Below are 54,703 nucleotides of genomic sequence, written 5' to 3'. Positions count from 1 at the left end.
GCCCAAGGCACGTTCCTGCCCGGCCTTTATGGCAATGCCGGCAGTGCGCCGGACAACCGCGCGCATGCCGAGGTCTGGCGTTTCGCCGATGGTGGTTCGCTCAGCTACGACTGGCAGGCCAGCCACTACGACATCCAGTTGCCTGGCGGCAGCGCGACCCTCCAGGTCGGCGCCAGCAGCGTGCAGGTCAACGACGGCGCGATCAGCCTTCAGGCGGCAGCGATCAACCTCACCGGCACTGTCACCGTCGACGGCGCGCTGCAGGTCAGCGGCGATATCAATGGCGGTGGGCGGATCATCGATACCGCCGGCAACACGGCCAATCACAAACACTGACTCAAGCCCGCCCATGCGGGCTTTTTCATATCAGGAGAGTGCCATGCATAGCCATGAACAGGGCGGTGCACCATGATCGGCATGGACCGCCGCAGCGGCCAGCCACTGGCCGGCATCGATCATGTGCGCCAGTCCATCGAAGACATCCTCACCACGCCGCTGGGCAGCCGTCGCATGCGCCCGGAGTACGGCAGCCAGTTGCGGCGCTTCGTCGACCTGCCGGTCAACGAGGGCTGGAAAAGTGCCGTGCAAGCCGAAGTGGCCCGCGCACTGGGGCGTTGGGAGCCACGCCTGCAGTTGCAGCGGGTCAAGGTCGTTGCGGTGCTCGACGGCCAGGTCAGCCTGGCGTTGAGTGGCCGCTATCTGGGCGACGAAGCGTTGCTGGAGGTGAGCGTATGAGCCAGGTCGACCTGTCGAAGCTGTCTGCCCCGCAGCTGTTGGAAGACCTCGACTACGAAGCCCTCTATCAGGCCGATCTGCAGACCTTCCGCGAATACCTGGGCGACGCCTGGACCGCCAACCTGGAGAGTGACCCGGTCACCAAGCTGCTCGAGGTCGGCGCCTACCGCAAGTTGCTCAACCGGGCGCGCATCAACGATGCCGCCAAGGCGCTGCTGCTGGCTTACGCCCAGGGCACTGACCTGGACCAGCTGGCGGCCAACGTCAGCCTGCAACGCCTGGTGATCCAGGCCGAGGACCTGGCCAGCGTGCCGCCCGTCGAAGCCTTGCTGGAGTCGGACGATGCGCTGCGTGAGCGGGTGCAACTGGTCTATGAAGGCCTGACCACCGCAGGCCCACGCAACAGTTACATCCTGCATGCCCGCAATGCTTCGGGGCAGGTGGCTGACGCCACCGCCGAAAGCCCTTCTCCGGCAGTGGTGGATGTGACCGTGCTGGGCCTGGAAGGCAACGGCGAGGCCAGTGCCGAGCTGTTGGCGCAGGTGGCGTCATATCTCAACGATGACGACATACGCCCGGTCGCCGACCGGGTCAACGTGCGCAGTGCCGAGATCTTGCCCTATCGCATCGATGCCGTGCTTTATCTGGCCGACAGCGGCCCTGAGTACGAAGCGATCCTCGCCGAGTGCCAGCGTCGCCTTGAGGCCTGGATCAACCCGCGACGGCGGCTGGGCGTGGAGGTGGCCCGTTCGGGCATCGATGCGCAGTTGCACATCGACGGCGTCAGTCGGGTCGAGCTCAATGGCTGGGCCGACATTCGCCCGAGCAAGGCCCAGGCAGCCTGGTGCAGCGGCGTCACCTTGAAGCGGGGTGGCTGACATGCAGAGCCTGTTGCCGCTCAATCGCACGGCGCTGGAGCGGGCCATCGAGGCGGCGGCCGATGAGGACCTGAAGGTCAGCCTGCGCCTGCTCTACAGCCCCGACAACTGCCCCGCGCAGCTGCTTTATCACCTGGCCTGGGCCTGGTCGGTGGACCGTTGGGAGGATAGCTGGAGCGACGAGATCAAGCGTTCGGTGATCCGTTCAGCGTTCTTCGTCCACGCCCACAAAGGCACCCTCGGCGCGCTGCGCCGCGTGGTCGAGCCGTTCGGCTACCTGATCGAGGTGCAGGAGTGGTGGCAAGCCACGCCGCCCGCGCCAGCGGGCACCTTCGCACTGAAGATCGGTGTTTCCGATGCGGGCATCAGCGAAAGCACCTATCAGGAACTGTCATCGCTGATCGACGACGCCCGCCCGGTCAGCCGCCACCTGACCGGCCTGGTCATCAGCCTCGAAAGCCGTGGGGCCCTTCATGTCGGCTGCGCGATCCAGGACGGCGACGAACTGGACATCTACCCGCTGACGCCACGTGACATCGAGGTCATGGGCGTCGTGGGCCGGGGCGGCCGCGAACATACAATCGATACCTTGGACATTGCACATGGTTGACCAGACTTCTCAGTTCTACGCCATCCTCACCAATGTGGGCGCGGCGAAACAGGCCAATGCCGATGCTTTGGGCATTGCCTGGAAAATCACCCAGATGGGTGTCGGCGACGCCAACGGCACCGACCCCACCCCCAATGCCACCCAGACCAGCCTGATCAACGAATGGCGCCGCGCACCCTTGAACCAGCTGAAGGTGGATGACAAGAACAGTGCGATCATCATTGCCGAGCAGGTCATTCCGGCGGATGTCGGCGGCAAGTGGATCCGCGAGATCGCGCTTTACGATGCCGATGGCGAAATGGTGGCCGTGGCCAACTGTGCGCCGACCTACAAACCGTTGCTCAGCCAAGGGTCTGGACGAACCCAGGTGGTGCGGATGAACCTGGTGGTCAGCAATGCCAGCAACGTACAGTTGAAAATTGACCCGTCGGTGGTGCTGGCCACGCGTGAGTACGTCGACAGCCGGCTGGTCGAGGAAATCAGCAAGCTGGACAACAAGCAATCGGTGCGCGCGGCGACCACGGCCAATATCACCCTGTCGGGGCTGCGGACGGTCGACGGTGTTGTGCTTGCGGCCGGGGATCGGGTCCTGGTCAAGAACCAAACCGAAGGTAAGGAAAACGGTTTGTATGTCGTGGCAGCTGGTGCCTGGTCGCGTACTTCCGATGCGGACACCAGCGCCGAGGTAACGCCAGGGTTGGTGGTGGTGGTTGAGCAGGGCGCGATCCAAGCCGATACGATCTGGCAGTTGATTACCGATGCCCCGATTGTATTGGGCACCACGGCGCTGACCTTCAGTGACATTACCGACGGTTTCGCCCGTCTTCTGTCGCCGGCCTTCACAGGCACGCCGACGGCGCCTACGCCGCCGCAGTTCGACGCGACGCAGAAGGTGGTCAACGCCGAGTTTCTCAAGCGGATGGGGGTGGAGTACGGCGGTTACGTGAACTACCCCGTATCGACGACCCTGACCCCGGCAGATTGCGGCAAGTTGGTCGCTTTCGGACATCCGACTAATCCGCTGGTCGCAACACTTCCCACAGGCGGAGACATCACGCCGGGCGTAACCGTGACGGTCCTTTGCTCCCAGGGCACGCTCACTGTGACTGCGGCAAGCGGTGACTCGATTGGCGCGATCAGTGCGCCGGGCAATATCGCTCTGGCTCAGGGTGACACCGCTGAGTTCATCCGCAATGGCACCAACTTGTGGTACCTGATCGGCGGGTCAGTACTGCTCAAATACTCCTACGTGATGCGTGGCGCGAACTGGACTACCCAGCCGCAGTTCGATGCCCGCGGTGCACTGGCAACCACAGAGTTTGTTCAGCGGGCGCTGGGTAGCTTCAGCGGCCAGCGAGGCATAAATGCGGCCTATACGGTGGTTCCAGCAGATGCCGGTAAGTTGTTGAGTCTCAGTGGTTCGGGCTACGCAATCACTCTGCCCGCGACAGCAGCATTCGCCGTCGGTGCCTCGGTTCGGTTCGTGAACTACGGTACCGGTGTTATCACGGTGAGCGGCCCAGGTCTGACCGCCTCGGTGCCTATTGGCATAGGCGATGCGCTGGAGGTTATGGCGACTTCCAGCGGCTGGATGCTGATCGGCGGCAGCGCCTTGCTTAATTCCAGTTCTGGCTTTGCCAGTGCCTTGACGGCGGGTGGTCATCAAAAACTACCTACCGGATACATCGAGCAATGGGGGACGGCGCAAGTGCCTGCTAACGGAACCCTGGATATCACATTGCCGACTACTTTCTCCACGCAATGTTATGGCGTGGTTTGCCAGTATTCCATCGGCCTTGGCGGTAAAGCGGGCCGGCTCGGGGGGGCGCCTATTACCAACTCGGTTATTCGTATCGAGTGTGCATTGCCCGGAGAAGGTGGTTCGCAGAACGTGTATTGGAAGGCTTGGGGGAAATAAGGAGAAACCATGTATTTTTATTCAGCGACAACCCGTGGTTTTTACGAGCGGGCGACTCACGGGGCTGATATGCCGCCCGATGTTTGCGAGGTCAGTGCCGATGAATATGGCCGGCTGATGGAAGCTCCTAGTCAAGGGCGCGTCATCGTTCCTGATCACAAGGGCCGTCCGGTGGTTGCTGATGCGCCTGGCTTGGGTTTCGAACAGCAATGCGCGGTCGAGCGTGCTTGGCGTGATGACATGTTGTTAAAGGCCTGCGCCGTGCGTGACCGGCACCGTGACGAGCAAGAGCTGTCCCGGCCTACCACCTTGACCCAGGAGCGATTTGTGGAGCTGATGCTGTATATCCAGAAACTGCGCGACTGGCCCCAGTCCCCCGGCTTCCCCATTGAAGGGCAGCGACCCGTAGCCCCGGCCTGGCTCGCTGAGCAACCCTGAGACGCCCCGCACTGACGGGGCGTTTTCTTTTTCCGCTGTACCACATGGCCCCGCACCGCGGGGCCTTTTCATATCTGGAGTAAACCTACATGAGTGGATTCTTCCACGGCGTCACCGTAACCAACGTCGACACCGGCGCCCGCAGCATCGCGCTGCCTTCTTCCTCGATCATCGGCCTGGTCGACACCTTCACCGAAGGCGCTGGCGCTACAGCCAAGGCCAACGACCTGGTGCTGATCACCAGCGAGCGTGAAGCCGTCGCCGCCTTCGGCGAAAACGCCGCCATCACCAAGGCCTGCCGGGCCATCTACAGCCGCGCCAAGGCAGTCATCGTCGCCTGTGGAGTGGCCAAGCTGGACGATGCCGCAGAGCAGACCGCAGCGATCATCGGCAGCGTGCAGGCCGACGGCAAACGTACCGGCCTGCAGGCGCTGCTCGACGGCAAGAGCCGCTTCAACGCCCAGCCACGCCTGCTGGCCGCGCCACGCCACAGCGCCACCCAGGCGGTCGGTACCGCATTGGTAGCCCTGGCCGACAAGCTGCGCGGCATCGCCATCATCGACGGCCCCAACACCACCGATGAAGCGGCCATCGACTATGCCGGGCACTTCGGCGCCAAGCGCGCCTTCCTGGTCGACCCGGGCGTGCAGTACTGGGACAACGGCGCGCAAGCCACCGTCGATGCGCCAGGCTCGGCCTGGGTCGCCGGCCTGTTTGCCTGGACCGACAGCGAATACGGCTTCTGGGCCTCGCCGTCGAACAAGGAATTCGTCGGCATCACCGGTACCAGCCGCCCGGTGGAGTTCCTCGATGGCGACGACAGCTGCCGTGCCAACCTGCTGAACAACGCCAACATCGCCACCATCATCCGCGATGACGGCTTCCGCCTGTGGGGCAACCGCACCCTGTCCAGCGACCCGAAATGGGCGTTCGTCACCCGCGTGCGGACCATGGACATCGTCATGGACGCGATTCTCTATGGCCACAAGTGGGCGGTCGACCGCGCCATCACCGCCACCTACGTCAAGGACGTCACCGAAGGCCTGCAGGCCTTCATGCGCGACCTGAAGAACCAGGGCGCGATCATCAACTTCGAAGTCTTCGCCGACCCGGAGCTGAACACGGCCAGCCAGCTGGAGCAGGGCAAGGTGTACTGGAACATCCGCTTCACCGACGTGCCGCCTGCCGAAAACCCCAATTTCCGCGTTGAAGTCACTAACCAGTGGCTGACCGAAGTTCTCGATTCCGCCGCTTAAGGAGCGCATCTACATGGCAATGATCCCCGAAACCCTGGCCAACCTGAACCTGTTCGTCGACGGCGTCAGCTTCCAGGGCGATGTACCCAGCCTGACCCTGCCCAAACTCACCCTGAAGATGGAAGAACACCGCCCCGGCGGCATGGACATGCCGGTCGAGATGGACCTGGGCATGGAGAAGCAGGAAGCGGCCTTCACCACCACGGGCGTACGCCGTGAGGCGCTGAAATTCTTCGGCCTGGCCGATGGCAGTGGTTTCAACGGCACCTTCCGCGGCGCCTTCAAGGGCCTCAAGGGCAAGATCAATCCGGTGGTGGTGACCCTGCGGGGCACCCTGAAGGAAATCGACATGGGCGACTGGAAGTCCGGCGACAAGGCCGAGATCAAGCACAGCGTCGGCCTGACCTATTACAAGCTTGAAGTCGACGGCCGCCTGATCTACGAGATCGACGCGCTGGGCATGAAGCGCGTGATTGATGGAGTCGACCAGTTGGCCGCCCAGCGCGCTGCGCTCGGCCTGTAAGGAGACGACCATGGCTCAAGCGAAAAAGCAGCCGCAATGGCTGACCCTCAGTGCCGACCGCGTCACCGTGCGCCTGTCACGCCCCAGCGAAGCCAATGGCGTGCAGGTCGACAGCCTGTCGCTGCGGGCACCGACCGTGCGCGATATCCGCAATGCCCAGGCTGGTGGCGCGGCGGATGACGAGCAGCGCGAGCTGAACCTGTTCGCGTCGCTGGCCGAAGTCGGCATCAGGGACCTCGAAGGCCTTGCCCTGAAGGACTATGCCCGCCTGCAAAGCGGTTATTTTCGCCTGGTGCAGGACGACGAACTTTGACCCGGCCCGGCAGAAGGCCGCCGCAAGGCGGCTGGCCAGGGAGCTGAACTTTTCCGCGAGCGAAATCATGACCATGTCGTACGGCGACATGGTCTGGTGGCTCGCGCCGTGACAAGGAGGAACCTATGGCGAACACACAGGTGTTCACCCTCGGGCTCGGCGTCACCGTCACCAACCCTTTGGGGCAGGCCATCGAACTGCTGCGCCGGGACGTCGAACGCCTGCGCAGGCAGGCCGATGGCACCCGGCTAGGCCGGCTCATCGGCGAGGTGATTCGCCTGGGGTTGGAGCTCGGCAAGGTACGTCAGGTCGAACGCCAGTTGGCACTGGACCAGGAGCAGCAACACGAAGATCAGGTCGCCCGGTTGGGGGATGAGGTCGAGGCCGTCGAGCGTTTGCGTCAGCACTACCTGATGCTGGATCAGGTCATCAAAGGGTTGGCGCGGCTAAGGCCACTGGCAGGCCAGACGACGGTCAATGTCTTCCAGCAATGGCACGCTGTCGTACAAGGGCAGAGTGTTGCATCGGGCAAGGTGCAAGCGCCCTCGAGGGTACCCAGGGCGGATGCCGGTAGCAGCTCGCTTGCCTCGGCCAAAGCCCTCGCGATTGGCGCAGCAGGTATTGGGGCCCTTGGCCTGGGGACTGTTTCCATTCTCGCCTACCGCAAACAGTCACCGGAAAAGAAGCGAGCGATCCGCGAGCGTGGGCTGAAAGCGTGGCGAGAGAACCGTGCCGAGACCTTGGGCAAGGTCGCCAAGGCCGTCATCACTGCCGAGGACGGCGAAGATATGGCGCGCGGTACCGGCGCTGCATTGGGCGACCTCGGCGGCCGTGTGCTGGGCTCGATGGGGGCCGTGCTTTTCAAAGGCAAAGGTAAAGCGATCGGCAACGTTATCGGGACAGTTACAGGTACGAGTGCGGGCAAACGCAAGCGCACAAAGAAAGGTCAACGAAAAGCCCACGCCAAGGCACAGCGAGAGGCCGCCAAGGAGCAGGCGGCGCAACAGGAAGAGGAGAAAAAGCAGGACGAGGCCAAACAAGAGCGTTGGGCCAAAACGGGCGGCGTGATCGGCGAGGCAGTGGGGGACAGAGCCGGTGGCGAGCTCTTCAACTGGATCGCAGGGGATGACGAGCCCCGGTCGCAAGACAGTGCGGCATCTGCAGTGGCGGATGGCCAATCCGAATCCTGGAGGGTACCTGACTTATCGTTGATCGCCACAGGCAAACAGCTGACGTCGGTTGGGAAACTTTTCAAAGGTGCCCCGGTGGCCGCGGTGCTGGACACTTCTTTGCAACTTGTCGACACCTACCAGAGCGGTGGCACGCCCGCAGAGAAGCTGGAAGGGTATGGCAAGGCTGTCGGCGGGCTGGGTGGCACCTTGGTCGGGTCTTCGGCTGGCTGGGGCGCCGGAGCGAGCTTCGGGGCCTTGCTCGGCACGATGGTGGTGCCCGGTATAGGGACGGCGGTTGGTGCTGCGATCGGTGGCGTGCTGGGCGGCTTTGGCGGTGGCGTATACGGCGGCGAGGCAGGTGATATCGCCGGTGGCTGGCTTGGCAAGACCCTGGCCTCAGTCATGGGGAGCGACACGGCTGGGGCAAGCCCGGCCACTGACAGCCCGCCCGTCCAGGCAGCCCGTCCTGCCGAGGGTGCTGGTGCTCCCGCACTGCCACCTGCGACCTCGGCACAACAGTCGCAGGCTGCTGCGTCGCCCACTATCAACCAGCAATTCACGTTCACCGCCAACATGCCGGTGACCTTCAACAACAGCCTTGACGACCCAACCACCCTGCAGCAACTGGAGGCCATCGCCCGCCGTGTATTCGATGATCTGATGCGTCAGGCGCGTTCGGTGCAGATGGTCGATCAACCCCTGCCATAAGGAGTCAGCATGACTTACCTGGAACAGTTGCAAGGTGGCCTGCATGCACTGGTCAAGGCGGGCGAGGAGGGGCGTCGGCGTGCCGACGCCATGCTCGACCCGATGAACCAGGCGGTTGGCCATGCCAAGGAGGCGGCCAGCGAACTTGAAGCCCTACCCTGGATCGGCCCGGAGATCGGCAGGCGCCTGCAACGCACGATGCGCGCCATCGACTCGGCCAAGCAGCGTGTCGACAAGGTGATCGCCAAGTACGACCAGGCCCTCGATGTGGTGCGCAAGGTGCGTGACCGTGTCGATGCCTTCGCCGAACACCTGGGCAAGGCCGCAGCGGCCATTCGCCGGGTGATCGGGGATGTGCGCTCGGTCGCCAACGGTGTGCTTTCGACCTTCGGTTTCGCACCGCAGGTTACCCCGGCGGCAGAGGCGATCAAGCCGTTCCCGCACCTGCTGGTACTGCAGCCACTCAAGGCCAACGCTGCGCCGTACTACTTCAACCTCGACACCGCCGCCTTCGACCAGTTGCGCCGGCAAACGCGTTTCCGCTGGGCCGGGCAAGAACGCCTGAACCGCGAAAATGCGCAGCAGGCCGTCAGCCTGGGCGAAGACACCATCAACATCCGTGGCGCAATCTTCCCAGGCTTCAAGGGTGGGTTGGGCCAGCTGCAGGCCTTGCGTGGCGTCGGCCGTCAACTGCTGCCGCTGTCACTCACCACCGGTTATGGCGAGGTGCTGGGCACCTGGTGCCTGACCAGCATCGAGGAGGAGCAGGGCGCCTTGCTGGCTGGCGGCATTCCTCGCAAACAAGGTTTCTCACTGGAGTTCGTCAGCTATGGACAAGACCTGCAAAACGTCTGAGGGGGATGTGCTCGATACTCTCTGCCACCACTATTACGGGCACCTCGACGGCAGCGTCGAGGCTGTGTTGCAAGCCAACCAGGGGCTGGCCGAGGAGGCCCAGCCGTTTCGCGGTGGTGTGACCATCCGCCTGCCGACGCTGGCGCTGGCGGCGGCCAACGCCGTGCAGCTGTGGGACTGATGCCATGCAACCGGTATTTCGCATCCAGGCCGATGGCAAGGACATCACTGCGCTGATCAATGACCGCCTGTTGCTGCTGCGTACCACTGACAAACCGGGCATGGAAGCCGATGACTTCGAGCTGCGCATCGACGCCCGCGACGGCGCTGTGGCGTTGCCGGCGCGCGGTGCGCTGATCGACGTGCAGCTGGGTTACGCCGGCCAGCCGCTGACCCGGCTGGGGCGTTACACCGTCGATGAGGTCGAACTGTCCGGTCCGCCCGATACCTTGGTGATCCGCGGCAAGGCCAGTGACTTGCGTGGCAGTGGCAGGACCATTCGCAGTGGCAGTTGGGAGGCCGTGCCGTTGCAGCGCATCGTCGCGGAAATCGGCGCGCGTAATGGTTGGCAGGTGGTCTGCCCGGTACTCATTCAGGTGCAGCGGGTCGATCAGTACAACGAGTCGGATTTCAATTTCATCACGCGCCTGGCCCGCCAGTACGACTGCACCGCCAAGCTCGCCGATGGCCAGCTGCTGGTGCTGCCGCGCCAGGCCGGGCAAAGCGCCAGTGGCAAACCCCTGGGTGTGGTCGGCATTGCCCGCACCGAGGTCAGCCAGTGGCATTTTCGCCTGGACGACAAAGCGGCGCGCAAGGCCGTGCGCACCCGTTATCAGGACACCGCCAGTGGTGAGTCGAAGACCATCGAGCTGGTCAACGAAGAGGCCGTTGAAGGCCAGCGGCCGGTGCATACCGACCGTCACCTTTACCCTAACCGCGCGGCGGCCGAACAAGCGGCCAGGGCGCGCCTGGCCAGCTTCAACCGCGACACCGCCCAGGTGCGCCTGGACCTGCCGGGGCGTACCGACCTGTTCGCCGAGCGCAGCATCGACCTGCAGGGCTTTGTCGATGGCCTCGACGGGCAATACCAGATCGATTCGGTGGAACAGGTGTTCACTAGCTCGGGCTGGCGCACCACGGTGCAGGGTAATGGCGGCAAGGCGGGCAAGGTACAGGCCAAGGGGGCGGCGCCCCGTCGCCAGTCCGCGACCAAGGCCTGAAGGACGATAGTGAAAGGAGTGTCAGACATGCTCACTGAAACGCAATTGCTGCAGATTCTGCCGAACGCCCGCCCCGTTGCGGGCGTTTTTCTTTCGGCACTGAACGTCACCCTGCCACGCTGGGAAATCGACAACCCCAGGCGTGTGGCAGCGTTCATCGCCCAGGTCGGCCATGAGTCCGGCCAGTTCCGCTACGTGAAGGAACTGGGCAGTGACCGCTACCTGGCACGCTACGACACCGGCAGCCTGGCCGTGCGCCTGGGCAATACACCGCAGGCCGATGGCGATGGCCAGTTGTACTGCGGGCGCGGCCTGATCCAGGTGACCGGGCGCAACAACTACCAGGCCTGCAGCCGGGCTCTGTTCGGCGACGAGCGCCTGCTGGCGCAACCGCAGCTGCTCGAACAGCCGCGCTGGGCCTGTGAGTCGGCCGCATGGTTCTGGCATTCGCGCGGGCTCAATGCCCTGGCGGACCGCGGCGAGTTCAACCGCATCACGCGCCACGTCAATGGTGGGCTCAATGGCCTGGAGGACCGTCTCAAACTTTGGGCGCGGGCGCGTGAGGTGTTGTGTTGAGCCGACTGCAACGTGGCCTTGGCGCTTTGTTGTTGATGGTGTCCGTAGCGCTGGCCTGGCAGGTACAGGGCTGGCGCTACGAACGGCAGCTGGCGCAGCAGGCGCAAGCCCAGGCCGATACCGAGGCAGCCCGGCTGCTCGCCGAGCGGGGGCAGCGCCAGGCGCTCGAGCGACGCCTGGAAGAAAGTGAAACCCGTCATTTCAAGGAACTTGCCGATGCACAGCAATCTCAGGCTCGCCTGCGTGATCGTCTTGCTACTGCCGATCTGCGCCTGTCGGTCCTGGTCGAGCGCGACGCCGTCTGCAGCGCGGTGCCAGCCACCGCCGCTACCGGCGGCGTGGATCATGCAACCGTACGCGCCGGACTTGAGCCGGCGCATGCTCGACGAATTATCGCCATTACCGACGAAGGGGACCGCGGGCTGATCGCGTTGCGGGCGTGCCAGGATTATGTGCGCGCGTTGCGGCCTTGATCCCTTGCCTGGCGGCATCAGGGTGGTAGGGTAGTGCGCAATCTTCAAGGAGCCCGCCATGGACCCAATCACCGTTCTCGCTACCCGCCTTGGCGAACACCTGCGCCGCTTCAACGCCCAAGTGACCACCGCCGAATCCTGCACCGGTGGAGGCATCGCCGAAGCCATCACCCGGGTGCCCGGCAGCTCGGCCTGGTTCGAGGCCGGTTACGTGACCTATTCAAATGCCCAGAAAACCCGCCAGCTGAAGGTGCCCGAGGCGCTGTTCGCCGAGGTTGGCGCGGTCAGCCAGGCGGTGGTCGAAGCCATGGTCCGTGGAGCCCAGGCCGCCAGCGGCGCACGTTTTGCCGTGGCCGTCAGTGGCGTGGCCGGGCCTGATGGCGGTTCGCCGGCCAAACCGGTGGGGACCGTGTGGCTGGCCTGGGCCGATGGCAGCCACGTCAGCAGTGAGCGCCGGCACTTCGACGGTGACCGCGAAGCGGTGCGCCGACAGACGGTGATCGCCGCGTTAGACGGCTTGTTACAGCTTGGTGCCGAGTAAATCGACGACAGGGGTTTGCTCGGGCGCTTGCCTGTGGAATAATACTGGCTACTTATACAGGTATTCCGGCCGTCAGGGCCAAGTCGAACACGTGAGGATTTCAATGGACGACAACAAGAAGCGCGCCTTGGCTGCGGCCCTGGGTCAAATCGAACGCCAATTCGGCAAAGGCGCGGTCATGCGCATGGGTGACCACGAGCGCCAAGGCATCCCGGCCATTTCCACCGGTTCCCTGGGCCTGGACATCGCGCTCGGCATCGGCGGTCTGCCAAAAGGCCGTATCGTCGAAATCTACGGCCCGGAATCCTCGGGTAAAACCACGCTGACCCTGTCGGTCATCGCTGAAGCCCAAAAAAACGGCGCAACCTGCGCCTTCGTCGACGCCGAACACGCCCTCGACCCTGAATATGCCGGCAAGCTGGGCGTCAACGTCGACGACCTGCTGGTCTCGCAGCCGGACACCGGCGAACAGGCCCTGGAAATCACCGATATGCTGGTGCGCTCCAACGCCGTTGACGTGATCATCGTCGACTCCGTGGCCGCACTGGTGCCGAAGGCCGAGATCGAAGGCGAGATGGGCGACATGCACGTCGGCCTGCAGGCCCGTCTGATGTCCCAGGCGCTGCGCAAAATCACCGGTAACATCAAGAACGCCAACTGCCTGGTCATCTTCATCAACCAGATCCGTATGAAGATCGGCGTGATGTTCGGCAGCCCGGAAACCACCACCGGTGGTAACGCCCTGAAGTTCTACGCCTCGGTGCGCCTGGACATTCGCCGTACCGGCGCGGTCAAGGAAGGTGACGAAGTGGTCGGCAGCGAAACTCGCGTCAAGATCGTCAAGAACAAGGTCTCGCCTCCGTTCCGTCAGGCCGAGTTCCAGATCCTTTACGGTAAGGGTATCTACCGCAACGGCGAAATCATCGACCTGGGCGTTTCCCAAGGCCTGGTGGAAAAGTCCGGTGCCTGGTACGCCTACCAAGGCAACAAGATCGGCCAGGGCAAGGCAAACGCGGCCAAGTACCTGGCAGAGAACCCAGCCATTGGTGCCGAGATCGAGAAGCAGATTCGCGAGAAGCTGCTCAAGGCCGGCGCCGTTGCCGAAGCTGGCAAGGCTGCTGCCGCCGAAGCCGATGCCGACGACATGGCTGACGCCGACGCCGGTTATTGATAGCAGCTGGTATGTCCGCCGTACTCGACACCCCCGTCGCCGTCAGGCGGACAGCCATGGACCTGCTCGCGCGCCGCGAGCATGGTCGCGTCGAGCTGACGCGCAAGTTGCGTCAGCGCGGAGCCCCGGATGAACTGATCGAGCCTGCGCTCGATCGGCTCGCCGAAGAAGGGCTGCTTAGCGAAGCCCGTTATCTCGAGAGTTTCATTCGATACCGTTCCGGTGCCGGCTATGGTCCTGCGCGTATTCGCGAGGAACTTGGCCAGCGCGGGTTGAACCGAAGTGACATCGAGCAGGCCCTGCGTGAAAGCGAAGTGGATTGGGCGGCACTGCTACGGGATACCTGGCAGCGTAAATTCGCTGGGCAACGCCCCCAGGATCCACGTAGTCGAGCCCAGCAGACACGGTTCCTTGCCTACCGCGGTTTCCCCATGGACATGATCGGCCGGTTGCTCAGTGGCCGGGATCTGGATGATTACTAGTCAAATGGCCTCATCGCCGGCACGCCAGCGATGAGGCCATTTGCGTTACTGCGAAATTTGCCATTCAGCTGACCTTCAGCGCCTCCCGCGCCCGCTGGGTGGTATGCATAGGCTCCGGCTTGGCCCAGTTTTCCGGCAAGTTGATGAAATCGACCAGTTCCCGCAGGCGCCCCTGGTCACGGCCATTGAAGGCAAACGTCAGCCGCGTCAGGTGGCTGAAGTTGCCCACCTCGTGTTCGGCACCGCTGTCGGCGTGTTGGTGATACCGGCCACTCAGGCGCAAGTCGGCAAACCCTTCCTGTATGTCATGTAGTGCCGCTTCGCTGAGCCGATGGTGCATGCGGATCACGAACTGGTTCTTCAGCCAGCGGCTGGAGTGGTAATTGCTGTAGAACTGGTTGATTTCCTCCACGGCCTCATCGGCGCTGTACACCAGCCGCAGCAACTTCAGGTCACTGGGCAGGATGTAGCGGTTTTCTTCGAGTTGGCGGCTGATGAACGCCAGGCAGTCACGCCAGAACGTGCCACCCGGTGAGTCCAGCAGAACCACCGGCACCAGTGGACTCTTACCGGTCTGGATCAGCGTCAGCACTTCAAGCGCCTCGTCCAGGGTGCCGAAGCCGCCGGGGCAGAGCACCAGCGCATCGGCTTCCTTGACGAAGAACAGCTTGCGAATGAAGAAGAAGTGGAAGGGCAGCAGCTTGTCGGTGCCATCCACCGTGGCATTGGCATGCTGCTCGAAGGGCAGGGTGATGTTGAAGCCCAGGCTATGGTCGCTGCCGGCGCCTTCATGGGCCGCCGCCATGATGCCGCCGCCGGCCCCGGTAATGACCATCAGTTCGGAGCGGGCGAGGGTCGCCCCCAGTTCGCGAGCCAGGGCGTACATCGGGTGTTCCACGGGGGTGCGTGCCGAGCCGAACACGGTGACTTTGCGTCGCCCCCGGTAGCGCTGGAGCATGCGGAACGAGTGGTCCAGTTCGCGCAAGGCCTGCAAGGTGATCTTGGCGCTCCAGCGGTCGCTGTCGTCATGGGCCATGCGCAAGACCGTGAGCATCATGTCGCGGTACAGCGGCAGGTTGGGGCTGTCCGGCGCAACCAGTTGCAGTTGCTGGTCGATCTTGCTCAGGTCGATGCCGTGGTCCTTGAAGTGATTGAACAGGTGTTCATTCGATTGGTAAGGCATTCAACGTCTCCTTCTGCAGCAAAACCTCTGACCGGGCCGATGGTGTGGCTCGGCCGCGACACTACGTGTGTCGCTGGCTGCCGTGACTCGAGTGTGCATCCCGAGCATTGCAGTAGGCCTTCAAGGCCGTGGTGCAGGGGTGTCAGTCCAGCGTGTCGTTTTTCGGGTCTTCGCTATCAATCTAGACCGTTGCGTCTGATCGTGCAGGCGTGATCACCGTGGCCACTCGTCGGCCTGCGAACAGCCCCGGCGAGGGTTTGGTTAACTGGAGAAGCGAAACGTGTCGATGCAGGAGGTGGCGTATGCATCGCTTGGTCATCGAAGTAGACCGGCAGCTCTATCAACTGCTGGAAAATGCAGCCCAGGATCACCACGTGAGCCTGGAGGCGGAGTGCCGTCGCAGGCTGGCAGCACTCGAGTGCCAGTCACGCTACCTGCAGGCGCTGCTGGCGGAGATGCGCGCCGACGAAGAACCGCAGCGCGCGGAGGGAGAGCGGGTTATCTAGTCACTTCTTCTTGTTGCCAGCGGTGCAGCTGGCAGCATCGAAGGCCTGGTCCATGACCGGCTGGTTGGTCTTGTACACGCTGAAGCGATAGACCATAACCGCACCTTTCGACATCAGGTTGCGAAAACCGCTGTTGCGGCACACGCTGTCACCCAGCTGGCTGCGGACTTGGGCGGGGTTCTGCTGCATGCGTGCGGCATGCTCGGCGCGTACGCTGAGGTGGTTGACCAGCGCCTTGCCTTCAACGGTATAGCCCTGGTCGAGAATGTCTTCGTTGATGGCGCGTGGGGTGCCGACACTGCTTTCCGTGGCGACCTTCTGCAGCAGCTTGTTGAGCTCGAACTCCTGCTTGGAGGCCGCCTGGGCTGCCAGTGGCAGGGTGAGCAACAGGCTCAGGGTCGGGACGATAAGACGCAGCATGAATCTCTCCTGGTTCAGTAACTGGCGCTTTGACATGCGCCGGCGGCGGGCGTTCCATGAAACCCGCTGCATCGCAGGCAAATTCACGGTGGCCAATGGCGCCGATTATAAGGGACCGGGTGGTGCCGCTGCACGGCCAAATGGCGCCTGCTCTGGTAGACTGGCGCTTTGTTTCTTCCGAGTCCCTGCAGTGTCCAGTCACAACCTGTCCACAGGCTTGCCAGCATGAGCCACGCGGTAGCACGCCTGCGTGCCGAACGCCTGGCGCGTAGCAACAAACCCTTCATTGCCCGTGGTTCACGCGCCGAGCGTTGCCCCGATTGCCGGGTGATCGCCACCCACTGCCTGTGTGCGTGGAAGCCCAAGGTGCAGGCCGACTCCGGCGTGTGCCTGATCATGCATGACACCGAGCCACTGAAACCGACCAACACTGGCTGGCTGATCGCCGACCTGATCGAAGACACCTGCGCCTTCGGCTGGTTGCGAACCTCGGTGGACGAGCGCCTGCTGGCGCTGCTCGACGACCCGCAGTGGCAGCCCTACATCGTCTTCCCCGGTGAATTCGTCGCCCAGGAGCGGGTGGTCAGCGAGGTCGTGCGCGAACCTGGCAAGCGCCCGTTGTTCATCCTGCTCGATGCCACCTGGACCGAGGCCCGCAAGATGTTCCGCAAGAGCCCGTACCTTGATCGCTTCCCGGTATTGAGCCTGCAGGCCGAGCAGATGTCGCGCTATCGCTTGCGCCGGTCCAAGCGCGACGACCATTTCTGCACTGCCGAAGTGGCTGCCATGTGCCTGGACCTGGCGGGTGACAGTCAGGCGTCCCAGGCGCTGGATGCCTACCTGGACGTGTTCAGCCTGCATTACCTCAGCGGCAAGCGTCGCCTGCCGCTGGATGATCAGGATGACACCCACCAGCGTTTGCATACCTTCCTATAGTCCAAGGGGCATAAGCCTCACTTTGGTTCATAATGACGGGGCTGGCAGCCAGGGTGGGCGAGACGGCAGGGTAGTTGGCTTGACCACCTGCGGCCGTGCTCGGCATCCTTGGCGCCGATTCCCCGCCAGGCGCTTCACCACCCCGCATGCGCCTGGCACAGAACAGGATCCATAGATCGATGGCCACATACGAAATCCTGATAGCCGATGACCACCCGCTGTTTCGTAGCGCCCTGCGCCAGGCCGTTACCCTCGGCCTGGGCGCCGATGTGCGCCTGGTTGAAGTGGCGAGCATCGCCGAACTGGAAACCCGCCTGAGCGAAAAAGCCGACTGGGACCTGGTCCTGCTGGACCTGAACATGCCAGGGGCCTATGGCTTTTCCGGGCTGGTCCTGCTCCGCGGCCAGTACCCGCAGATTCCAGTGGTAATGGTCTCGGCGCAGGAAGAGGCCGCTGTGGTGGTCAAGTCCCGCGAGTTCGGTGCCAGCGGCTTCATTCCGAAGTCCAGCGGCCTTGAAGTCATTCAGGATGCCGTGAGAAAAGTGCTCGATGGCGACGTCTGGTGGCCACCTCAAGCCTTCGAGAAGGTCGATGTCTCGGCCGAAGCCAAGGCCGCCAGCGAAGGGCTGGCCAGCCTCACCCCACAGCAGTTCCGTGTGCTGACCATGGTCTGTGAAGGTTTGCTGAACAAGCAGATCGCCTATGAACTGAGTGTGTCGGAAGCGACCATCAAGGCCCATGTAACGGCTATCTTCCGCAAGCTGGGCGTGCGCACCCGCACCCAGGCCGCGCTGTTGCTGCAACAACTTGAATCGGTTACCAGTAGCTGACGACGTCTGGATTCACGCTTTTTTGACCCGTGCCGCACTAGTCTGCTGGCCTTTCTGTTGTGAAGTGACTCACATGACACCATCGCCATTCAAAGGCCAGACCGGCCTGAAACGCATCTTCAACGCCGCTGGCTACTCGCTGGACGGCCTGCGCGCCGCCTTCAAGGGCGAGGCCGCCTTCCGCCAGCTGGTGCTGCTCAACGTGTTGCTGATCCCGATCGCCTTCTGGCTGCCGGTCAGCCGTGCGGAGCGGGCAATCATGATCGCCGTCTGCTTGCTCGGCCTGATCGTCGAGCTGTTCAACTCGGCAGTGGAAGCAGCCATCGATCGTATCTCGCTGGAGCGCCACCCGCTGTCGAAGAACGCCAAGGACATGGGCAGCGCCGCGCAGCTGGTTGCGCTGACCATGGTCGCGCTGGTGTGGGGTGTGATTCTGCTTTAAGCGATCGGCGGCAAGACGATCTCGTCACTGCGGGTAAAGCCCGCAGTGAAGTTGCGGCACAACTCCAGAAACTCGCGCATCGCCGAGGTCTGGTACTTGCGTTTGTGCCAGATGAAATAGAATTGGCGCATCAGGTCCAGCTCCGGCGTCTCCACCGGTACCAGGCTGCCGCGGCGGAAGGCATCGCGCAGGGCCAGGCGGGAAATGCAGCCGATACCCAGGCCCGATTCCACGGCACGCTTGATCGCCTCGGTGTGTTCCAGCTCCAGGCGGATATTCAGGCTGGTGCGGTGATGGCGCATGGCCTGGTCAAAGGTCAGGCGTGTGCCGGAACCTTGCTCGCGCAAAATCCAGGCTTCCTGTGACAGGGCTTCGACATCGGCGCGGCCGGCCTTGGCCAGCGGGTGCCGAGGTGCGCAGAACACCACCAGCTCGTCCTCGACCCACGGCTGCACCTCGAGGTCCGGGTGGTTGCAGTCACCTTCGATCAGACCTAGATCAATTTCGTATTGCGCTACCTGGTGCACGATATGGGCAGTGTTCTGCACATGCAGTTTCACCTGGCTCTCCGGGTGTACCTGCATGAAGCTGCCGATCAGCAGGGTGGCCAGGTAGTTGCCGATGGTCAGCGTGGCGCCGACCGCCAGTGAGCCGAAACCGGACTTGCCGTTGAGCAGGTCTTCGATTTCCTTGGCCTGGTCGAGCAGGGCGACGGCCTGGGGCAGCAACTGGTGGCCCAAGGCATTGAGGGCCAGGCGCTTGCCGGCGCGGTCGAACAGCTGGCAGCTCGATTGCCGTTCAAGTTCGGTGATGGAAGTGCTTGCCGCCGATTGTGAAAGCGCGAGCACGCTGGCCGCCCGCGACACACTCTGGTGCTGGGCCACGGCGACGAATACCTGCAGCTGACGAAGTGTAAATCGCATATCTATATAACCGATAACACATATCTTGATAATTCAGTTAACAGATATTGTGGCTGCCCCTAAACTATCGCGCAACTGCGCGTCTTGCGCGCTGCGTTTTTCTTCAGGAGCCCCTTAGATGAGCAACATGAACCACGAACGTGTCCTCAGTGTGCACCACTGGAACGACACCCTGTTCAGCTTCAAGTGCACCCGCGACCCGGGCCTGCGCTTCGAGAACGGTCAGTTCGTGATGATCGGCCTGCAACAGGAGAACGGCCGTCCGCTCATGCGCGCCTATTCCATCGCTTCGCCGAACTGGGAAGAGCACCTGGAGTTCTTCAGCATCAAGGTCCCGGACGGCCCGCTGACCTCGCAGCTGCAGCACCTGAAGGAAGGCGACGAGATCATCATTAGCAAGAAGCCAACCGGTACCCTGGTCCTCGACGACCTGAAACCGGGCAAGCACCTGTACCTGCTGAGCACCGGCACCGGCCTGGCGCCGTTCATGAGCGTCATCCAGGACCCGGAAACCTACGAGCGCTTTGAAAAAGTGATCCTGGTTCACGGTGTGCGTTACGTCAACGAGGTGGCCTACAAAGAGTTCATCACCGAGCACCTGCCGCAGAACGAATTCTTCGGCGAGTCGGTCCGTGACAAGCTGATCTACTACCCGACCGTGACCCGCGAGCCGTTCGAAAACCAGGGCCGCCTGACCGACCTGATGCGCAGCGGCAAGCTGTTCAGCGATATTGGCCTGCCGCCGATCAACCCAGAGGACGACCGCGCAATGATCTGCGGCAGCCCGAGCATGCTCGACGAGACCAGCGAAGTGCTCGACAGCTTCGGCCTGAAGGTCTCGCCACGTATGCGCGAGCCAGGTGACTACCTGATCGAGCGTGCCTTCGTCGAGAAGTAAGACGCACGCGGCAACGAAAAAACGCAGACCTGGGTCTGCGTTTTTTTATGCCTGCAGGGTGTAGTGATGTTCAGCCTTCCCGAACGACTTCCAGCACCTGGATCCGATCCGGTTGCGGGTAATGCCAGCGGACCTGCACATCCCAGAATTTCACCCCGTACACACGCTCTGGCGGTGGCACCTGATAGGCCGGGCGCGGGTCCTGTGCCAGGCACTGCTCGATCAGCTCCACCAACGGCTCGCCAAGACGCTGCCCATGCCCATGGGCCTGGGGCAGGGCAGTGTCGCTCCAGCCAACGGCAATCGCGACCGGCGCATCACTGGCCATCAGGTTGCTCGCCCCGGCGACACTGTCGGCATAGGGCACATACGGCTTGATATCCAGGACCGGCGTACCGTCCAGCAGGTCGATCCCGGACAGCAGCAGGCGCCCCGGCTCCACCCCTTCCAGGCGCACCACCGACTGGCCGATGCCGTTGGGGCGGTGGGTGGCGCGGGTGGCGAACACGCCCATGCTCTTGTTGCCACCCAGGCGCGGCGGGCGCACTTTCAGGCGTGGCTTGTCTTCCAGTGCCTGGTGGAACAGGAACAGCAGCCAGACATGGCTGACCTGCTCCAGCCCGGCCACCGCATCACCCTGATCGAATGGCGGCAGCAACTCCAGTACCCCGCGGGCGGCGGGTGCCAGCTGCGGCTGGCGCGGGATGGCGAACTTCTCCTTGAAGCAGGAGCGGACGATGCCGACCGGTGTAACGGTATGCTGCATGGCCACTCAGCCGCGCACGCGCAGGGTCAGGCCCTTGAGGAAATTGCGCAGCAGCTGGTCGCCGCACGGGCGGTAGTTGTCATGCCCGACCTTGCGGAACAGCGCGCTGAGTTCAGGCTTGGACACCGGGAAATTGACCGCCTTGAGGATGGCGTGCAGGTCTTCCTCCTTGAGCTCGAAGGCTACCCGCAGCTTTTTCAGGATGGTGTTGTTGGTCACCGGCAACTCCACCGGCTGCGGTGGGCGGCTGTCGTCCTTGCCCCGGCGGTGGATCACCAGGCCGTCCAGGAAGTGCGCCATGACCCGCTCCGGGCAGCGCACGAAGCCGGCTTCGTCTTCTTTCTTCAAGTAGGTGGCGAGCACGATCGGGTTAACTTCGAGGCCGGACAGCGCGATGATTTCGGCCATCTTGGCGTCGTTCACCTTGAGCATGTAGCGCAGGCTGCGCAGGACATCGTTGTGGTTCATTGCTGCAAAATCCTGTTCAGTAGCCACGCCGAGGGCGTGGCGCATTGCTTAGAAACGTTCGGTGGCTGCCAGGTAGCGCCACTGCCCCACGGGCAGCTTGCCCATCGATACACCCCCCAGGCGAATGCGGCGCATGCCCAGCACCTCCAGGCGCAGGTAGGCGCACAGCTCGGCGATCTGCCCGGGCTGCGGGTTTTTCACCACCAGGCGCAGGTGGGTCTCGTTCTGCCAGCTGGCCTTGGCCTTGGGCAGCTCCCGGTCATTGCGCGTGGCACCGCGCGCCAGGCGCTCCAGAGCCTGAGGCGTGGTTTCGCCGCGCACTTCAATGATGTATTCCTGCTCCATGCGGCGCAGGTCGGCGTCGATCTTGCGGGTAACCCGCCAATCCTGGGTGAACACCTGCAGGCCGCTGGCGCCGCGTTCCAGCGGCGCCAGGCAGGACAGCCGGGCAAAATGCCCGTGCAACGGCCGTACGCCTTCGCGGTGGGCCTCGCTGAGGTTGCCCATGTTGATACTGGCGCGGGCGGTTTCGCTGTCGACACCGGCCGCTTGATGCATCAGCAGGGTGACCGGGTCCAATGCCTCGGCGCGTGCGCCCGGCAGCAGCTCGACGCGCTGCTCGCCGACCTTGAACTGGGGTTGCTCGACCACCATGCCATCGACCGTGACCCAGCCTCCTTCGATGTACAGCTCGGCCTCGCGGCGGGAGCAACCAAGCTGCTCGATGAGGCGTTTGGAGAGGCGGACGGGTTCGGACATGGGGCAATTCGCAAGGCAGGGAAAGACTTGCATTGTACCTGCCTGTACGCGGTTGATGATGGGAATCTGTGCCAGATGCGCCATTTTGGACGCAGACCACGGCATATTCAGACGCCGCCCTAGGACGCTGTAGGAATGAGCCGCATGTGCAGCAGCGGATACGGCTGCCCCAAGCCGTCGGTTTCCGAGCGGCCGACCACTTCGAAGCCCTCGTGCAAGTAGAAGCCCAGGGCTTGCGGGTTCTGTTCGTTGACGTCCAGGCGTTCGGCATTCAATTCGTCGATCGCATAACGCAGCAGGCGCTTGCCAACCCCCTTGCCACGGTAGCCCGGTGCGACGAACAACATGTGCACATAGCCGTTGGCGACACCGGCGAAGCCGCAGATACGTTGGCGATCCCTGCAACAGATCAGCATCACTGCATCGAGGTAGCGTCGCAGCACCTGCTCGCGCAACAGCAGGATATAGGCCTCGGGCAGGAAGTCATGGGTTGCGCGCACCGAGTCTTCCCAAAGCTGCACCAGTTCGCCGTATTCGCTGTAGCGCGGGGTGTGCAGGGTCAGGGCCGAGTGCATGCCGGTGTTCCTCCAGAACAATAGAGAAAACATAGCAGGCCAACCACTGGTCGGCTTTTGCGTGCGTTGCTTGAAGCCTGGTCCGCAGAGGTCTATTAATTAGGCGTGGGAAAAATTCCCACATAAAGAAAAAGTAAAACTGACAACAGATTCCCGGCTTGATTTGGCGTTCTCGTGGCGAAGACCTGGAGACGGAAAATGCAAATCCACATGCTGTTCAAAAAGGCTTTGTTGGCAGCTGCCGTTGCAGGCGTGCTGTCTACGGCCATCGTATTGGTTCCTGACTCGATCTCTCATGGCTCCAGCGCCTATGCCAAGGATGGCGGTGGCGGTGGCGGTGGCGGTGGCGGTCACGGTGGCGGCGGCGGAAGTGGTGGTGGCGGCGGTGGTCACGGTGGCGGCGGCGGCAGTGGTGGCGGCGGTGGTCACGGCGGCGGCAGCGGTGGTGGCAGCGGCAGCGGTGGCGGCCACGGTGGCAGTGGTAGTGGCGGTCACGCCGGCAGCAGTGGCAGCGGCCATGGTGAAGCAGGCCAGGGCCACGCTGGCAATTCAAACTCCGGTCGCAGCAGCAACCATGCTGAAGCGGGTGATGATCATGGCAATCACGTTGGCGGTGAGCCCGGTGACGATCATGGCAATCACGTTGGCGGTGAACCCGGTGACGATCATGGCAATCATGTTGGCGGTGAGCCCGGTGACGATCATGGCAATCATGTTGGCGGTGAACCTGGCGACGATCATGGCAATCACGTTGGTGGTGAACCTGGCGACGATAATGGCAACCATGTGGGTCGCGAACAGGGTGATGACCGCGGTGCTCATGCCGCCGGCGAAGTCGGGGATGACAACAGCAGGAGCTGATTGGCAGTGAACAGCCCATACAAGGCCCAGGGGACGGGTTTTGTATGAGCAGTCCAGGGCAGTGCAGCCCTATCACGCGTTTGCAGTGAGCGCTGACAGCTCTTTCTCATTCTCGGTGGGAAGTGGTTACAGTTCGTGTGGGATGTTTTCCCGCGTCGTATACTGGTTTCAACTGTCAAGGAATGCGCTCCATGCAATCGCCCTCCATCCCCCCGTCCATGTTGAGTGCACTGCGCAGGGTCATGCGCCCTCTGGTGCGCCTGATGCTGCGCAAAGGGGTGACCTACACGATGTTCACCGACGTGCTCAAGGACGTGTTCGTCGATGTGGCCCATCGCGAGTTTCGCCTTGACGACAAGGTGCCGACCGACAGCCGCATCAGCCTGCTGACAGGCGTGCATCGCAAGGATGTGCGCCGCCTGCGAAGTGAAGATGACACGTCTATCGCTGCGTTGCCTGAAAACATCACCCTGGGTGCACAACTGGTGAATGTATGGACCAGTAGCCCGCCATTCTGCTCCGCGGCCGGGCAGGCGTTGGCGCTGCCACGGCTGGCCAGCGTTGGCGGCGATGGCTCGTTCGATGCCCTGGTGGCGACGGTCAGCACCGACATCCGCGGGCGGGTGGTGCTGGATGAGTGGCTGCGCCTGGGCATCGTCCGCCTCGATGATCAGGATTGCGTGCACCTCGAGGCCCAGGCATTCGTGCCACAGAAGGGCTTCGAAGAGAAAGCCGCGTATTTTGGCCATAACCTCCATGATCACGCTTGCGCAGCGGTGCACAACCTCAGCGGCGAAGGCCTGCCGTTCTTTGAGCGCAGCGTGCACTACGATGCGCTGACCCCGGCCAGCGTCGACACGCTGCGCGAAGCGGTCGCCAAGGATGGCATGCAAACCTTGCTGGCTTTCAGCCGCCTGGCCGCTGAGCTGGAAAATACCGACGTGCCAGGCCATGAGCATCGCCAGCGGATTACAGTCGGGCTTTATTTCTACACTGAAGCCACTGATCCCGATTCGTCGAAGACAGCCGAGCCATGACGCCTCTCGCGCGCTGCCTCAATACCGTCGCACTCGTCCTGGGTTTGGGGCTGAACCTGGTGGCGCCTGGCGAGGTGGCTGCGGCACCGGTTTGTGTCAGCCGTGATGAAGTGGGCATGGCCGGTGCAGCGGGCATGCAGTTCCCGGGAGGTGTCGGTGGTACCGGCGCCAGAACCGGCGGTGTTGGTGGCACCGGCGTGCGCAGCGAGAATGGCGGTGTGGGTGGCACGGGGGCGCCGACCCAGCAGCGCCCGGGCGGTACTGGCGGTACCGGTGCGGTGGCGGAAGGTGTCGACGGCACCTTCATCGATCGCGGCCACGGCGGTGTGGGCGGTAGCGGCGCCCCGATCCAGCGTCCAGGGGGGACCGGTGGCACGGGAATCGTCGGCACCATCACCGGGTTCGCTTCGATCTGCGTCAATGGTCAGGAGGTGCATTACGGCAAGGATGTGCCTGTGAGCGAGAACGGCGCCCCTGCCAGCAGCGCTCATCTGGCGATTGGCCAGGTGGTCGCGGTGGAGGCCTATGGCACACAGCGTGGCCTGCAAGCCGGGCGCATCGCGATCCTCAACGTCTACGAAGGGCCGCTGACGGCCCTGCCCACTGCTTCGGGGCCACTGCGGGTCATGGGCCAACCCGTGCGCCTTGCCGCCGGGGCACGCGTGGCCGAAGGGCTGAGGCCGGGCGAGCCGGTCAGGGTCAGCGGCCTGCGCGATGCTGCCGGGGAAGTGGTGGCTAGCCGAATCGAGCGGGCGCCCGGGCTCAGAGAAGCCAGCGCCATCGGTGCGGTTGACCGCCCCGGCAGCCTCCAGGGGCTGCAGCTGGGGACGCGCGTGGCACCGGCGCGGGAAGTGCTGGTGCGTGGTCAATGGACCGGGCGCCAGCTGGAAGTGGCGCAAACCCGGCCAGACCCGAGCCTGCCTTTTGCTGGCCGCGTGCAGACAGCGGTGATCGAGGGGCTGGTACAGCGGACCCAGGCGCGTCAGCTGGTGGTGGCTGGCATCAATGTGACGCTGGGGCAGGAGACCGTGATCGTCGGCAAGCAGCCTGCGGGCATTGCGCTCGACCAACGGGTGCGGGTCAGCGGGGTATTCAGTGCCACGCACGAACTGCGCGCATCCCGCGTCGAGTTCCACGACGACCGCGTCGACAACTCGGACAGAGGGCATTCAGGGCGTAATGGCGAGCACGGTACCGGCAGCTCGGGAAGCTCCAACAACAGCGGCCAGGGTGAGCGTGGCGCCTCCGGCACACGCAGCGAAGGCAGCGATGATCACAGTGGGCGGAGTTCGGGTAGCGGATCCGGTGACCATGCCAGCGTTGAAAATGAAGACAGGTCTGGAAAGTCGGGGCATGTCGACAGCGTGGAGCAGCGCGAGACCAGCAACAGTGGCAGCTCCGATCGGATAGAAAAGGTCGAAGAGGTTGAAAAAGTAGAGCTCGACAAAGTAGAGAAAGTAGAAAAGGTCGAAAAAGTAGAGAAAGTCGAGAAGGTGGAGAAAGTCGAAAAGCCTGAGAAGGTCGAGAAAGTCGAAAGGCCTGAGAAGGTCGAGAAGGTGGAAAAGGTCGAAAGGCCTGAGAAAGTCGAGAAGGTGGAAAAAGTAGAGAAGGTCGAAAGACCTGAAAAAGTCGAGAAAGTGGAAAAGGTCGAAAGGGTTGAAAAACCTGAAACGGTAGAAAAAGTCGAAAAGGTCGAACGACCTGAAACGGTAGAGAAGGCCGAAAAAGTCGAGCATCCAGAGCGTTCCGGGCATTAGGCAACTAGGCTGGGTAAGTCCGATCACACTTCCCGACGGAATATTGAGGTGCAGATGCGACCCACGCTCCCTCTTTTCGCCTGTTTGTTGTCCTGCGCCAGTTCGTCGGCCCTGGCCGATACCTTCAGCGCCTCCATTGGCATGGACTATTCGAGTGGCGACTATGGCACGGGGACCACTTCGGAGATCTGGTACGTGCCCGTGGTCGGCAAGTATGAAACCGGCCCCATGACTTACAAAGTCACCGTGCCCTGGCTACGCATCACCAACCCTGAAGTAGGCCCGAACGGTGACCCCTTGCCCGGCGGCTGCCATGCGGTGGAGAGCGGGCTGGGCGATACGGTTGCGAGCGCCGCTTATGCACTGCTCGATGGCAGTGACGGTGGCCTGATGCTGGACCTCATCGGCAAGGTCAAATTTCCCACTGCCGATGAAAAGCAGTGCCTGGGCACGGGTGAGTACGATTATACCGGCCAGGTTGATATCGCCAGGGCATTCGGCCCGGTGACCGGCTTCGCAACCTTGGGCTGGAAGAAGTTCGGCGACCCGCCCGACAGCGATTTCAGGGACCCGATCTTTACCAGCCTGGGCTTTGCCATTCCGGTGGCGCAAGGTACCTCGGCGGGCGCCTCCTACGACTGGCGGCAAAAAGTCGTCTCGACGGGGTCGCAGATCCAGGAACTGACCCTGTTCCTGACCCACAAGCTCAACCGGGAATGGAAAGTCCAACTGTATGCGGTCAAGGGCTTTTCCGATGCCAGCCCCGATGGGGAAGCAGGATTGATGGTCTTTCACACCTTCTGACAAAAAAGCCCCTGCCGGTTATTTCCTCATTGGGAATACCCGGCAGGGGCTTTTTCATGTACCGGCTGTTTTAAACAGGCTCGGCCCACATGTCGTATTCGTCGGCATCCACCACGCGGCAACGCACTTTGTCGCCTGGCTTGAAGCCGTGGTTACCGTCGATGAACACGCTGCCGTCGATTTCCGGAGCATCGAAGAAGCTGCGGCCAACCGAGCCCTGCTCCTCGACTTCGTCGATCAGTACTTCGATTTCCTTGCCGATGCGCAGCTGCAGGCGGGCGGCGCTGATGGCCTGCTGGTGCGCCATGAAGCGGTCCCAACGGTCCTGCTTGACGTCATCCGGCACTTCGTCCAGGCCCAGGTCATTGGCCGGGGCGCCTTCGACCGGCGAGTACTGGAAGCAACCGACGCGATCGAGCTGGGCTTCGGTGAGCCAGTCCAGCAGGTACTGGAAGTCTTCCTCGGTCTCGCCAGGGAAGCCGACGATGAAGGTCGAGCGGATCACCAGCTCAGGGCATTGCTCGCGCCAGTTCTTGATGCGTGCCAGGGTGCGGTCTTCGAAGGCCGGGCGCTTCATCGACTTGAGCACCTTGGGGCTGGCGTGCTGGAACGGGATGTCCAGGTACGGCAGGATCTTGCCGGCGGCCATCAGCGGGATCACGTCGTCGACGTTCGGGTACGGGTAGACGTAGTGCAGGCGCACCCAGGCACCCAGGCTGCTCAGCGCTTCACACAGCTCGAGCATGCGGGTCTTGACCGGGCGGCCGTTCCAGAAGTCGGTCTTGTACTTGACGTCGACGCCATAGGCGCTGGTGTCCTGGGAGATCACCAGGATCTCCTTGACGCCGGCCTTGACCAGGCGCTCGGCTTCGCTCAGCACTTCGCCGACCGGGCGGCTGACCAGCTTGCCGCGCATCGACGGGATGATGCAGAAGCTGCAGCTGTGGTTGCAGCCTTCGGAAATCTTCAGGTAGGCGTAGTGGCGCGGGGTCAGCTTGACACCCTGCGGCGGCACCAGGTCGATCAGTGGGTTGTGGTCCTGGCGTGGCGGCACCACTTCGTGCACGGCGTTGACCACCTGCTCGTACTGCTGCGGGCCGGTCACCGACAGCACGCTCGGGTGCACGTCACGGATGGTGCCTTCTTCGACACCCATGCAGCCGGTGACGATGACCTTGCCGTTTTCCTTGATCGCTTCACCGATCACTTCCAGCGACTCGGCCTTGGCGCTGTCGATGAAGCCGCAGGTGTTGACCACCACCACATCGGCATCCTCGTAGGTGGGCACGACTTCATAGCCTTCCATGCGCAGCTGGGTCAGGATGCGCTCGGAATCGACCAGGGCCTTGGGGCAACCCAGGCTGACGAAACCAACCTTGGGGGTGGCGGGAGTGGTGGACATGACTAACCTCGGTATTGAATGCAGTTCGCCCTGGCGCAGCCGGGGGCGATCTTGACGGGCGCTTGCGGCGCCTCTGATCAAAAAGTGCGCAATTCTAGCGAGCGCAAGGTCGCTTGACCAGCAGAAAAGCGACGAACGCTGCGCTATGCTTCGCGCCATTGCGCCGGGGCCACTCGTGCCCCAGGCGCAGGAGTGAATTCTACCGGCCTTCAAGGCCATCTGCGGGAGTGTTCGATGGTTCAGGCAAGCAGTCACGCCGAAGGCGGGCACGCGGGGAAGCAGGGCGCGACACGGTCGCTGGGCCTGCTCGTGGCAGCGGTCGGGGTGGTCTATGGCGATATCGGTACCAGCCCCTTGTATACCCTGAAAGAAGTCTTTACCGGCGGTTACGGGGTGCCGGTCAACCATGATGGCGTGCTGGGGATCCTCTCGCTGATCCTCTGGTCGCTGCTGTGGGTGGTGTCGTTCAAGTATGTGATGTTCATCCTGCGCGCCGACAACCAGGGCGAGGGCGGCACCATGGCATTGACCGCACTGGCGCGACGGGCCACGGCGGCCTATCCGCGCCTGCGCACGCTGATGGTGGTCTGCGGCCTGATCGGCGCCTCGCTGTTCTATGGTGACAGCATGATCACCCCGGCGGTGTCGGTGCTGTCCGCCGTGGAGGGCATGGGCCTGGCCTTCGACGGTATCGACCACTGGGTGGTGCCCATTTCACTGGTGGTGCTGGTGGCCTTGTTCCTGGTGCAGAAGCACGGCACCGACAAGATCGGCAAGCTGTTCGGCCCGATCATGGTGGTCTGGTTCCTCGCGCTTGCCGCGTTGGGCGCCCATGGCATTTCCCAGAGCCCGGAAGTGCTCAAGGCGTTCAACCCGGGCTGGGCGGTGAACTTCTTCATCGTCCACCCCGGCATGGGCGTGGCGATTCTCGGCGCCGTGGTACTGGCGTTGACCGGTGCCGAGGCGCTGTATGCCGACATGGGGCATTTCGGGCGCAAACCGATCGCCCGTGCCTGGTTCGCCCTGGTGCTGCCGGCACTGGTGCTCAATTACTTCGGCCAGGGTGCGATATTGCTGCAGAACCCCGAAGCCGCCCGTAACCCGTTCTACCTGCTGGCGCCAGGCTGGGCCTTGCTGCCCATGGTCGGGCTGGCGACCATGGCCACGGTGATCGCCTCGCAGGCGGTGATCTCCGGGGCCTTCTCCCTGACCCGCCAGGCCATCCAGCTGGGCTATATCCCGCGCATGCAGATCCAGCACACCTCCAGCGACGAGCAGGGGCAGATCTACATCGGTGCGGTGAACTGGACCTTGATGGTCGGCGTGGTGTTGCTGGTGATCGGCTTCGAATCCTCTGGCGCCCTGGCGGCGGCTTACGGCGTGGCGGTGACCGGGACCATGCTGATGACCACCATCCTGGTGTCGGCGGTGATGCTGCTGCTGTGGAAATGGCCACCGGTGCTGGCGGTACCTATCCTGGTTGGCTTCCTCTTCGTCGATGGGCTGTTCTTCGCCGCCAACGTGCCGAAGATCGTCCAGGGCGGTGCCTTCCCGGTGCTGGCAGGCGGCGTGCTGTACCTGCTGATGAGCACCTGGAAGCGCGGCAAGCAGATCCTGGTGGAGCGTATCGATGAAGGCGGGCTGCCGCTGCCGGTGTTCATCAGCAGCATCCGCGTGCAGCCACCGCATCGGGTCGAAGGCACGGCGGTGTTCTTGACGGCGCGGGCAGATGCGGTGCCCCATGCGCTGCTGCACAACATGCTGCACAACCAGGTGCTGCACAGCCAGGTGGTGCTGCTGACGGTGGTCAGTGAAGACCGCCCACGGGTGCCTGAACAAGAGCGATTCGAGGTCGAGGCCTATGGCGATGGCTTCTTCCGGGTGCTGCTGCACTTTGGCTTCATGGACGAACCGGACGTGCCGGCAGCCTTGAAGCTGTGCCACCTGGACGAACTGGATTTCAGCCCGATGCGTACCACCTACTTCCTCAGCCGGGAAACGGTGATTGCATCACGTCTGGAGGGGATGTCGCGCTGGCGGGGTAACCTGTTCGCGTTCCTGCTAAAGAATGCCAACGGGAACCTGCGTTTCTTCAACCTGCCGTTGAACCGGGTGATCGAGCTGGGGACCCAGGTCGAAATTTGAGTTGCCGGGGCCGCAAAGCGGCCCCGGTCATTTTCAGTTCTGTGCAGCGACGCTGGACTTGCCCTGGCGGGTTTCGATCTCGTCGATCAGGCGCTTGGCCAGCGCCGGATAGTTCTCGTCGAAGTGGTGACCACCAGGCAGCTTCATGCGCTCACCCACCGCCGTCTTGTCGGTGCAACCGCTCTCGTCGGTTTCTTCCACACCGTACACGCAGACCACCTTGGATGCCGGCAGCCTGGCCATTTCCGGCCCGGTAGGCGCTTCCTGGCCTTCCTTGCCCAGCCAGCCTTCGACTTCGATCTCGAAGCTGCCGCTGCGGGCGAAGGCCAGCAGCACGACCGCATCGATACGCTGCTGGTCTTCGGCCGGCAGGCGGTTGTAGATGGCCGGCAGCACGTCGGCGCCGAACGAGTAACCGGTCAGCACGAAACGCTTGGTGCCCCACTTCTGGCGGTAGTGCTGCATCAGCTCCGACAGGTCGGCAGCACTTTGCTCCGGAGTCTTGTGCTGCCAGTAGTAGCGCAGGGTGTCGATACCAACCACCGGGTAGCCGAGCTTGGCCATTTCACCGGCCACGTCGCGGTCCAGGTCGCGCCAGCCACCATCACCGGACAGGAACAGGGTGACGGTGTCTGTGGTCTGTCCGGCCGGCACTTCCACCACCGGGATGGCCAGGGCGTTGCCGTCGCGACCGACCAGGGCCTGGGTCAGTTGGGCCTTGAGCACCTGGGGCAGGTGGATGTCATAGTCGCTGATGCTGGTCTCGGCGTTGGCCTGGTCGCGCACGAAGGCGGCACTGGCGTCGTCCGGGTTGTCGTTCCAGGCGACGTTCCAGTGGCCGTGGGCGGCCGATTTCGGCAGTTCGACCTTGCAGCCTGGCTGCTCCAGGGTGAAGTCGACCGAGATGGCCCGTGCCTTGTCGTCAGTCTGGGTGGCCAGCCAGCGCCACGCCTGGGCTGCACCTGGGCCGATGCCGGCGACCAGGGTCGGTTTGCCGGACAGCTGGGTCAGCGCCTGATCCAGGGCCTGTTGCTGCTTGGCGCAGTCGTTCGGCGGCAGAATCACCTGGACCAGTTGTGCCTCGGCGGCCTGGCTCAGGTCCAGCAGCTGCTTGTCGGTCAGGGCCTGGTCCTGAGGCACGCCGATGGCGACGCGCGCCTTGGCATGCACGCCCGGGGTGACGCGGACGACGCTGGTGTCATTGAGGGTCAGTTGTTCCAGCCGTGCCTCGGGGGCAGGGCGGGTCCACAGCCAAAAGCCCGCAGCGCCGGCCAGGGCGGCCAGCAACAGGGGAATCAGTACGTACAGCCAATAGCGTCGGATCATCAACGTTTCACCAATCCAGTCAGGCCGCCAGCAATCAGGGCGGCAGTATCGGCCAGTGCCACCAGCGGGTCGAGCCCGGCCGGCACGGCCATGTAACGAGGTTCCCAGTCCGGCTGGAACTTGTCCTTGAAGCGCCGCAGGCCCTGGAAGTTGTAGAGCTGCTCGCCACGGCGGAACACCATCGAACCCAGGCGCTGGGTCAAGGGTGCGCCGCGCCGTGGCTGCAGGCCGGAAAGCGGGACCATGCCCAGGCTGAAGCGGCCGTAGTCATGGCTTTTGTAATGCAGGATCAAGCCGATCATCATGAATTCCATGGTCAGCTTCGGCGCCTCGGGGTGAGCGCGCATCAGGTCGAGGCTGGCCAGTTCGTTGCTGTGGGTTTCCAGCAGGTTGGCGAAGGCCACCGGCCGGCCCTGGAAACGAATCAGGGCGATACGGAAGTGCTGCAGGTACTCGGGGCTGAAGCGCCCCAGCGAGAAGCCCTTCTCCCGCACGTTCTTGCCGCCGAGCCAGGCGTCGGAGATTTCCTTGAGCTCGGCCAGCGGGGCCTGGCCAGGTTCGTGGATCTCCAGGCTCAGGCCATCCCGGCCGCCGCGGTTCCAGGTGTAGCGCAGGTCCTTCATTTCCTTGCCCTTGGCTTCGAGGTCGAAACGGCGCAGGTCGACCCGCGCTTCTTCGCCCAGCTTCAGGGCAGTCAGGCCGATATCCATGTAGAACGGCAGGTTCTCCGCGCGCACCTGGTAGAACACCGGGCGGGCGTGGTGCAGGTCGCACAGGTCGCGGAACTGCCAGATCATCTCGGCGCGCTCCTGGGCCGGGCCGATCGGGTCGTACAGGGCCACCAGGCTGCGGCCGCGGCGGGCATACATGAGGAAGGCATTGTCGTTGGGGTGGAACAGCAACGCCTTGTCGCCGGTCAGTGCCAGGCCACCGTCGGGCTGGTCGGAGCTCAGCAGGATACGGTTGGCGCGCTGCAGCTCGGTGTCGTCGGGCAGGTGAATGACCGGGCGGGCGGTGCGCAGCAGCCAGGTCAGGGCGACGATCACCAGCAGCACCGCGCTGCCCAATGCTGCGCGCAGGCCGCGCGGGGCATCGGCGTCGAGGGTGAACTGCCACCACAGCTTGTGGGTATAGGGCACATCCTGGTAGGCGAACAGCAGCAGCCACACCGAAGCGCCGACCACGCAGGCGCTGGCCACCAGGTACACCGGCGAGAACGGCAGCTCGAGCAGCCGGCTCGGCCGGTAGAACGAGCGGCGGAAGATGGCCAGCAGCGCGGCGGTCAGGGTCAGCAGGCTGGCTTCTTCCCAGTCGAAGCCTTTGAGAATCGACAGCAGCGCGCCGACCAGCAGCAACACAGTGGTCAGTAGCCAGGCCGCCGACAGGCGCCGGCGCAGGCCCTGTGCCAACAGCAGGCAGAGCACGCCAATCAGGCTGGCGCCGAAGTGCGAGGCATCGATCAGCCGGTGGGGTACGAGGAAGCCCATGTGTTCCAGGCGCGTGTCGATTTCAGGCGTAGCGCCGGAGAACAGCAGCACCACACCCGAGAGGAACACCAGAATCGCCAGGATCGGCGCGCCCAGGCCCGACGCTGCCTTGATGGCTTGCTGGGCGAACAGCAGGCGGCGTGCTTCGTTGGCCAGCAACAGAACGCAGGCCAGCAGCAGTGGCAGCACCACGTAGATCAGCCGGTACAGCAACAGGGCGGCGGCCAGTGGCGCAGCGCCGAGCTGGTCGGCAAAGGCCGCCAGCAGGATCGCTTCGAACACCCCGACGCCACCCGGCACATGGCTGAGCACGCCAGCGGCCAGGGCCAGCAGGTAGACCAGCACAAAGGCGCCGAAGGGCGGGGCCTCCGGCAACAGCAGGTAGAGCACGGTGGCAGCCGCAGCCACGTCCAGTGCAGTGATCAGCAATTGCAGGGCTGCCAGGCGGCCACCGGGCAGGCGCAGGGTGCGACGGCCCAGCTGCACCAACAGATTGTCGGCCAGCGGTTGTTCCGGCAGGCGACGGCGATACAGCCCGATCACCAGCGCGGCGGTAATCGCCAGCACGGCAATGGCGATAACGGCCAGCACCGGCGCAGGCAAGCGCAGGGCTGCTGCCGCTGCCGGCAGGTTGCTCAAGGTGGCCAGTGCCGCCAGCGGTGGCAGCGCGCAACCCAGCGACAGGCTGGCAAACACGGTCATGCGCGCGACTTCGGCGGCCCCCAGGCCTTGGCGTGCATACAGGCGGTAGCGCACCGAGCCACCCGAGAGCATCGAGAGGCCGATCGCGTTGCCAATGGCAAAGGCGCTGAAGCCGCCCATGACCAAGGTCCGTGGGGGCAGCTTGACGGCAGCGTAACGGCTGGCCGACCACTCGTAGCCCAGCAGGATCACGAACCCTGCCACTGTCGCCAGCAAGGCACCGATCAGTGCCTGCGCCGGTACGTCGAGCATGGCATCGTGCAGGGCGTAGATGTCCAGTTCGCTCAACAGGTGCCGACAGGCGATCAGCGCCATGGCGAACAGCAGCAAGGTCACGGCCAGGCCAATCGGCTGACGGTAGCGGCTCATCCGCTCCAGCCAAGGCAGGCGCTGGGCAGCAGTCGGCAGTGCCGAGGCGAGTGGCACCTGGGGTTCAGGGGTGTGCGATGTCATGAATTGCCTCGTGCCGGTTGCGCGAGGAGGGGAAGAGCTGCGGCCAAGTGAAAGTCCCTTTGGTAAACGTATCCAGATATTACTCCGGGCAACGTTACTTTCAGTCGTCCGGCAGCGTTAAAGATAGTTCATGCTCCAGCCGAGACCTCAAATGAGCAGGTTTGGCTGAAGCAGAGGGATTTTTCAGGCGACGAAATGCAACAAACCCCGCGCTGCTGTTACACAGGCGGGGTTTGTTCTGACGAATATGGTTGCGGGAGCCGGATTTGAACCGACGACCTTCGGGTTATGAGCCCGACGAGCTACCAGGCTGCTCCATCCCGCGCCTGTGGGATCGAATTCTACAGCGTAAGCTGTGAGTGTCAAGCGCTACTTGTTGATTTCGCTTGATTTTTCTTATGCCGACTAAAAACCGGGGCAAAAGAAAAAGGCCACTGCGTTAACAGTGGCCTTTTCTCGAATCTGGTTGCGGGAGCCGGATTTGAACCGACGACCTTCGGGTTATGAGCCCGACGAGCTACCAGGCTGCTCCATCCCGCGCCTGTGGGATCGAATTCTACAGCGTAAGCTGTGAGTGTCAAGCGCTACTTGTTGATTTCGCTTGATTTTTCTTATGCCGACTAAAAACCGGGGCAAAAGAAAAAGGCCACTGCGTTAACAGTGGCCTTTTCTCGAATCTGGTTGCGGGAGCCGGATTTGAACCGACGACCTTCGGGTTATGAGCCCGACGAGCTACCAGGCTGCTCCATCCCGCGCCTGTGAGATCGAATTCTACGGGTTTTCTTGCCCGTGTCAAGCGGTATCGTGAAAAACCCTTTTTCGTTCAATCCCTTAGCGTCTAAGCCTGGGCTGCGGCTCAGGCGCCACGGGGCTTGCAAGCCGATGATCGAAGCAGGCTGTCTCAGAGCCGGTAGCATGCGCTACTATCTGTATGAATTTACAGTGGTGGCCGTCATCAATGTCCGTGCGCAAGATCATCCATATCGACTGCGATTGCTTTTACGCCGCAATCGAGATGCGTGACGACCCGCGTCTGGCCGGTCGCCCCATGGCGGTGGGCGGTTCCCCGGATCGTCGCGGGGTGATCGCCACCTGCAATTATGAGGCGCGTGCCTATGGCGTGCGTTCAGCCATGTCGTCCCGGCATGCCCTCAAGCTTTGCCCCGACCTGGAGATCGTCAAGCCGCGCTTCGAGGCCTATCGGGAGGCTTCACGTGAGATTCATGCGATTTTTCGTGACTACACCGAGTTGATCGAGCCATTGTCACTGGATGAAGCGTATCTGGATGTCAGTGAAAGCCAGTGGTACGCCGGAAGCGCTACTCGCATCGCCGAGGACATTCGCCGGCGGGTTGCCCGCACGCTTCATATCACGGTCTCTGCGGGGGTTGCGCCGAACAAGTTCCTGGCCAAGATCGCCAGCGACTGGCGTAAACCCAATGGCATATTCGTGATTACCCCGGAGCAGGTCGAGGCCTTCGTTGCGGCCTTGCCGGTGGCCAAGCTGCACGGTGTGGGCAAGGTCACTGCGGACAAGTTGAACCGCCTGGGCATCGATACCTGTCTCGACTTGCGAGAGTGGTCGCGGCTGGCGCTGGCGCGCGAATTCGGCAGTTTTGGCGAGCGGCTGTGGGGGTTGGCGCGGGGGATCGATGAGCGAGCGGTTCACAATGATAGCCGCCGGCAGTCGGTCAGCGTTGAAAACACCTATGACAACGACCTGCCAGACCTGGCCAGTTGCCTCGAACGTTTGCCTGAACTGCTCGAAAGCCTCAATGAGCGGATTGCCCGGATGGACAGCAGTTACCGCCCGGACAAACCGTTCGTCAAGGTCAAGTTCCATGACTTCAGCCAGACGACCATGGAGCAGGCGGGGGCGGGCAGGGACCTGGAAAGCTACCGTCAGTTGCTGCGCCAGGCGTTTGCCCGGGGTGGCAAGCCGGTGCGCTTGCTGGGGGTGGGGGTGAGGCTGCGCGATCTGCGCGGGGCCCATGAGCAGCTGGAGCTGTTCCCCGGCAATTGAAAAGGGGCCGCATGACGGCCCCCTCTTTATAGTTATTGCACGCCAGGGTCAGCGACCAATCGGCCAGTGGCCTTGGTCAGTGCCGACAGGAATTCCTGTTGCAGCTCCGGATCGTTGCGTGTCAGCTCGATCAGGCTCTGCTCCATCTCGCTGGCTTCCTCTTCCAGGCCCAGCTCGGACAGGCGCTTGACCCGGTGCACCCACTGGCCGACATCGTCATCTTCGAGGTCATCGAAGATCAGCTCATGGGCCTCACGCAGTTTGTTGCGCAAGGTGGCGCTGACCAGCAGGCTGGCATCGCCACGCACGGCGTTGTCCTCGTCGACCACCTGCATGTGCAGGGTACCGACGTGGTTCAGGTGCTGTTCCGAGAACGGGCTGTCCAGCAGGTTCAGGCGCAACACGCCGTTCCTGTCGGTGGTCAGCTCGTGGGTCATCTTGCCAGCCTTGACTTCGACCAGCCGCTCGCTCCAGGGCACGCTGGTGAATTCTTCGCGCTTGTCCTTCTGCACTTCGCTGATGCCCGCCAGGTTCTGCTGGGCGCGGCCATTGGACGGCGTGTTCATGAACGGGTTGAGGCCATCCACGCCATAGCTGAGCCAGTCGTGGGTCATGCTCTGCGGCAGGTTGCCGAGGGCGAACACGTTGACCACGTTGGCGCCAATGCCGGCCACCACGGCTACCGCGCCCAGCGGGATCTCGTAGATCTCCCGCCACGGTTGGTAAGGGGTGTAGCGGTCATAGCGGCGGGTGACCTCGTATTCGGTAACCTCGAAACGCTTTTGCTCGTGGATGCGCACACGCCGTTGCGGAAGCTCCATCACCTTCGGCTCGCCGACATCGATCTGCAGGGTGTGTTCGAGCAGCTTGCGCTCGACGCGCTCCTCATGATCGCTGCGCTGGGACATCTGGTTGGCGCAACCGCTGGCGAGCAGGGCGCCGCACAGTGCGGCGCCCCCCAGGGTAATGGTACTTCGCTTGGACATGATCACTCGTGCATTGATTATCAGCGGCGAACGCGGGCCTGCAGGAAGGACAGCACTTCATTGAGCGGCAGCTGTTGGGCATCCTGCTCGGTGCGGTGCTTGTACTCCAGGTTGCCGTCGGCCAGGCCGCGGTCGCTGACGACGATACGGTGTGGAATGCCGATCAGCTCCATGTCGGCGAACTTGATGCCGGGGCTGGTCTTCTTGTCGCGGTCGTCCAGCAGTACCTCGAAGCCGGCGGCGGTCAGCTCGGCGTACAGCTTGTCGGTTGCCTCGCGGACCACGTCGGTTTCGTAACGCAGCGGTACCAGGGCAATCTGGAACGGTGCCAGGGCGTCGTTCCAGATGATGCCTTTGTCGTCGTAGCTCTGCTCGATGGCGGCGGCGACCACGCGCGACACACCAATGCCGTAGCAGCCCATGGACAGGATGACCGGCTTGCCGTTCTCACCCAGGACCTGGCACTTGAGTGCCTCGCTGTACTTGGTGCCGAGCTGGAAGATATGGCCGACTTCGATGCCACGCTTGATCACCAGGGTGCCCTGGCCGTCCGGGCTTGGGTCGCCTTCGACGACATTGCGCAGGTCGGCAACCTGAGGAACGGGCAGGTCACGCTCCCAGTTCACGCCGAAGTAGTGCTTGTCGTCGATGTTGGCACCGATGCCGAAGTCGCTCATCAGGGCGACCGAACGGTCGATCACGATTTCCAGTGGCAGGTTCAGCGGGCCGAGCGAGCCGGCACCGGCGCCAATGGCCTCGCGCAGTTCGGCGTCGGTGGCCATGACCAGCGGGTCGGCAACCTGTTCCAGCTTGGCGGCCTTGATTTCGTTGAGCTCGTGGTCGCCACGGACGATCAGGGCGACCAGTTTGCCCTCTTCGGCGCCGCGCACGATCAGGGTCTTGACGGTCTTTTCGATCGCCAGGCCGTGGTTTTCCACCAGTTGGGCGATGGTCTTGGCATCCGGGGTGTCGACCAGGCGCAGCTCCTCGGCAGGCGCAGGGCGCACGGTTTCACGCGGGATGGCTTCGGCCTTCTCGATGTTGGCGGCGTAGTCGGAGCTGTCGCTGAAGATCACGTCGTCTTCGCCGGACTCGGCCAGGACGTGGAATTCGTGGGAGTAGCTGCCACCGATGGAACCGGTGTCCGCCTGCACTGGGCGGAAGTCCAGGCCCAGGCGGGTGAAGACGTTGGTGTACGCCTGGTGCATGCGGTCGTAGGTTTCCTGCAGGGAAGCCTGGTCGGCATGGAAGGAGTAGGCGTCCTTCATGATGAATTCGCGGCCGCGCATCAGGCCGAAGCGTGGGCGAATCTCGTCACGGAATTTGGTCTGGATCTGGTACATGTTGAGCGGCAGCTGTTTATAGCTGGACAGCTCGTTGCGGGCCAGGTCGGTGATCACTTCTTCGTGGGTCGGGCCGACGCAGAAGTCACGCTGGTGGCGGTCTTTCAGGCGCAGCAGCTCAGGGCCGTACTGTTCCCAGCGGCCGGACTCCTGCCACAGCTCGGCAGGCTGGATGCTTGGCATCAGCACTTCCAGGGCGCCGGCGGCGTTCATTTCCTCGCGCACAACGTTTTCGACCTTGCGCATCACCCGCAGGCCCATCGGCAGCCAGGTGTACAGGCCGGAAGCCAGTTTGCGGATCATGCCGGCACGCAGCATGAGCTGGTGGCTGATGACCACTGCGTCGGCAGGGGTTTCTTTCTGGGTGGCGAGCAAATATTGACTGGTGCGCATGGTTAGCCGTGTCGATTGCCTAAGACGTTGAAATAGCCCCGCATTGTACGGGGGCGAAACGAAGGCGTACAGAATGCCCCAGGGCGTGGCCGTTGTCAGCCAAGAAAAAGCCCGGCAAGTGTGCCGGGCTTTTTCAGGTGCGGGGCACTGCAAGCCAGGCTTACAGGATGCTCAGCGGGTACTCGACGATCAGGCGCAGTTCGTCGATCGAGCTCGAACCGTAGTAGACGCCATCGCTGGAGCGGTAGGTAGCCTGACGAACGCGGAAGCTCAGGTCCTTGGCCGGGCCTTCCTGCAGGACGTACTTGACGTCTACGTCGCGTTCCCATTCCTTGCCGTTGCCGGTGCTCGCGACATTCGCGCCGCTACCGCGTACATAACGGGTCATGAAGGTCAGGCCCGGGATGCCGTATTCGGCGAAGTTCAGGTCGTAGCGGGCCTGCCAGGATTTCTCGTCTTCGGCGTTGAAGTCGGAACGGGCAACGGAGTTGGCCAGGAAGATGGTGCCGCCACCGTCTACGCCATAGCCATAATCGCCGTCGCCGGAGACTTTCTGGTAGGCCAGGGTGAAGGTGTGAGCGCCGACGTTGTACGCACCGGACAGGCTGTATGCGCGGTTGTCCAGCTTGTCGCCATCGAAGGCGAGGTACTCGGCCGAGCCATCGCTCTTGGTGTCATAGATGTTGAAGTCGAACACCAGGCCTTGCTTGTCGGACAGCGGCAGCGCCCAGTTCACGTTGGCGTAGTACTTGCGCCAGAAGTCTTCGACCTTGGAGTAGTACAGCGAGGTGGACAGGTTGTCGGTGAAGGCGTAAGTGCCACCGATAACGTCGGCCTGTTTGAGGTGCAGGCTGTCGTGGAAGGTCTGGGACTGTGCGTTCAGCGCGGTGAAGTGACCGGCGTTCAGGGTCAGGCCCTTGATTTCGTTGCTGGTGATCAGGGCGCCTTGAGCCACTTCTGGCAGCAGGCGGCTGTCATCGGTCGCGAACACTGGCAGGGCGGTGAACTGGTCACCGACTTTCAGTACTGTATCGGAGAAGCGCAGTTTGACCGCTGCACCGCCTTCGGAGAACTCGTCCTGCGCACGGCCGTCGGCGTCAGTCGGGAACTGGCCGGTGCTGTGGCGGCCCTTGCCGCTGTCCAGTTTCACGCCGAGCATGCCGATGGCATCGACGCCGACGCCGATCACGCCCTGGGTGAAGCCCGACTCGTAGGTGCCGAGGAAGCCGAGGCCGGTTTCTTCAACGCGGCTCTGGGTGCCTGGCTCGTTGTTACGGAAGTCGCGGCTGAAGTACAGCATGCGAGTCTTGACGTTCAGCTTGCTGTCTTCGAGGAAACCCTTGGACTCGTCCTGGGACGAAGCCACTGCCATCTGCGAGGTCCCTGCCGCAACGGCCAGGGCGATCATGCTCCACTTCATCACGCGCATCGTGATTTGCTCCTTTGGTTTTTAGGAAGAGTACCGCTGCGCCCAAGTCTTTTAGTTATATGGGGCAGCTCTTTCTTGTTATGTCGGCGGAAATGTATAGCACGCTGACTGTTCTTGGCGATATGGCAAAAATCATCCTTTCGGGAACTTTATGGCCATGTCGCTTTCAGGTATTTCCATGTCGCAAATCACGCCCCGGTTAACCGGTTCGTACAACACCAGCGCTGTTCCATTGCCGTAATGATTCTGTAACTACAGATTCCGGCTGGGGAAACTCCCTGGTGCATCCCATGTCGCTGTTGTTATTTGTCGCGTCACCCGGTCAATGCAGGTGTCGTGCCGACTTGGCGTGAAAGGAATGCAACAAGCATGCTCAAAATTAACAACGGTTCATGAAATTTTCACAAAGCCTGCTGCCGAAGGTCGGAAAGTGCCGAAAATACGGGGCGGGAGTTGTCTGATGGTGTACCGCGTTGAAGGGGGCGGCTAAAAGAAAAAGCTGCCATAAAAGTCAATGTGTTACCGGCAACTGTTGATCCTGAGTCATTGGTGTGGGTAGAAGCGTAGTGGCGCACACTTTTGAGGCCTCATTTTGGTGCGAAAAGTAGCGCTGTGTTACCGCTGTTGTGCAAGTGATGAAGATTCATGAGCTTAAAGCGTGCAGCCGCGCTTCTGGCGCATGCTGGCGCGGGCGAAGCAGAGTATCCTTGGCGCATGAAATTATTGTTGGAGATTGATCGTGTTTGATATGGATTCGCGTTTGCAGCAGGACTCCCTGGTGCTGGGTGACTTTCCGCTGTGCCGTCTGCTGCTCAGCAAGGACGCCAACTACCCGTGGTTCATCCTGGTGCCCAAGCGGGCAGGCGTAAGCGAGTTGTTCGACTTGAACCAGGAAGACCAGGCGCAGTTGTGGAAGGAAACCACCTATCTGGCCGAAGTGCTCAAGCGCGAGTTCGCGGCTGACAAAATGAACGTTGCCACGCTGGGCAACGTGGTCAGTCAGATGCACATGCATGTGATCGTACGCCACCAGGGTGATCCCGCCTGGCCGGCGCCCGTCTGGGGCAAGGTGCCGGCTGTCGGCTACGCACCGGGGCAGGTGGATGCCATTCGTCAGCGTCTGCGTGCGCTGCTGACCCACGATTACCAGGAGGCCTGACATGTCGCCGGAGTCGCGCATCATCGAGCTGGAAACCCGTCAGGCGTTCCAGGACGACACGATCCAGGCGCTGAATGATGTGGTGGTCGAGCAGGGGCGGGTCATCGAACGCCTGCAACTGCAGATGGCCGAGCTGATCAAGCGCCATGAAGAAATGGTCGGGCAGTACGGCAGTGAAGGGGAAGAGGCGCCGCCACCTCATTATTGACAAGTGGCCGCCCTGGGCTTGCCCCAGGGCGGTGCAGGGTCAGCGGCGGTTCACCGCGACCACGTCTTCGGCCTGCAGGCCTTTGTCGCGGTGCATCACCGAGAACTCGACGCGCTGGCCTTCGACCAGGATGCGGTGGCCCTCGCCGCGGATGGCGCGGAAGTGGACGAAGATGTCGTCGCCCGAATCGCGGGAAATGAAACCGAAGCCCTTCGAGGTGTTGAACCATTTCACGGTGCCGGTATCACGCTTGCCCGCTTCCAGTGGTGCACCTTGGCTGGCGCGTGCCTTCTTGCCGCTGCGGGCGAAGCCGGCCACCAGGTGCAGGGCCACGGCCAGCGCGGCACAGACCAGCGCCGCCAGGTTGCCCATTTCCGGGCGTGCCAGCAGGGTCAGGGTCTGCAGGACCACCGCCACCACCAGCAGGGCGCAGGCCAGGTATTGCAGCTGTTGCCGCGTACCGCGGTAATACAGTGGCACGACCGGGGCCAGCAGCAGGTTGAGCAGGCCGAGCAGGGCCAGGTAGACCGCGTCGGGTTGCTGCAGGAAGGGTGTTGCATCGGGTTTGAGGCTGGGCATGAGCGATAGCAGCAAAGCCGCGACGCCCGTCACCAGGTGGACGATCTTGAACATGGGTTGGCTCACAGTTGATAAGGCCGATCACAGGAAGAGCTGGCAGCACGGTGCGCATGAGGTGTAAAGCGCGAACACGTGGAGGCCAGCCTATGCACCCGGCAATGACAGTCCGCACGGGTGGCACCGTGCCTATTTAACAGCAAAGGCGGGGGCTTCTCAAACCGCAGGCGGCAGGCGCCGATGGCTTGCGCTGTGTCATGGGCGCGTTGCGCCAAGTATTGATACAGTGTGTCGGGCCCGCTTGATCATCAAGCCTTATGGAAAGGGGAACTTCATGGCAATCGATATCGGTATCAGTGAAGAAGATCGCAAGTCCATCGTCGAAGGGCTTTCCCGCCTGTTGTCGGATACCTACGTGCTGTATCTGAAAACCCACAACTTCCACTGGAACGTCACCGGTCCGTCGTTCCGCACCCTGCACCTGATGTTCGAGGAGCAGTACAACGAACTGGCGCTGGCGGTCGACTCGATCGCCGAGCGGATACGCGCACTGGGCTTTCCGGCACCGGGCTCGTATGCCTTCTATGCGCGACACTCCTCGATCAAGGAAGAAGAGGGTGTCCCGCCGGCAGAGGAGATGATCCGCCAGCTGGTGCAGGGGCAAGAGGCGGTGGTGCGCACGGCCCGCAGCATTTTCCCGGCGGTGGACAAAGTCAGCGATGAACCGACCGCCGATCTGCTGACCCAGCGCATGCAGGTGCATGAAAAGACCGCCTGGATGTTACGGGTATTGCTCGACGGTAATTGATCGGCCAAACGCGTAGGCGTTGTCCGAAGGCCCGGCTGAATCCATTCCAGCCGGGCCGTTTTGTTTGTGCGGGAAGGTTTTGCCGCTGCTTTGGGCGCCTCGCTCCGCGCTTCATTGAGCCCCAGTTGATTGAACTGAGGAAGTGGCGCGATGCAAGCAATCAAGCGTGCGGTGAGGGTGGGGCACTGGCCTGGCAAGCAGTGCATAGACCCGTTCAAGGCCGATTTCGACATGTTGCAGACTCAGCCCGTATCGCGCTCGGTGCGGTTGAATGGTTTTTCCACCTGTCTGCGCCTGGAGGCGGTGTATTGGGGTATCCTCGAGCAGATTGCCGCAGCGAACCAGTGCTCGGTCAGCGCCGTGCTGTCTTATGTCGATCGCGAAGTGCACCTGCGCCAGGGCGGGGTGCGCAACTTCAGCGGGCTGATCCGGGTGATCTGTGTCGCCTGGTTGCGCGATCCGCCGAGTGCACGCTGATCGCCCGGCGGGCTGCGCAGTGCCGGTTAACCATATATAATCCCGCTTTTTGCTGCCCCGGCAGCCAGCGTTGTGGTTGACGAGAGACGTTCATGCCCCTTTATGACTATCAATGTGCTTCCTGCGATCACCGGATGGAGGCGCTGCAGAAGATCAGCGCCGCGCCGCTGACCGACTGCCCGGCCTGTCAGGCGCCGGCATTGAAGAAACTGCTGTCGGTCCCCGGTTTCCGCCTGAGTGGCAACGGCTGGTACGAAACCGACTTCAAGACCGGGGCGAAAAAGAACCTGGCCGGCGGCGACAAGGCCGACTGAGTTGAATTGCAGTAGCCGGGTCTTGCAGTATTAGCCCTCTGGGCGGCCAAGGCCTCCAACGAACACACGAATCACGAGAAGCGAAACCACCATCATGATGCGCAGCCATTATTGCGGCCAACTGAACGAGAGCCTGGACGGCCAGGAAGTCACCCTTTGCGGCTGGGTCCATCGTCGCCGCGACCACGGCGGGGTGATCTTCCTCGACATCCGTGACCGCGAAGGCATGGCCCAGGTCGTGTTCGACCCGGATCGCGCCGAAACCTTCGCCGCCGCTGACCGCGTGCGCAGCGAGTACGTCGTACAGATCACCGGCAAGGTGCGCAAGCGCCCGGACGGCGCGGTGAACGCCAACATGGCGTCCGGTGCCATCGAGATCCTCGGCTACCAGCTGAACGTGCTCAACGAAGCGGAAACCCCGCCGTTCCCGCTGAACGAATACTCCGACGTCGGCGAAGAAACCCGCCTGCGCTACCGCTTCATCGACCTGCGTCGCCCGGAAATGGCCGACAAGCTGCGCCTGCGTTCGCGCATCACCAGCAGCATCCGTCGTTTCCTCGACGAAAACGGCTTCCTCGACGTCGAAACCCCGATCCTCACCCGTGCCACACCGGAAGGCGCGCGTGACTACCTGGTGCCGAGCCGTACCCACGCAGGCAGCTTCTTCGCCTTGCCGCAGTCGCCTCAGCTGTTCAAGCAGCTGCTGATGGTTGCCGGTTTCGACCGCTACTACCAGATCGCCAAGTGCTTCCGCGACGAAGACCTGCGTGCCGACCGCCAGCCGGAATTCACCCAGATCGACATCGAGACCAGCTTCCTCGACGAAGCCGAGATCATGGGCCTCACCGAGAGCATGATCCGCAAGCTGTTCAAGGAAGTGCTGGATCTGGAATTCGGCGAATTCCCGCACATGACCTTCGAAGAGGCCATGCGCCGCTACGGTTCCGACAAGCCTGACCTGCGTATCCCGCTGGAGCTGGTCGACGTTGCCGACCAGCTGAAAGATGTCGACTTCAAGGTATTCGCCGGCCCGGCCAACGATCCGAAGTGCCGCGTCACCGCCCTGCGCCTGCCGGGCGGCGCCAGCATGCCGCGCAGCAAGATCGACGAGTACACCAAGTTCGTCGGCATCTACGGTGCCAAGGGCCTGGCCTACATCAAGGTCAACGAGCGCGCCAAGGGCGTCGAAGGCCTGCAGTCGCCGATCGTCAAGAACATCCCTGAGGCCAACCTCAACACCATCCTCGACCGCGTTGGTGCGGTCGACGGTGACATCGTGTTCTTCGGTGCCGACAAGTTCAAGGTCGTCAGCGAAGCCCTGGGCGCGCTGCGTATCCGCCTGGGCCACGATTTCGAGCTGCTGACCTGCGAGTGGGCGCCGATGTGGGTGGTCGACTTCCCGATGTTCGAAGAGAACGAAGACGGCAGCTTCACTGCGCTGCACCACCCGTTCACCGCGCCGAAGTGCACCCCGGAAGAGCTCGAGGCCAACCCGGCCACGGCCCTGTCCCGTGCCTACGACATGGTGCTGAACGGCACCGAGCTGGGTGGCGGTTCGATCCGTATCCACCGCAAGGAGATGCAGCAAGCGGTATTCCGCCTCCTGGGCATCGAAGCGGCGGAACAGGAAGAGAAGTTCGGCTTCCTGCTCGACGCCCTGAAGTTCGGTGCACCGCCTCACGGTGGCCTGGCCTTCGGCCTGGACCGTCTGGTCATGCTGATGACCGGTGCGCAGTCGATCCGTGAAGTGATCGCCTTCCCGAAAACCCAGAGCGCCGCGTGCGTGATGACCCAGGCCCCTGGCATGGTCGACGCCAAGGCCCTGCGCGAGCTGCACATCCGTCTGCGCGAGCAGACCAAGGTCGAGTAATCGGCCCCGGGCGCATCCCGGCGGGTGCGCCCCGGCGCTTCGGCGCAGTATTCCCACGTTCCGCCCTTCGGGGCGGAACCTGTTTCTGTTTCAAGGATTCGGAGTCGTTATGGCTGGTCATTCCAAGTGGGCGAACATCAAGCACCGCAAAGAGCGCCAGGATGCCAAGAGAGGCAAGATCTTCACCAAGTGGATCCGTGAGCTGACCGTCGCTGCCAAGCAAGGGGGTGCCGACCCAGGCTCCAACCCGCGTCTGCGCCTCGCGTTGGACAAGGCCCTGGGCGCCAACATGAGCCGTGACATCATCGATCGCGCCGTGGCCCGTGGTGCCGGCACCAACGAAAGCGACAACGTCGAAGAGCTCAGCTACGAAGGCTATGGCCCGGGTGGCGTGGCGATCATGGTCGAGGCCATGACCGACAACCGCAACCGCACCGCTGCCGCCGTGCGCCATGCCTTCACCAAGTGTGGCGGCAACCTTGGCACCGACGGCTCGGTGGCCTACCTGTTCGAGCGCAAGGGGCAGATCAGCTTCGCCCCGGGCATCGACGAAGACGCCCTGATGGAAGCCGCGATGGAGGCCGATGCCGACGACGTGGTGGCCAACGACGATGGTTCGTTCGAGGTCTTCACCTCGTTCAACAGCTTCTATGCCGTGCGCAACGCGCTGGAAGAAGCAGGCTTCAAGGCCGCCGACGCAGAAATCGTCATGCAGCCGACCACCAGCGCCGAGCTGGATCAGGAGGGCGCCGAAAAGGTGCTCAAGCTGATCGATATGCTCGAAGACCTGGATGACGTGCAGAACGTCTACTCCAATGCGCAGATCTCCGACGAGATCATGGAAAAACTCGGCTAAGATTTTGCGCTTGGCTTACAGGGCTTATTCGCGGGCAAGCCCGCTCCTACAGATATTGCACCGGGTTCAAGTGTGGTGCGATCCCTGTGGGAGCGGGCTTGCCCGCGAATAGGCCGGTACATTTTGAACACGCAGGCGCTATGACTCTGATTCTTGGTATCGACCCCGGCTCGCGCATCACCGGCTACGGTGTGGTCCGCCAGACCACCCGAGGTTGCGAGTACGTGGCGTCGGGCTGCATCCGCACTGGCAGCGGCGAGTTGCCAGAGCGGTTGCAGATCGTTTTTCGCGGTGTCAGTGAGATCATCGCCCAGCACGGCCCGGTGACCATGGGCATCGAGCGCGTGTTCATGGCGCGCAACGCCGACTCCGCGCTCAAGCTCGGCCAAGCTCGCGGCGCAGCCATCGTGGCTGCCGCTGAAGCCGGCCTGGAAATCGCCGAATACAGCGCCAGCCAGGTCAAGCAGGCAGTCGCCGGCAGCGGCGGGGCCAACAAGGAGCAGGTGATGCTGATGGTCATGCACCTGCTCAAGCTGACCCAGAAGCCGCAGATCGACGCCTCCGACGCCCTGGCCATCGCCCTGTGCCATGCCCACACCCGCTCCAGCCTGGTGCCGCACGGCCTGGCCACGGCGCGGCGGCGCGGCGGGCGCTTGCGTCTGTAAGCGCTTCATGCGCTGATACACATTTTGTTCGGGTGAAACGTTCACCCGGTGCATTTGCTGATAGGGTTGAGCGGTCTTCGACCGGCTCCCCGAGAGGAAGGATCGGAACGTGATTGGACGTTTGCGCGGCACCCTGGCGGAGAAACAGCCGCCGCACCTGATTATCGACGTCAACGGCGTGGGCTATGAGCTGGAAGTGCCGATGACCACCCTGTATCGCCTGCCCAAGGTCGGCGAGCCAGTGACCGTGCATACCCACCTGGTCGTGCGCGAAGATGCCCACCTGCTTTATGGCTTTGCCGAGAAGCGCGAGCGCGAGCTGTTCCGCGAGCTGATCCGCCTGAATGGCGTAGGCCCGAAGCTGGCCCTGGCGCTGATGTCCGGCCTGGAAGTGGACGAACTGGTGCGCTGCGTGCAGGCCCAGGACGCCTCGGTCCTGGTGCGCGTGCCCGGTGTCGGCAAGAAGACCGCCGAGCGCCTGCTGGTCGAGCTGAAGGACCGCTTCAAGGCCTGGGAAACCTCCCCGGCCATGTTCACCCTGGTCTCCGATGGCCCGCTGCCGGTGGCCAGCGAGTCTTCCGCCGAAGCCGATGCGGTCAGCGCCCTGGTGTCCCTGGGCTACAAGCCGCAGGAAGCGAGCAAGGCAATCGCCGCGATCAAGGACAAGGCCGGCCTGAGCAGCGAAGAGCTCATTCGTCGCAGCCTTAAAGGGATGATTACCAAGTGATCGAAGCCGACCGCCTGATCGCCGCCAATGGCCGCGACCGTGAAGAAGTCCAGGACCGTGCGATCCGCCCGTTGCGCCTGGACGAGTACATCGGCCAGCCGGTGGTGCGCGAGCAGATGGCGCTGTTCATCCAGGCGGCCCGTGGGCGCGGCGAGTCGCTCGACCACACGCTGATCTTCGGCCCGCCCGGGCTGGGCAAGACCACCCTGGCCAATATCATCGCCCAGGAAATGGGTGTATCGGTGAAGAGCACTTCGGGGCCGATCCTCGAGCGGCCGGGCGACCTGGCGGCGATGCTGACCAACCTCGAACCGCACGACGTGCTGTTCATCGATGAAATTCACCGCTTGTCACCGGTGGTCGAGGAGGTGCTGTACCCGGCGATGGAGGACTTCCAGCTCGACATCATGATCGGCGAAGGCCCTGCGGCCCGGTCGATCAAGCTCGACCTGCCGCCGTTCACCCTGGTAGGCGCCACCACCCGCGCGGGCATGCTCACCAACCCGTTGCGTGACCGTTTTGGTATTGTCCAGCGCCTGGAGTTCTACAGCGACAAGGACCTTGCCACTATCGTCAGCCGTTCGGCCAACATTCTTGGGCTGGCCATCGAGGACCACGGCGCCTACGAGATCGCCCGACGCGCCCGCGGCACGCCCCGTATCGCCAACCGCCTGCTGCGCCGCGTGCGCGACTACGCCGAGGTGCGCGGCAAGGGCCAGATCACCAAGGCGGTGGCCGACATGGCTCTTAACCTGCTGGACGTCGACGAGCGCGGTTTCGACCATTCCGACCGCCGCCTGCTGCTGACCATGATCGAGAAGTTCGACGGTGGCCCGGTGGGCGTGGACAACCTGGCTGCGGCCATCAGCGAGGAGCGCCACACCATCGAGGATGTGCTCGAGCCCTACCTCATCCAGCAGGGCTACATCATGCGCACGCCGCGCGGTCGCGTGGTTACCCGGCACGCCTACCTGCACTTTGGCTTGAATGTGCCCGGCAGCCTGGGCGGTGCGGGTGAATTTTCCGAGCCAGGCGATGAATGACAGATCAAAACCGGCTTTTCGTGGTCCTACCGCTGGCATGCCGATGGTGCGCTGGCAATTCGACATTAATGAAGAAAAAACAGTTGCCGCAGCGGATTGGCAAGCTGAGGAGTAAGCACTAGAGTATGCGCGCGCAAAATGGCCTGGAACCGTTCGCACACCGTTGTCGTGTCTATTACGAGGATACCGATGCCGGTGGCGTGGTGTATTACGTCAATTACCTGAAATTCATGGAGCGCGCGCGCACCGAGCGCCTGCGGCATCTGGGGTTTTCCCAGGCGCAGCTGGCCGAGGACAACCTGCTGTTCGTGGTTCATTCCAGCGAAGCCCGCTATCACGCGCCGGCACGCCTGGACGACCAGCTGAGGGTCACCGCGCAAGTACTTGAACTCAATCGCGCCAGCCTGCGCTTCGTGCAGCAGGTCTGGCGGGAAAAGGATGAAACGCTGCTCTGCGAAGGGCAGTTCCTGGTGGCCGCCGTGCGCGCCGACACTTTCAAACCCCGAGCCATACCCCCCCAGCTGCGCGACGCCTTTGTGGCGGACGGCTCGGGTAATCAATCGAACGCAGGAGAATAAGCGTGGAAGCTAACGTCGTCGACCATACCTCCATGTGGAGTCTGGTCAGCAATGCCAGCGTGGTGGTACAGCTGGTAATGCTGACCCTGGTGGCCGCCTCGGTCACCTCATGGATCATGATCTTCCAGCGCAGCACCATGCTGCGCGCCGGTCGTCGTGCGCTGGATGCCTTCGAGGAGCGCTTCTGGTCGGGTATCGACCTGTCCAAGCTGTATCGTCAGGCAGGCAGCAACCCGGACCCGGATTCCGGTGTGGAGCAGGTCTTCCGCGCCGGCTTCAAGGAGTTCTCGCGCCTGCGCCAGCAGCAGGGTGTAGACCCGGACGCGGTCATGGAAGGCGTGGCGCGTGCCATGCGCGTGGCCATCTCGCGTGAAGAAGAAAAGCTCGAGCAGAGCCTGCCGTTCCTCGCCACCGTCGGCTCGACCAGCCCGTACATCGGCCTGTTCGGTACCGTCTGGGGCATCATGAACTCGTTCCGCGGCCTGGCCAGTGCCCAGCAAGCCACCCTGGCCACCGTGGCCCCGGGTATCGCCGAAGCGCTGGTCGCCACTGCCATCGGCCTGTTCGCGGCGATCCCGGCGGTCATCGCCTACAACCGTTTCGCGGCGCGCAGCGAAGTGCTGATTGGCCGTTACTACACCTTCGCCGACGAGTTCCAGGCGATCCTGCACCGCAAAGTGCACACCAGCGAAGAGTAATCAGGTAGAAGCCCATGGCCCGAGTTCGCCACAAACGCAAGCCCGTCGCCGAGATGAACGTGGTGCCCTACATCGACGTGATGCTGGTGCTGCTGGTCATCTTCATGGTGACGGCGCCCATGCTCAACCAGGGCGTGAAGGTCGACCTGCCCAAGGTTTCCAGCGAAGCCTTGCCGCAGGACAACAACGTCCAGATCCTCACCATCTCCATCAAGACCGACAAGACCTACTACTGGAACCTCGGCAGCGAAGTCGACACCGACAAGCAGATGGACAAGGCCATGACCTTGCCGGACATGACCAGCGCAGTGACCAAGATCATTGCCGCCGGTCGCGACCAGGGCAAGCAGACCCAGGTCTTCATTCGTGGCGACAAGGCTGTCGACTACGGTGCCGTCATGGGCGCCATGGGCGGGTTGCAGAAGGCCGGTGTCGGTAACGTTGGCCTGATTACCGAGGCGCCCTGATGCAACAGCGAGAGCCATCCGCCTCGGAAAGCTACTTCTGGCCCAGTGTCTGGGCCATCGGCCTGCATGTGCTGGTGTTCGCCTTGCTGTTCGTCAGCTTTGCCATGACGCCTGAACTGCCGCCTTCCAAGCCGATCGTTCAGGCTACCCTGTATCAGCTCAAGTCGAAGAGCCAGGCGACCACCCAGACCAATCAGAAGATTGCCGGGGAAGCGAAGAAAACCGCCTCGCGCCAGACCGAAGTCGAGCAGCTGGAGCAGAAGAAGGTCGAGCAGGAGGCCATCAAGGCCGCGGAACAAAAGAAAGCCGACGCCGCTCAAAAGGCTGAAGAAGCCCGCGAAGCCGCCGAGGCGAAGAAGGCCGAGGAAGCTGCGAAGGCTGCCGAAGCCAAGAAAGCCGCCGAGTCCAAGAAAGCCGAAGAGGCGAAGAAAGCCGCCGAGAAGCAGCAGGCCGACATCGCCAAGAAAAAGGCCGAGGAAGAGGCGAAGAAGCAGGCCGAGGAAGAAGCCAAGAAAAAGGCAGCCGAGGAGGCCAAGAAGCAGGCCGCCGAGGACGCGAAGAAGAAAGCAGCCGAGGACGCCAAGAAGAAAGCGGCGGCCGAGGAAGCGAAGAAGAAGGCAGCTGAAGAGGCCAAGAAAAAGGCCGCTGCAGATGCTCAGAAGAAGAAAGCACAGGAAGCGGCCCGCAAGTCGGCGGAAGACAAGAAAGCCCAGGCCCTGGCCGAGCTGTTGTCCGACACCACCGAGCGGCAGCAGGCCCTGGCTGACGAGCAGGGTGACCAGGTGGCCGGCGACTTCGACGACCTGATCCGCATGCGCGCGGCCGAGGGTTGGGCGCGTCCGCCTTCCGCGCGTAAGGGCATGACGGTGACCCTGCAGGTCAACATGTTGCCGGACGGTACCGTCACCGGTGTCAGCGTGATCAAGTCCAGTGGCGACGGTCCGTTCGACAGTTCGGCGGTGGCTGCAGTGAAGAACATTGGTCGTTTGACCGAGATGCAGGGTATGAAGCCGAGCGATTTCAACCGTTATCGTTCGTTCAAGATGACATTTACACCTGAGGATCTAGCGTTGTGATTAAACTCCTTCGAGGAATGCTGGTCATGCTCTGCTGCGTGGCTGGCATGGCCATGGCAGAGGAAAAGAACATCCTGGTCACCAGCGGCAGCGATCGGGCCACGCCCATCGCGGTAGTGCCGTTCGGTCTGCAGGGTGGCAGCGTGCTGCCGGAAGACATGGCCGACATCATTGGTAACGACCTGCGCAACTCGGGCTACTATTCGCCGATTCCGCGTCAGAACATGATCAGCCAGCCAACCCAGGCCAGCGAAGTCATCTTCCGTGACTGGAAAGCGCTGGGTGCCCAGTACGTGATGGTTGGCAGCATCGTGCCGTCGGGCGGTCGCCTGCAGGTGCAGTACGCGCTGTTCAACGTTGCCACCGAGCAGCAAGTGCTGACCGGCAGCGTGGCGGGCAGTACCGACCAGCTGCGTGACATGGCGCACTACATTGCCGACCAGTCGTTCGAGAAACTCACCGGTATCAAGGGTGCATTCTCGACCCGCATGCTGTACGTGACGGCCGAGCGCTTCTCCACCAACAACACCCGCTACACCCTGCAGCGTTCGGACTACGACGGTGCCCGTGCAGTGACACTGCTGCAGTCGCGTGAACCGATCCTGTCGCCACGCTTCGCGCCGGATGGCAAGCGTATCGCCTATGTTTCGTTCGAGCAGAAGCGCCCGCGCATCTTCGTGCAGAACATCGATACCGGCCGCCGCGAGCAGGTGACCAACTTCGAAGGCCTGAACGGCGCACCCGCCTGGTCGCCCGATGGTTCGCGCCTGGCGTTCGTGCTGTCCAAGGACGGCAATCCGGACATCTACGTGATGAACGTGGCCTCGCGCCAGATCAGCCGCGTTACCGCCGGCCCGGGCATCAACACCGAACCGTTCTGGGGCAAGGATGGCAACACCCTGTACTTCACCTCCGACCGTGGCGGCAAGCCACAGATCTACAAGCAGTCGGTCAGCGGTGGTGGTGCCGAGCGTGTGACGTTCGTGGGTAACTACAACGCCAACCCGAAACTGTCGGCGGACGAAAAGACCCTGGTGATGATCCATCGCCAACAGGGTTTCACCAACTTCAAAGTGGCGGCACAGGACTTGCAGCGCGGAAGTGTAAAGATTCTCTCGGAAACGAGTCTTGATGAGTCGCCCACTGTCGCGCCTAACGGCACCATGCTAATCTACGCCACCCGCCAGCAGGGCCGGGGAGTCTTGATGCTCGTGTCGCTTAACGGCCGTGTGAGGCTCCCACTTCCTACCGCTCAAGGCGAAGTCAGAGAACCGTCCTGGTCCCCTTACCTGAACTGATTGCGGCGTAATACGTTTTTGCTTAACACACTGGGGTTTCATTAGGAGTTTCACGATGGAAATGCTGAAGTTTGGTAAATTTGCTGCGCTGGCTCTGGCCATGGCCGTAGCTGTAGGTTGCTCCTCGAAAGGCGGTGACAACGCTGGTGAAGGCGCTGTTGATCCGAACGCTGGCTACGGTGCCAACACTGGCGCAGTTGACGGCTCCCTGAGCGAAGAAGCTGCCCTGCGCGCAATCACCACCTTCTACTTCGAATACGACAGCTCGGACCTGAAGCCAGAAGCCATGCGCGCTCTGGACGTTCACGCCAAGGACCTGAAAGCCAACGGCAACCGCGTTGTCCTGGAAGGCAACACCGACGAGCGCGGCACCCGCGAGTACAACATGGCTCTGGGTGAGCGTCGTGCGAAAGCCGTTCAGCGCTACCTGGTTCTGCAGGGCGTTTCCCCTGCTCAGCTGGAACTGGTCTCCTACGGCGAAGAGCGTCCAGTTGCCACCGGCAACGACGAGCAGTCCTGGGCTCAGAACCGTCGCGTAGAACTGCGTAAGTAAGTTCTTATGCGTATGTGCCGTCGTGCTGTAACCGTCCTCGCACTCAGCCTTCCGCTTTCGGCGTGGGCTGCGGTTCCTGTAGTTGATGACAACGGGGGTGCTTACCCACCTTCCGGTTATGGCACGAGCGGCGCCTATGCCGGCGCAGGGGCTTCGACCCCTGCCTCGGCACAGGGCCAGCTGTTCATGCAGCTGCAACAGATGCAGGATCAACTTTCCCGTCAGCAAGGCATCATCGAAGAGTTGCAAAACGATGTGTCGCGCATGAAGCAGGAAAACCTGGAGCGTTACCAGGATCTTGATCGTCGCATCAACAGTGGTGGCGCGCCTGCCGCGACCCCCGACAATTCCTCCACCGGTGGTGCATCCGATGCCGCCGCCGGTGCAGCAGCAGGCGCCGCTGGCGCTGCTGCACAACCACCGGCCGCCAGCAGCGAGCCCGGTGATCCGGCGAAAGAAAAGCTCTATTACGACGCGGCTTTCGACCAGATCAAGCAGAAGGACTTCGACAAGGCCAGCCAGGCGTTCAACGCCTTCCTGCGCAAGTACCCGAACAGCCAGTACGCCGGCAACGCCCAGTACTGGCTGGGTGAGGTGAACCTGGCCA

Annotated in this window: 60 protein-coding genes and 3 tRNA genes (2 of these 63 running past the window's edge); 46 read left to right on the top strand and 17 right to left on the bottom strand. The window is 62.8% G+C overall.

Features of this window, described 5'->3' with window-relative positions:
• The 18 genes from CAF78_RS02655 to recX all read left to right on the top strand — a co-directional run.
• On the top strand, window positions 1–336 hold the 3' portion of the coding sequence (locus CAF78_RS02655) for a phage baseplate assembly protein V (protein WP_085675629.1). The gene continues 225 nt to the left of window position 1, outside the view; 336 of the gene's 561 nt are visible here — the last part of the coding sequence; the start codon falls outside the window, past its left edge; its stop codon occupies window positions 334–336.
• Between the two features lie 72 nt (window positions 337–408).
• Window positions 409–735: a GPW/gp25 family protein gene (locus CAF78_RS02650; protein ID WP_085675630.1), complete on the top strand. Its 327-nt coding sequence runs from the start codon at window positions 409–411 to the stop codon at window positions 733–735.
• The gene (locus CAF78_RS02645) at window positions 732–1,613 is read left to right on the top strand and encodes a baseplate J/gp47 family protein (protein ID WP_085675631.1); all 882 of its coding nucleotides are present in this window, start codon (window positions 732–734) and stop codon (window positions 1,611–1,613) included. Before CAF78_RS02650 ends, CAF78_RS02645 begins: the two co-directional genes overlap by 4 nt.
• Window position 1,614: 1 nt before the next feature.
• Window positions 1,615–2,223, top strand: coding sequence for a phage tail protein I (locus CAF78_RS02640; RefSeq protein WP_085675632.1), 609 nt, complete (start codon window positions 1,615–1,617; stop codon window positions 2,221–2,223).
• Window positions 2,216–4,141 carry a phage tail protein gene (locus tag CAF78_RS02635; protein WP_085675633.1) on the top strand — a complete coding sequence of 642 codons (1,926 nt, stop codon included), beginning with the start codon at window positions 2,216–2,218 and terminating at the stop codon, window positions 4,139–4,141. Before CAF78_RS02640 ends, CAF78_RS02635 begins: the two co-directional genes overlap by 8 nt.
• Before the next feature lie 9 nt (window positions 4,142–4,150).
• The gene (locus CAF78_RS02630; protein WP_085675634.1) at window positions 4,151–4,579 is read left to right on the top strand and encodes a phage tail assembly chaperone; all 429 of its coding nucleotides are present in this window, start codon (window positions 4,151–4,153) and stop codon (window positions 4,577–4,579) included.
• A gap of 89 nt (window positions 4,580–4,668) precedes the next feature.
• A complete protein-coding gene (locus tag CAF78_RS02625; RefSeq protein ID WP_085675635.1) occupies window positions 4,669–5,835 on the top strand; it encodes a phage tail sheath family protein in 1,167 nt (388 codons plus the stop codon).
• A 13-nt stretch (window positions 5,836–5,848) separates the two neighbouring features.
• Window positions 5,849–6,358 carry a phage major tail tube protein gene (locus tag CAF78_RS02620; RefSeq protein ID WP_027920000.1) on the top strand — a complete coding sequence of 170 codons (510 nt, stop codon included), beginning with the start codon at window positions 5,849–5,851 and terminating at the stop codon, window positions 6,356–6,358.
• Between the two features lie 10 nt (window positions 6,359–6,368).
• A complete protein-coding gene (locus CAF78_RS02615; RefSeq protein WP_085675636.1) occupies window positions 6,369–6,671 on the top strand; it encodes a phage tail assembly protein in 303 nt (100 codons plus the stop codon).
• A 125-nt stretch (window positions 6,672–6,796) separates the two neighbouring features.
• Window positions 6,797–8,551, top strand: a complete 1,755-nt coding sequence (locus CAF78_RS02610) for a hypothetical protein (protein ID WP_085675637.1) — start codon at window positions 6,797–6,799, stop codon at window positions 8,549–8,551.
• 9 nt (window positions 8,552–8,560) lie between these two features.
• Window positions 8,561–9,406, top strand: coding sequence for a phage tail protein (locus CAF78_RS02605; RefSeq protein ID WP_085675638.1), 846 nt, complete (start codon window positions 8,561–8,563; stop codon window positions 9,404–9,406).
• Window positions 9,381–9,587, top strand: a complete 207-nt coding sequence (locus CAF78_RS02600) for a tail protein X (RefSeq protein WP_085675639.1) — start codon at window positions 9,381–9,383, stop codon at window positions 9,585–9,587. The genes CAF78_RS02605 and CAF78_RS02600 overlap by 26 nt, the downstream gene beginning before the upstream one ends.
• Before the next feature lie 4 nt (window positions 9,588–9,591).
• Window positions 9,592–10,626 carry a phage late control D family protein gene (locus CAF78_RS02595; protein ID WP_085675640.1) on the top strand — a complete coding sequence of 345 codons (1,035 nt, stop codon included), beginning with the start codon at window positions 9,592–9,594 and terminating at the stop codon, window positions 10,624–10,626.
• Between the two features lie 27 nt (window positions 10,627–10,653).
• Complete coding sequence (locus CAF78_RS02590) at window positions 10,654–11,202, top strand: glycoside hydrolase family 19 protein (protein WP_085675641.1); 549 nt, start codon at window positions 10,654–10,656, stop codon at window positions 11,200–11,202.
• Window positions 11,199–11,675: a lysis system i-spanin subunit Rz gene (locus CAF78_RS02585; protein ID WP_256573986.1), complete on the top strand. Its 477-nt coding sequence runs from the start codon at window positions 11,199–11,201 to the stop codon at window positions 11,673–11,675. Before CAF78_RS02590 ends, CAF78_RS02585 begins: the two co-directional genes overlap by 4 nt.
• A 58-nt stretch (window positions 11,676–11,733) precedes the next feature.
• Window positions 11,734–12,216 carry a CinA family protein gene (locus CAF78_RS02580; protein WP_085675642.1) on the top strand — a complete coding sequence of 161 codons (483 nt, stop codon included), beginning with the start codon at window positions 11,734–11,736 and terminating at the stop codon, window positions 12,214–12,216.
• A 103-nt stretch (window positions 12,217–12,319) separates the two neighbouring features.
• Entirely contained in the window at window positions 12,320–13,387 is a 1,068-nt protein-coding gene (gene recA, locus CAF78_RS02575; protein WP_054883434.1) for a recombinase RecA, read from the top strand.
• A gap of 11 nt (window positions 13,388–13,398) precedes the next feature.
• On the top strand, window positions 13,399–13,869 hold the full coding sequence (gene recX, locus CAF78_RS02570) for a recombination regulator RecX (RefSeq protein ID WP_085675643.1): 471 nt from the start codon (window positions 13,399–13,401) through the stop codon (window positions 13,867–13,869).
• A 64-nt stretch (window positions 13,870–13,933) separates the two neighbouring features.
• On the opposite strand, the gene CAF78_RS02565 is transcribed toward recX, so the two are convergent.
• Complete coding sequence (locus CAF78_RS02565) at window positions 13,934–15,052, bottom strand: LOG family protein (protein WP_085675644.1); 1,119 nt, start codon at window positions 15,050–15,052, stop codon at window positions 13,934–13,936.
• Between the two features lie 302 nt (window positions 15,053–15,354).
• Between CAF78_RS02565 and CAF78_RS02560 the strand changes: the two genes are divergently transcribed.
• A complete protein-coding gene (locus CAF78_RS02560) occupies window positions 15,355–15,558 on the top strand; it encodes a hypothetical protein (protein WP_085675645.1) in 204 nt (67 codons plus the stop codon).
• Here CAF78_RS02560 and CAF78_RS02555 read toward each other — a convergent pair whose 3' ends face one another.
• Window positions 15,559–15,978: a quorum-sensing-regulated virulence factor family protein gene (locus tag CAF78_RS02555; RefSeq protein ID WP_085675646.1), complete on the bottom strand. Its 420-nt coding sequence runs from the start codon at window positions 15,976–15,978 to the stop codon at window positions 15,559–15,561.
• 225 nt (window positions 15,979–16,203) lie between these two features.
• On the opposite strand from CAF78_RS02555, the gene CAF78_RS02550 reads away from it, so the two are divergent.
• From CAF78_RS02550 to CAF78_RS02540, 3 genes are all read left to right on the top strand, one after another.
• The gene (locus CAF78_RS02550; RefSeq protein ID WP_085675647.1) at window positions 16,204–16,914 is read left to right on the top strand and encodes a tRNA-uridine aminocarboxypropyltransferase; all 711 of its coding nucleotides are present in this window, start codon (window positions 16,204–16,206) and stop codon (window positions 16,912–16,914) included.
• A gap of 179 nt (window positions 16,915–17,093) precedes the next feature.
• Window positions 17,094–17,744, top strand: a complete 651-nt coding sequence (gene erdR, locus CAF78_RS02545) for a response regulator transcription factor ErdR (RefSeq protein WP_085675648.1) — start codon at window positions 17,094–17,096, stop codon at window positions 17,742–17,744.
• Window positions 17,745–17,817: 73 nt separating this feature from the next.
• Entirely contained in the window at window positions 17,818–18,186 is a 369-nt protein-coding gene (locus tag CAF78_RS02540) for a diacylglycerol kinase (protein ID WP_085675649.1), read from the top strand.
• Here CAF78_RS02540 and finR read toward each other — a convergent pair.
• Window positions 18,183–19,109 (bottom strand): LysR family transcriptional regulator FinR, encoded by a 927-nt coding sequence (gene finR / locus CAF78_RS02535; protein ID WP_085675650.1) that lies wholly within the window; start codon window positions 19,107–19,109, stop codon window positions 18,183–18,185. The genes CAF78_RS02540 and finR overlap by 4 nt on opposite strands.
• 118 nt (window positions 19,110–19,227) lie before the next feature.
• Between finR and fpr the strand changes: the two genes are divergently transcribed.
• Window positions 19,228–20,007 carry a ferredoxin-NADP reductase gene (gene fpr / locus CAF78_RS02530; RefSeq protein WP_085675651.1) on the top strand — a complete coding sequence of 260 codons (780 nt, stop codon included), beginning with the start codon at window positions 19,228–19,230 and terminating at the stop codon, window positions 20,005–20,007.
• A 70-nt stretch (window positions 20,008–20,077) separates the two neighbouring features.
• Here fpr and tsaA read toward each other — a convergent pair whose 3' ends face one another.
• The 4 genes from tsaA to CAF78_RS02510 form a co-directional block, all read right to left on the bottom strand.
• Entirely contained in the window at window positions 20,078–20,773 is a 696-nt protein-coding gene (gene tsaA, locus CAF78_RS02525; protein WP_085675652.1) for a tRNA (N6-threonylcarbamoyladenosine(37)-N6)-methyltransferase TrmO, read from the bottom strand.
• A 6-nt stretch (window positions 20,774–20,779) separates the two neighbouring features.
• Window positions 20,780–21,241 (bottom strand): DUF1456 family protein, encoded by a 462-nt coding sequence (locus tag CAF78_RS02520; RefSeq protein WP_085675653.1) that lies wholly within the window; start codon window positions 21,239–21,241, stop codon window positions 20,780–20,782.
• 48 nt (window positions 21,242–21,289) lie between these two features.
• On the bottom strand, window positions 21,290–22,000 hold the full coding sequence (locus CAF78_RS02515; RefSeq protein WP_085675654.1) for an rRNA pseudouridine synthase: 711 nt from the start codon (window positions 21,998–22,000) through the stop codon (window positions 21,290–21,292).
• A gap of 119 nt (window positions 22,001–22,119) precedes the next feature.
• Window positions 22,120–22,575: a GNAT family N-acetyltransferase gene (locus CAF78_RS02510; protein ID WP_085675655.1), complete on the bottom strand. Its 456-nt coding sequence runs from the start codon at window positions 22,573–22,575 to the stop codon at window positions 22,120–22,122.
• A 210-nt stretch (window positions 22,576–22,785) separates the two neighbouring features.
• On the opposite strand from CAF78_RS02510, the gene CAF78_RS02505 reads away from it, so the two are divergent.
• The 4 genes from CAF78_RS02505 to CAF78_RS02490 all read left to right on the top strand — a co-directional run bounded on the left by CAF78_RS02505 (window position 22,786) and on the right by CAF78_RS02490 (window position 27,034).
• A complete protein-coding gene (locus CAF78_RS02505; RefSeq protein WP_143515003.1) occupies window positions 22,786–23,436 on the top strand; it encodes a hypothetical protein in 651 nt (216 codons plus the stop codon).
• A gap of 191 nt (window positions 23,437–23,627) precedes the next feature.
• Window positions 23,628–24,473 (top strand): DUF6502 family protein, encoded by an 846-nt coding sequence (locus CAF78_RS02500; RefSeq protein ID WP_085675656.1) that lies wholly within the window; start codon window positions 23,628–23,630, stop codon window positions 24,471–24,473.
• Window positions 24,470–26,230: a DUF5666 domain-containing protein gene (locus CAF78_RS02495; protein ID WP_085675657.1), complete on the top strand. Its 1,761-nt coding sequence runs from the start codon at window positions 24,470–24,472 to the stop codon at window positions 26,228–26,230. Before CAF78_RS02500 ends, CAF78_RS02495 begins: the two co-directional genes overlap by 4 nt.
• A 54-nt stretch (window positions 26,231–26,284) precedes the next feature.
• Complete coding sequence (locus CAF78_RS02490) at window positions 26,285–27,034, top strand: hypothetical protein (protein ID WP_085675658.1); 750 nt, start codon at window positions 26,285–26,287, stop codon at window positions 27,032–27,034.
• A gap of 70 nt (window positions 27,035–27,104) precedes the next feature.
• Here CAF78_RS02490 and rimO read toward each other — a convergent pair whose 3' ends face one another.
• Window positions 27,105–28,436, bottom strand: a complete 1,332-nt coding sequence (gene rimO / locus CAF78_RS02485; RefSeq protein ID WP_085675659.1) for a 30S ribosomal protein S12 methylthiotransferase RimO — start codon at window positions 28,434–28,436, stop codon at window positions 27,105–27,107.
• A 234-nt stretch (window positions 28,437–28,670) separates the two neighbouring features.
• Between rimO and CAF78_RS02480 the strand changes: the two genes are divergently transcribed.
• Window positions 28,671–30,581 carry a potassium transporter Kup gene (locus tag CAF78_RS02480; RefSeq protein WP_085675660.1) on the top strand — a complete coding sequence of 637 codons (1,911 nt, stop codon included), beginning with the start codon at window positions 28,671–28,673 and terminating at the stop codon, window positions 30,579–30,581.
• A 33-nt stretch (window positions 30,582–30,614) separates the two neighbouring features.
• Here CAF78_RS02480 and CAF78_RS02475 read toward each other — a convergent pair whose 3' ends face one another.
• The 5 genes from CAF78_RS02475 to CAF78_RS02455 form a co-directional block, all read right to left on the bottom strand.
• Entirely contained in the window at window positions 30,615–31,907 is a 1,293-nt protein-coding gene (locus tag CAF78_RS02475) for a virulence factor family protein (RefSeq protein WP_085675661.1), read from the bottom strand.
• Window positions 31,907–34,465, bottom strand: a complete 2,559-nt coding sequence (mprF, locus tag CAF78_RS02470) for a bifunctional lysylphosphatidylglycerol flippase/synthetase MprF (protein WP_371856907.1) — start codon at window positions 34,463–34,465, stop codon at window positions 31,907–31,909. The genes CAF78_RS02475 and mprF overlap by 1 nt, the downstream gene beginning before the upstream one ends.
• 332 nt (window positions 34,466–34,797) lie before the next feature.
• Window positions 34,798–34,874, bottom strand: a tRNA-Met gene (locus CAF78_RS02465).
• 138 nt (window positions 34,875–35,012) lie between these two features.
• Window positions 35,013–35,089 (bottom strand) — tRNA-Met (locus tag CAF78_RS02460).
• A 138-nt stretch (window positions 35,090–35,227) separates the two neighbouring features.
• A tRNA-Met gene (locus tag CAF78_RS02455) sits at window positions 35,228–35,304 on the bottom strand.
• 209 nt (window positions 35,305–35,513) lie between these two features.
• Here CAF78_RS02455 and dinB point away from each other — a divergent pair.
• Entirely contained in the window at window positions 35,514–36,572 is a 1,059-nt protein-coding gene (gene dinB / locus CAF78_RS02450) for a DNA polymerase IV (protein WP_165837361.1), read from the top strand.
• Between the two features lie 32 nt (window positions 36,573–36,604).
• On the opposite strand, the gene CAF78_RS02445 is transcribed toward dinB, so the two are convergent.
• From CAF78_RS02445 to CAF78_RS02435, 3 genes are all read right to left on the bottom strand, one after another.
• A complete protein-coding gene (locus tag CAF78_RS02445; protein ID WP_085675664.1) occupies window positions 36,605–37,558 on the bottom strand; it encodes a hypothetical protein in 954 nt (317 codons plus the stop codon).
• A 20-nt stretch (window positions 37,559–37,578) separates the two neighbouring features.
• On the bottom strand, window positions 37,579–39,294 hold the full coding sequence (locus CAF78_RS02440; RefSeq protein ID WP_085675665.1) for a proline--tRNA ligase: 1,716 nt from the start codon (window positions 39,292–39,294) through the stop codon (window positions 37,579–37,581).
• A gap of 160 nt (window positions 39,295–39,454) precedes the next feature.
• Complete coding sequence (locus CAF78_RS02435) at window positions 39,455–40,723, bottom strand: OprD family porin (RefSeq protein WP_085675666.1); 1,269 nt, start codon at window positions 40,721–40,723, stop codon at window positions 39,455–39,457.
• 739 nt (window positions 40,724–41,462) lie between these two features.
• Here CAF78_RS02435 and CAF78_RS02430 point away from each other — a divergent pair.
• On the top strand, window positions 41,463–41,882 hold the full coding sequence (locus CAF78_RS02430) for an HIT domain-containing protein (protein ID WP_085675910.1): 420 nt from the start codon (window positions 41,463–41,465) through the stop codon (window positions 41,880–41,882).
• 1 nt (window position 41,883) lies between these two features.
• Window positions 41,884–42,090: a SlyX family protein gene (locus CAF78_RS02425; RefSeq protein WP_085675667.1), complete on the top strand. Its 207-nt coding sequence runs from the start codon at window positions 41,884–41,886 to the stop codon at window positions 42,088–42,090.
• A 39-nt stretch (window positions 42,091–42,129) separates the two neighbouring features.
• Here CAF78_RS02425 and CAF78_RS28895 read toward each other — a convergent pair whose 3' ends face one another.
• Window positions 42,130–42,723, bottom strand: a complete 594-nt coding sequence (locus CAF78_RS28895; protein ID WP_085675668.1) for a cold shock domain-containing protein — start codon at window positions 42,721–42,723, stop codon at window positions 42,130–42,132.
• 277 nt (window positions 42,724–43,000) lie between these two features.
• On the opposite strand from CAF78_RS28895, the gene CAF78_RS02415 reads away from it, so the two are divergent.
• The 15 genes from CAF78_RS02415 to ybgF all read left to right on the top strand — a co-directional run.
• Window positions 43,001–43,474, top strand: a complete 474-nt coding sequence (locus CAF78_RS02415; RefSeq protein ID WP_085675669.1) for a Dps family protein — start codon at window positions 43,001–43,003, stop codon at window positions 43,472–43,474.
• Window positions 43,475–43,624: 150 nt separating this feature from the next.
• A complete protein-coding gene (locus CAF78_RS02410) occupies window positions 43,625–43,951 on the top strand; it encodes a ribbon-helix-helix domain-containing protein (protein ID WP_085675670.1) in 327 nt (108 codons plus the stop codon).
• A gap of 92 nt (window positions 43,952–44,043) precedes the next feature.
• Entirely contained in the window at window positions 44,044–44,265 is a 222-nt protein-coding gene (locus tag CAF78_RS02405) for an FmdB family zinc ribbon protein (protein WP_027919960.1), read from the top strand.
• Window positions 44,266–44,359: 94 nt separating this feature from the next.
• Complete coding sequence (gene aspS, locus CAF78_RS02400) at window positions 44,360–46,135, top strand: aspartate--tRNA ligase (protein ID WP_085675671.1); 1,776 nt, start codon at window positions 44,360–44,362, stop codon at window positions 46,133–46,135.
• 109 nt (window positions 46,136–46,244) lie between these two features.
• Window positions 46,245–46,991, top strand: a complete 747-nt coding sequence (locus tag CAF78_RS02395) for a YebC/PmpR family DNA-binding transcriptional regulator (protein WP_027919958.1) — start codon at window positions 46,245–46,247, stop codon at window positions 46,989–46,991.
• Between the two features lie 140 nt (window positions 46,992–47,131).
• Complete coding sequence (ruvC, locus tag CAF78_RS02390; protein WP_085675672.1) at window positions 47,132–47,656, top strand: crossover junction endodeoxyribonuclease RuvC; 525 nt, start codon at window positions 47,132–47,134, stop codon at window positions 47,654–47,656.
• Between the two features lie 109 nt (window positions 47,657–47,765).
• Complete coding sequence (gene ruvA, locus CAF78_RS02385) at window positions 47,766–48,383, top strand: Holliday junction branch migration protein RuvA (protein ID WP_027919956.1); 618 nt, start codon at window positions 47,766–47,768, stop codon at window positions 48,381–48,383.
• The gene (gene ruvB / locus CAF78_RS02380; protein ID WP_085675673.1) at window positions 48,380–49,426 is read left to right on the top strand and encodes a Holliday junction branch migration DNA helicase RuvB; all 1,047 of its coding nucleotides are present in this window, start codon (window positions 48,380–48,382) and stop codon (window positions 49,424–49,426) included. Before ruvA ends, ruvB begins: the two co-directional genes overlap by 4 nt.
• 125 nt (window positions 49,427–49,551) lie before the next feature.
• Window positions 49,552–50,004: a tol-pal system-associated acyl-CoA thioesterase gene (gene ybgC / locus CAF78_RS02375; protein ID WP_085675674.1), complete on the top strand. Its 453-nt coding sequence runs from the start codon at window positions 49,552–49,554 to the stop codon at window positions 50,002–50,004.
• A 2-nt stretch (window positions 50,005–50,006) separates the two neighbouring features.
• On the top strand, window positions 50,007–50,702 hold the full coding sequence (gene tolQ, locus CAF78_RS02370; protein ID WP_054883398.1) for a protein TolQ: 696 nt from the start codon (window positions 50,007–50,009) through the stop codon (window positions 50,700–50,702).
• A 14-nt stretch (window positions 50,703–50,716) separates the two neighbouring features.
• Window positions 50,717–51,169 (top strand): protein TolR, encoded by a 453-nt coding sequence (tolR, locus tag CAF78_RS02365; protein ID WP_085675675.1) that lies wholly within the window; start codon window positions 50,717–50,719, stop codon window positions 51,167–51,169.
• Window positions 51,169–52,245 carry a cell envelope integrity protein TolA gene (gene tolA / locus CAF78_RS02360; protein ID WP_085675676.1) on the top strand — a complete coding sequence of 359 codons (1,077 nt, stop codon included), beginning with the start codon at window positions 51,169–51,171 and terminating at the stop codon, window positions 52,243–52,245. Before tolR ends, tolA begins: the two co-directional genes overlap by 1 nt.
• A gap of 17 nt (window positions 52,246–52,262) precedes the next feature.
• Window positions 52,263–53,543, top strand: a complete 1,281-nt coding sequence (gene tolB, locus CAF78_RS02355; protein ID WP_152955760.1) for a Tol-Pal system beta propeller repeat protein TolB — start codon at window positions 52,263–52,265, stop codon at window positions 53,541–53,543.
• A 55-nt stretch (window positions 53,544–53,598) separates the two neighbouring features.
• Window positions 53,599–54,096: a peptidoglycan-associated lipoprotein Pal gene (gene pal, locus CAF78_RS02350; protein ID WP_023381906.1), complete on the top strand. Its 498-nt coding sequence runs from the start codon at window positions 53,599–53,601 to the stop codon at window positions 54,094–54,096.
• Between the two features lie 6 nt (window positions 54,097–54,102).
• A protein-coding gene (gene ybgF, locus CAF78_RS02345; protein ID WP_085675678.1) for a tol-pal system protein YbgF crosses the window boundary here: on the top strand, window positions 54,103–54,703 show its 5' portion. 215 nt of this gene lie beyond the right edge of the window; only the first 601 of its 816 coding nucleotides appear in the window; its start codon is at window positions 54,103–54,105; its stop codon lies beyond the right edge, outside the window.

The sequence above is a fragment of the Pseudomonas sp. R28(2017) genome (assembly GCF_002112505.1).
GTDB lineage: Bacteria > Pseudomonadota > Gammaproteobacteria > Pseudomonadales > Pseudomonadaceae > Aquipseudomonas.
Note: the sequence above shows the minus strand (reverse complement) of the source record. Positions and strands in the feature narration are given on the sequence as shown.

Bases quoted from the DNA above. Each gene is read 5' to 3' on its own strand.
- CAF78_RS02650 (WP_085675630.1), top strand. From the start codon at position 409: ATGATCGGCATGGACCGCCGCAGCGGCCAGCCACTGGCCGGCATCGAT.
- CAF78_RS02645 (WP_085675631.1), top strand. From the start codon at position 732: ATGAGCCAGGTCGACCTGTCGAAGCTGTCTGCCCCGCAGCTGTTGGAA.
- CAF78_RS02640 (WP_085675632.1), top strand. From the start codon at position 1,615: ATGCAGAGCCTGTTGCCGCTCAATCGCACGGCGCTGGAGCGGGCCATC.
- CAF78_RS02635 (WP_085675633.1), top strand. From the start codon at position 2,216: ATGGTTGACCAGACTTCTCAGTTCTACGCCATCCTCACCAATGTGGGC.
- CAF78_RS02630 (WP_085675634.1), top strand. From the start codon at position 4,151: ATGTATTTTTATTCAGCGACAACCCGTGGTTTTTACGAGCGGGCGACT.
- CAF78_RS02625 (WP_085675635.1), top strand. From the start codon at position 4,669: ATGAGTGGATTCTTCCACGGCGTCACCGTAACCAACGTCGACACCGGC.
- CAF78_RS02620 (WP_027920000.1), top strand. From the start codon at position 5,849: ATGGCAATGATCCCCGAAACCCTGGCCAACCTGAACCTGTTCGTCGAC.
- CAF78_RS02615 (WP_085675636.1), top strand. From the start codon at position 6,369: ATGGCTCAAGCGAAAAAGCAGCCGCAATGGCTGACCCTCAGTGCCGAC.
- CAF78_RS02610 (WP_085675637.1), top strand. From the start codon at position 6,797: ATGGCGAACACACAGGTGTTCACCCTCGGGCTCGGCGTCACCGTCACC.
- CAF78_RS02605 (WP_085675638.1), top strand. From the start codon at position 8,561: ATGACTTACCTGGAACAGTTGCAAGGTGGCCTGCATGCACTGGTCAAG.
- CAF78_RS02600 (WP_085675639.1), top strand. From the start codon at position 9,381: ATGGACAAGACCTGCAAAACGTCTGAGGGGGATGTGCTCGATACTCTC.
- CAF78_RS02595 (WP_085675640.1), top strand. From the start codon at position 9,592: ATGCAACCGGTATTTCGCATCCAGGCCGATGGCAAGGACATCACTGCG.
- CAF78_RS02590 (WP_085675641.1), top strand. From the start codon at position 10,654: ATGCTCACTGAAACGCAATTGCTGCAGATTCTGCCGAACGCCCGCCCC.
- CAF78_RS02580 (WP_085675642.1), top strand. From the start codon at position 11,734: ATGGACCCAATCACCGTTCTCGCTACCCGCCTTGGCGAACACCTGCGC.
- recA (WP_054883434.1), top strand. From the start codon at position 12,320: ATGGACGACAACAAGAAGCGCGCCTTGGCTGCGGCCCTGGGTCAAATC.
- recX (WP_085675643.1), top strand. From the start codon at position 13,399: ATGTCCGCCGTACTCGACACCCCCGTCGCCGTCAGGCGGACAGCCATG.
- CAF78_RS02565 (WP_085675644.1), bottom strand. From the start codon at position 15,052: ATGCCTTACCAATCGAATGAACACCTGTTCAATCACTTCAAGGACCAC.
- CAF78_RS02560 (WP_085675645.1), top strand. From the start codon at position 15,355: ATGCATCGCTTGGTCATCGAAGTAGACCGGCAGCTCTATCAACTGCTG.
- CAF78_RS02555 (WP_085675646.1), bottom strand. From the start codon at position 15,978: ATGCTGCGTCTTATCGTCCCGACCCTGAGCCTGTTGCTCACCCTGCCA.
- CAF78_RS02550 (WP_085675647.1), top strand. From the start codon at position 16,204: ATGAGCCACGCGGTAGCACGCCTGCGTGCCGAACGCCTGGCGCGTAGC.
- erdR (WP_085675648.1), top strand. From the start codon at position 17,094: ATGGCCACATACGAAATCCTGATAGCCGATGACCACCCGCTGTTTCGT.
- CAF78_RS02540 (WP_085675649.1), top strand. From the start codon at position 17,818: ATGACACCATCGCCATTCAAAGGCCAGACCGGCCTGAAACGCATCTTC.
- finR (WP_085675650.1), bottom strand. From the start codon at position 19,109: ATGCGATTTACACTTCGTCAGCTGCAGGTATTCGTCGCCGTGGCCCAG.
- fpr (WP_085675651.1), top strand. From the start codon at position 19,228: ATGAGCAACATGAACCACGAACGTGTCCTCAGTGTGCACCACTGGAAC.
- tsaA (WP_085675652.1), bottom strand. From the start codon at position 20,773: ATGCAGCATACCGTTACACCGGTCGGCATCGTCCGCTCCTGCTTCAAG.
- CAF78_RS02520 (WP_085675653.1), bottom strand. From the start codon at position 21,241: ATGAACCACAACGATGTCCTGCGCAGCCTGCGCTACATGCTCAAGGTG.
- CAF78_RS02515 (WP_085675654.1), bottom strand. From the start codon at position 22,000: ATGTCCGAACCCGTCCGCCTCTCCAAACGCCTCATCGAGCAGCTTGGT.
- CAF78_RS02510 (WP_085675655.1), bottom strand. From the start codon at position 22,575: ATGCACTCGGCCCTGACCCTGCACACCCCGCGCTACAGCGAATACGGC.
- CAF78_RS02505 (WP_143515003.1), top strand. From the start codon at position 22,786: ATGCTGTTCAAAAAGGCTTTGTTGGCAGCTGCCGTTGCAGGCGTGCTG.
- CAF78_RS02500 (WP_085675656.1), top strand. From the start codon at position 23,628: ATGCAATCGCCCTCCATCCCCCCGTCCATGTTGAGTGCACTGCGCAGG.
- CAF78_RS02495 (WP_085675657.1), top strand. From the start codon at position 24,470: ATGACGCCTCTCGCGCGCTGCCTCAATACCGTCGCACTCGTCCTGGGT.
- CAF78_RS02490 (WP_085675658.1), top strand. From the start codon at position 26,285: ATGCGACCCACGCTCCCTCTTTTCGCCTGTTTGTTGTCCTGCGCCAGT.
- rimO (WP_085675659.1), bottom strand. From the start codon at position 28,436: ATGTCCACCACTCCCGCCACCCCCAAGGTTGGTTTCGTCAGCCTGGGT.
- CAF78_RS02480 (WP_085675660.1), top strand. From the start codon at position 28,671: ATGGTTCAGGCAAGCAGTCACGCCGAAGGCGGGCACGCGGGGAAGCAG.
- CAF78_RS02475 (WP_085675661.1), bottom strand. From the start codon at position 31,907: ATGATCCGACGCTATTGGCTGTACGTACTGATTCCCCTGTTGCTGGCC.
- mprF (WP_371856907.1), bottom strand. From the start codon at position 34,465: ATGAGCCGCTACCGTCAGCCGATTGGCCTGGCCGTGACCTTGCTGCTG.
- CAF78_RS02445 (WP_085675664.1), bottom strand. From the start codon at position 37,558: ATGTCCAAGCGAAGTACCATTACCCTGGGGGGCGCCGCACTGTGCGGC.
- CAF78_RS02440 (WP_085675665.1), bottom strand. From the start codon at position 39,294: ATGCGCACCAGTCAATATTTGCTCGCCACCCAGAAAGAAACCCCTGCC.
- CAF78_RS02435 (WP_085675666.1), bottom strand. From the start codon at position 40,723: ATGCGCGTGATGAAGTGGAGCATGATCGCCCTGGCCGTTGCGGCAGGG.
- CAF78_RS02425 (WP_085675667.1), top strand. From the start codon at position 41,884: ATGTCGCCGGAGTCGCGCATCATCGAGCTGGAAACCCGTCAGGCGTTC.
- CAF78_RS28895 (WP_085675668.1), bottom strand. From the start codon at position 42,723: ATGTTCAAGATCGTCCACCTGGTGACGGGCGTCGCGGCTTTGCTGCTA.
- CAF78_RS02415 (WP_085675669.1), top strand. From the start codon at position 43,001: ATGGCAATCGATATCGGTATCAGTGAAGAAGATCGCAAGTCCATCGTC.
- CAF78_RS02410 (WP_085675670.1), top strand. From the start codon at position 43,625: ATGCAAGCAATCAAGCGTGCGGTGAGGGTGGGGCACTGGCCTGGCAAG.
- CAF78_RS02405 (WP_027919960.1), top strand. From the start codon at position 44,044: ATGCCCCTTTATGACTATCAATGTGCTTCCTGCGATCACCGGATGGAG.
- aspS (WP_085675671.1), top strand. From the start codon at position 44,360: ATGATGCGCAGCCATTATTGCGGCCAACTGAACGAGAGCCTGGACGGC.
- CAF78_RS02395 (WP_027919958.1), top strand. From the start codon at position 46,245: ATGGCTGGTCATTCCAAGTGGGCGAACATCAAGCACCGCAAAGAGCGC.
- ruvC (WP_085675672.1), top strand. From the start codon at position 47,132: ATGACTCTGATTCTTGGTATCGACCCCGGCTCGCGCATCACCGGCTAC.
- ybgC (WP_085675674.1), top strand. From the start codon at position 49,552: ATGCGCGCGCAAAATGGCCTGGAACCGTTCGCACACCGTTGTCGTGTC.
- tolR (WP_085675675.1), top strand. From the start codon at position 50,717: ATGGCCCGAGTTCGCCACAAACGCAAGCCCGTCGCCGAGATGAACGTG.
- tolA (WP_085675676.1), top strand. From the start codon at position 51,169: ATGCAACAGCGAGAGCCATCCGCCTCGGAAAGCTACTTCTGGCCCAGT.
- tolB (WP_152955760.1), top strand. From the start codon at position 52,263: ATGCTGGTCATGCTCTGCTGCGTGGCTGGCATGGCCATGGCAGAGGAA.
- pal (WP_023381906.1), top strand. From the start codon at position 53,599: ATGGAAATGCTGAAGTTTGGTAAATTTGCTGCGCTGGCTCTGGCCATG.